Below are 57,671 nucleotides of genomic sequence, written 5' to 3' on the forward strand. Positions count from 1 at the left end.
GACTCGATCTTCAAAGCCGACCTGTTCCAGGGGCAGACCATCATCGTTACCGGCGGCGGCAGTGGCATTGGCCGTTGCACCGCCCACGAGCTGGCAGCCCTCGGCGCCCATGTGATCCTGGTGGGGCGCAAGCCGGAAAAACTGCAAACGGTGGCGGCGGAGGTCAGTGAGGACGGCGGTCGCGCCAGCTGGCAGGCCTGCGATATTCGTGATGAAGAAGCGGTCAAGGCGCTGGTCGGCCAGGTCCTGCAGGAGCACGGCCCGATTCATGGCCTGGTGAACAACGCCGGCGGCCAGTACCCCTCGCCGCTCGCGTCGATCAACCAGAAGGGCTTTGAAACCGTGTTGCGCACCAACCTGGTGGGCGGTTTCCTGATGGCCCGGGAAGTGTTCAACCAGAGCATGAGCAAGCACGGCGGATCCATCGTCAACATGCTCGCCGACATGTGGGGCGGCATGCCCGGCATGGGCCACTCCGGTGCGGCACGTTCGGGCATGGACAACTTCACCAAGACCGCCGCCTTTGAATGGGGTTACGCGGGGGTGCGGGTCAACGCCGTGGCGCCGGGCTGGATTGCCTCCAGCGGCATGGACACCTACGAAGGCGCATTCAAGGCGGTGATCCCGACCTTGCGCGAGCATGTTCCGCTCAAGCGCATCGGCACCGAATCGGAAGTCAGCGCGGCGATTGTGTTCTTGCTCAGCCCCGCCGCCGCGTTCGTCAGCGGCAGCACCTTGCGCATCGACGGCGCCGCCAGCCTGGGCAGCCGCGCCTGGCCGCTGCACAAGGCGCAACCGCCGAGCGTGTCCTTTAATGGTTTCCACCGGGCTTACTTGCCGGACGTGCTCAAGGAGGAGAAATAAGCCATGCCGGTGATCGACTCGCAACTCGACGCCCACAGCCCGCAATTCGCGCAGAACCGCGAAGCGATGCTCACGGGCGTCAATCAATTGCGCCAGCTGGAGCAAAACCTGCTGGGCAAGGCCGCCGAAGCCAAGGCCAGGTTCGACAAGCGCGGGCAACTGCTGCCACGGGAACGCCTGAATTTATTGCTCGACCCCGGCGCGCCGTTCCTCGAACTGGCGAGCCTGGCCGGCTACAAACTGCACGATGACAAAGACGGCAGCGCCGCTGGGGGCGGGTTGATCGCCGGCATCGGCTACGTCAGCGGCGTGCGCATGCTGGTGGTGGCCAACAACAGCGCGATCAAGGGCGGGACCATTTCCCCCTCGGGCCTGAAAAAATCCCTGCGCCTGCAACAGATCGCCATGGAAAACAAACTGCCGGTGGTGACGCTGGCAGAAAGCGGCGGCGCCAACCTCAACTACGCCGCCGAGATTTTCGTCGAAGGCGCCCGCAGCTTCGCCAACCAGGCGCGGATGTCGGCCATGGGCCTGCCGCAGATCACCGTGGTGCATGGCTCGGCCACGGCGGGCGGCGCTTATCAGCCGGGTCTTTCGGATTACGTGGTGGTGGTGCGTGGCAAGGCCAAGCTGTTCCTGGCCGGCCCGCCGCTGCTCAAGGCCGCCACCGGCGAAGTCGCCACCGATGAAGAACTGGGCGGCGCCGAGATGCATGCGCAAACCGCCGGCACCGCTGAATACCTGGCGGAAAACGACGCTGACGGCGTGCGCATCGTGCGTGAGATTGTCAGCCTGTTGCCGTGGGATGACCGCTTGCCGCCTGTGCCAAAGCGCGCTTACAGCGAGCCGCTGTACCCGATTGACGAGCTGTTGGGGCTGATCCCCGACGATCCGAAAAAGCCCTACGACGTGCGCGAAATCCTCGCGCGGTTGGCGGACGCTTCCAACTTCCTCGAATTCAAGGGCGAGTTCGACCCGCACACCGTCTGCGGCCACCTGCATATCCAGGGCCGCGCCTGTGGCTTTATCGGCAACAACGGGCCAATCACCCCGAAGGGTGCGAGCAAGGCCGCACAATTTATCCAGCTGTGCGACCAGAGCCAGACACCGCTGCTGTTTTTCCACAACACCACCGGCTTCATGGTGGGCACCGAGTCGGAACAGCAAGGCGTGATCAAGCACGGCGCGAAGATGATCCAGGCGGTGGCCAATGCGCGGGTGCCGAAACTGACCATCGTCGTCGGCGGCTCCTACGGTGCCGGCAACTATGCAATGTGCGGCCGCGGCCTCGACCCACGTTTCATCTTCGCCTGGCCCAACAGTCGCACCGCCGTGATGGGCGGCGCACAGGCGGGCAAGGTGCTGCGGATCGTCACCGAAGCCAAGCAACTGAAAGACGGCCTGGTGCCCGACCCCAAGGTGCTCGACATGCTCGAACAGGTCACCGCACAGAAACTCGACAGCCAGTCCACCGCCCTCTACGGCAGCGCAAACCTGTGGGACGACGGGCTGATTGATCCACGTGATACACGAACCTTGCTCGGGTTTCTGCTGGACATCTGCCACGAGGCCGAGGTGCGGCAACTACAGCCCAACAGCTTTGGTGCAGCGCGGTTTTGATGATCGTTCCCACGCCCCGCGTGGGAATGCAGCCCGGGACGCCCCGCGTCCCCATAGGGAGAACAATAAAAATGATCTTCACCCAGGAACACGAAGCACTGCGTCGCACCGTCCGTGGCTTTGTCGAGCGCGAGATCAACCCGCATGTGGATGAGTGGGAAAAGGCCGGACGCTTTCCGATCCACGAGATCTTCCGCAAGGCCGGCGACCTCGGTTTGCTGGGTATTTCCAAGCCGGAAAAATTCGGTGGCATGGGCCTCGACTACAGCTACTCGATCGTCGCCGCCGAAGAGTTCGGCAGCATTCGCTGCGGCGGCATCCCGATGTCCATCGGCGTGCAGACCGACATGTGCACCCCGGCCCTCGCCCGCTTCGGCTCCGATGAATTGCGCGAAGAATTCCTGCGCCCGGCCATCAGCGGCGAACAGGTGGGCTGCATCGGCGTCTCGGAAACCGGCGCCGGCTCCGACGTGGCCGGGCTGAAAACCCATGCCCGCAAGGACGGCACTGACTACGTGATCAACGGCAGCAAGATGTGGATCACCAACTCACCGAGCGCCGACTTCATCTGCCTGCTGGCCAACACCTCGGACGACAAGCCGCACATCAACAAGTCGCTGATCATGGTGCCGATGAACACCCCCGGCATCAGCGTCAGCCCGCCCCTGGAAAAGCTCGGCATGCACAGCTCGGAAACCGCCCAGGTGTTTTTCGACGACGTGCGCATCCCCCAGCGCAACCGCATCGGCCATGAAGGTGCGGGGTTCATGATGCAGATGCTGCAGTTCCAGGAAGAGCGGCTGTTCGGCGCGGCCAATATGGTCAAGGGCCTGGAGTACTGCATCGACAGCACCATCGATTACTGCAAGGAACGCAAGACCTTCGGCAAGGCGCTGATCGACAACCAGGTGATCCACTTCCGCCTGGCCGAACTGTCCACCGAAATCGAATGCCTGCGGGCGCTGGTGTACCAGGCCACCGAGCAGTACATCAAGGGCCAGGACGTGACGCGCCTGGCCTCCATGGCCAAGCTCAAGGCCGGCCGCCTGGGCCGGGAAGTCAGCGACAGTTGCCTGCAATATTGGGGCGGCATGGGGTTCATGTGGGACAACCCGGTGGCCCGGGCTTATCGCGATGTGCGGCTGGTGTCGATTGGTGGTGGGGCGGACGAGATCATGCTGGGGATCATCTGCAAATTGATGGGCACCCTGCCGGGGAAGAAGTCGTGAACACGTTGTTGCTGGAACCGCATAACGGGGTGCTGCATGTGACCCTCAATCGGCCGGACAGCCGCAATGCCATGAGCCTGGAAATGGTCAACGAACTGCGTGCGGTACTGGCCGATGTGGCTGGGGACAAGAGCGTGCGGGCGTTGGTTATCAGCGGCGCGGGTGGGCATTTTTCGGCCGGTGGCGATGTGAAGGACATGGCTCGCGCGGGAGCCGCGGGCGGCTTGCAGGCGTTGAACCGGGCGTTCGGTACGCTGTTGCAGGAAGTGGAGGCGCTGCCGCAGGTGGTGATTGTGGTGCTTGAGGGTGCCGTGCTGGGCGGCGGGTTTGGGTTGGTGTGTGTCAGTGATGTAGCGATTGCGGATCATCAGGCGCAGTTTGGGTTGCCGGAGACCGGCCTTGGGTTGTTGCCGGCGCAGATTGCCCCGTTCGTGGTGAAGCGTATCGGGCTGACCCAGGCGCGGCGGCTGGCTTTGACGGCGGCGCGGTTTGATGGGGTTGAGGCGCTGCGGTTGGGGTTGGTGCATTTTGTGGAGCACGATCCGCAGGCGTTGGCGGAGCGGCTGGATGAGGTGTTGGGGCAGGTTTTGCGGTGTGCTCCGGGGGCTAATGCGCGGACCAAGGCGTTGCTGCTGGCCAGTGGTGAGCAGGTTTTGGGGCCGTTGTTGGACCAGGCTGCCGAGTGGTTTGCCGAGGCGGTTTGTGGTGAGGAAGGGGTTGAGGGGACTCAGGCGTTTGTGCAGAAGCGCAGGCCGGGGTGGGCGCGATGAATCGGGGGCATATCCGTTATTTTTGTAATGGCGACTATGGGTTCCGCTCTTACAGCGGGTCACTTTTGAAAAGCGCAAAAGTAACCAAAACGCTCTTGCCCCACCACTCGGCACCTCGCCTAGGCTCGGTGTGCCCTCACTCCGGCTTTGGAGCGTGGGCCGCCGTCATGGGCCATCCTTGGCCCAGGACGGCTAACCCGGCGTCCTGCCGGGTTACCCACGCTCCAAAGCCTGCGTTCGGCCAGCGTGGTTTAACGGGGCGCCCAAGATCAAGATCAAAAGCCAGAGCACAGCGGCCTACCGGCCGGCTTGAGTGTTGAAGAGCAAAATCAAAAGCTGAAGCGGGCACGGTCAAATGTGGGAGCTGGCTTGCCTGCGATGGCATCGCCTCGGTGTATCTGAAAAACCGAGTTGTCTGCATCGCAGGCAAGCCAGCTCCCACAGAAAAGCAGAGCTGCATCAGCTTCAGATTTGGCTTTCGCTCTGGATCTTGCCTTTGCTTTTAACACTCAAGCCGGCCGGGAGGCCGCTGTGCTCTTGATCTGCTTTTGATCTTGATCTGACTGCCCCATTCAGCCCGAGGCCGAACGCAGGTATTGCGGAGCGGGTAAACCGGCAGGACGCCGGTTTAGCCGCGCCGGGCCATGGATGGCCCGTCGCGGCGGCCCGCGGAGCAATGCCGGAGTGAGGGAACGCCGAGCCACAGCGAGGCGCCGACAGGCGGGGCAGAGCGTTTTGGTTACTTTTGCGCTTTTCAAAAGTGACCCGCTGTAAGAGCGGAACCATAAGCAGCCGTTACCGAAGAAACGGATATGTACCCGACAAGCCAAGGACCACCACCATGCCGATGTTCAACAAAATCCTCATAGCCAACCGTGGCGAAATCGCCTGCCGCATCCAGCGCACCGCCCAATCCCTGGGCTACCGCACCGTAGCGATCTACAGCGAAGCCGACACCGACGCCCTGCACGTCCAGATGGCCGACGAAGCCATCAACATCGGCCCCGCCCCGGTCACCCAGTCCTACCTGAACATCGAAGCCATCCTCAACGCAGCCCACCGCACCGGCGCCGACGCCATCCACCCCGGCTACGGCTTCCTCTCCGAAAACCCCGACTTCGCCCGAGCCTGCGCAAACGCCGGCCACACCTTCATCGGCCCCAGCCCCGAAGCCATCGACCTGATGGGCAGCAAACGCCTCTCAAAAATCGCCATGCTCAACGCCGGCGTCCCCTGCATCAAGGGCTACCAAGGCCCCGACCAGGACGACCCAACCCTGCAACAACAAGCCACCCACATCGGCTACCCACTGATGATCAAGGCCAGCGCCGGCGGCGGCGGCCGCGGCATGCGCCTGGTACACAACCCCGACACCCTGCTGGAACACCTGCGCACCGCCCGCTCCGAAGCACAAAACGCCTTCGGCAGCGCGGAACTCATCCTCGAACAAGCCCTGATCGCCCCCCGCCACGTCGAAATCCAACTGTTCGGCGACACCCACGGCAACCTGATCTACCTCGGCGAACGCGACTGCTCGGTCCAGCGCCGCCATCAAAAAGTCATCGAAGAAGCCCCCTGCCCCGTCATGACCCCCGAGCTGCGCCAAGCCATGGGCGAAGCCGCCCTCAAGGCCGCGCGCGCCGTCAATTACGTCGGCGCCGGCACGGTGGAGTTCCTGCTCGACCGCGACGGCAATTTCTACTTCCTGGAAATGAACACCCGCCTGCAGGTCGAACACCCGGTCACCGAACTGATCACCGGCCTCGACCTCGTCGCCTGGCAACTGCACATCGCCGCCGGCCAACCTTTGCCCCTGAGTCAGGAACAAGTGACCCTCACCGGCCACGCCATGGAAGTGCGCCTGTACGCCGAAGACCCGGCCCAGGGCTTCCTCCCGCAAACCGGCGACGTACTGCGCTGGGACCCGGCGCCAGGTGTGCGCATCGATCATGGCGTACTGGAAGGCCAGCGCATCACCCCGTTCTACGACTCGATGCTGGGCAAGATCATCGCCCACGGCGCCACCCGCGAAGAGGCCCGGCGCAAGCTGGTCAGGGCCGTGGAAGACTGCGTGCTGCTCGGCGTGCCCACCAACCAGCGCCTGCTGGCCAGCCTGCTCAAGCATCCACACTTCATCGCCGGCGATTTCAGCACCGGCTTTATTGCCGAACACTTCAGCGACATCCCGCGTACCCACGCGACCAACGAAGAGCTGGCCCTGGCCGCCGCGCTGTTTTACCAACACAGCGCCAGCGCTCACACCCAGCCATTATCCGGCTGGCGCAACAACGCCAGCGTGCCCTGGACCTGGCAATTGGCCGAACACGACGAGCCCCGGGCCATCAGCCTCAGTGTGCTGGCGGACAATTGCCTGCACGTCGAGATTGATCAGCACGCCATCGAAATACGCGACCTCTCCACCGACGGACGCTGGGCCACCGCCGTTCTCAACGGCATTCGCCGTCGCATTGCCTACCACCTGCAAGGCACCCGGCTCTGGTTGCCCGGCGTGTGCATCAATGATCGAACCCAAACCGTCGCCACCCGCCAGGCCGAGGCCGGCAACGGCACGGTCAAGGCGCCGATGGACGGGGCAATTGTCGAAGTACGGGTCAGCGAAGGCGATTCGGTCAGCAAGGGCCAGCTGTTGCTGGTGCTGGAAGCGATGAAAATGGAGCACCCACTCAAGGCCGGCATGAGTGGCGTGGTCAAGCGAATCCAGGCGGTTGCAGGCGATCAGGTCAGGAACCGTCAGATTTTGCTGGAGATCGAGTAAGCCCTGGGCGGAACTAGCAGGCTTGGCTACGCTCTATCCCCATCAGGACGGGAAGAGTACGGGAACCTGCGATGCCTCATTGGCTGATTATTGATCTTGAAGCCACAACGGATGAAGGCGGCTGGCCCGTGACCGAGATGGAAATCATCGAAATCGGTGTGAGCCTGGTCAACCGCCAGGGCCGTGAACTGGACCATTTCCAGCGTTTCGTGCGGCCATTGCGCAGGCCGCTGCTGACGCCGTTCTGCCGCCAGTTGACCCACATCACCCAGGCGAATATCGACGCTGCCGCGCCGTTGATCGAGGTGTGGCCGCTGTTCGAACGCTGGCTTGGCCAGCACCAGGCACGCCTGGAAGGCTGGGCGAGCTGGGGTGACTACGATCGCCAGCAACTGGAACTGGAGTGGCAGCGCCATGGCTTGAGCAGCGTGCTGGGCCAGACACCCCACGTGAACCTCAAGCAACGCTTCGCCAAGGCCCGGCGCCTGGACAAGCCGCTGGGGCTCAACGGCGCGCTGCAACTGGCCGGCATGCAGTTCCACGGCCAACAGCATCGGGCGCTGGAAGATGCACGCAATACCGCACGGCTGCTGCCGTTGATTTTGCCCGTGTAGAAGGCATACTGGCCGACCTTTCTTGACCCTTTTCCGAGGATTCGCCCATGTTTAAAGTCAACGAGTACTTCGACGGCACCGTCAAGTCGATCGCTTTCGGCACTGCAGAAGGTCCGGCGACCATCGGCGTCATGGCCCCGGGTGAATACGAGTTCGGCACTGCCCAGCGTGAAATCATGCACGTGGTATCGGGCGCACTGACCGTCAAGCTGCCAGACAGCACCGACTGGGAAACCTTCGCCGCCGGCAGCCAGTTCAACGTGCCAGCCAACAGCAAGTTCCAGCTGAAGGTGGCGGTCGACACCGCCTACCTGTGCGAATACCGCGGCTAAACGTTCGATAGCCGAAAAAAATGCCCGTCTCGCGAGAGACGGGCATTTTTCATTTCAGGGCTGCTTACTCCAGGATCGTCACCGGCATGCCGACTTCCAGGCGGCCCACCCCATCGTTGACCAGGTTCTGCCCGAACATCACATCGCCCTCTTGCTCGCGGTAGGTCTTGAGCGTGGCCAGCGGTTCGCGGTCGGCACTGCGCTCGCCACTCGCCGGGTCGATGGTGGTGAGGATGCAGCGTGAGCAGGACTTGACCACGCGAAACTCCACGTCACCGATCCGTATCCGCTTCCAGCCGTCTTCGGCAAAGGCTTCGCTGCCCTCGATCACCAGGTTGGGGCGAAAACGCAGCATCTCCATGGGCCGACCGATACGCTGGGACAGGTCATCCAGGGACGCCTGGCCGATCAGCAGCAACGGAAAGCCATCGGCAAACGCGACCTTGTCATCATCCTTGCCGTAGCCGGCCTCGGTCGTGCGCGCACGGGACAGCGGCACTTGCACCAGTCGCGTGGGTTTGCCGATGAATTCGCTGAGCCAGGCGCCCGCCTCGTCACCGGCATCCGGCACGCGCAAGGTGTCGCGCCAGATGGTCACGCCGCGCAACTCGGCATCGCTGCCGGGCAGTGGCACGTCAAGGGCAGGTTGGCCTTCGGCGCTCAAGGTCAGGCCACCGGCGCTGTTCCACAGCGCCGAGAGCTGGCTCATCCTGGCCACGGCGCGCTGGGTCAGGAAACGCCCGCTGGCCTCGTCCACCAACATCCAGCGTCGATCCCCGTCGAGCCCGAGTGTGTCCAGGCCGATCTGCTGCAAGGATTCACCCTTGCCGGACTTCAAGGGGTATCGGTACAACGCGCTGAGACGAAGCATGGGCCTGCATTCCTGAGGGACAAAGCCGTCACCCTAAGCTCAAGCCGGGACTTCGTCCAGCATCAGGCGCTGACGCACCACGTCCACCAACTTGTCGGGCTGGAACTTGGAGAGGAAGTTGTCGCAACCGACCTTCTTCACCATCGAGTCGTTGAAGCTGCCGGACAACGACGTATGCAGCACCACGTACAGGCCGCGCAGGCGCGGGTCGTTGCGAATCTCGGTGGTCAGGCGGTAGCCGTCCATCTCGGGCATTTCGGCGTCGGTGAAGATCATCAACAGCTTGTCGGTCATCACCTGGCCACTGTCGGCCCAGGCCTTGAGCATGTTCAATGCCTTGAGGCCGTCGCTGGCAATGTGCATCTTCACCCCCAACTGTCCGAGGGTGTCACGCAGTTGCGAGAGGGCGACGTTGGAGTCATCCACCAGCAGCACTTCGCGGCCGCGGGCGCGTTCCAGCACCGGGTCTTCAAGTTTCTCGCGGGAAACCTTGGCGTTGTAGGGCACGATTTCGGCGAGGACTTTTTCCACGTCGATGATTTCCACCAACTGGTCATCGACCTTGCTGATGGCCGTCAGGTAATGCTGGCGCCCGGCACTTGCCGGCGGCGGCAGGATCGCCTCCCAGTTCATGTTGACGATGCGGTCGACGCCGCCCACCAGGAACGCCTGCACCGAGCGGTTGTACTCGGTGACGATAATGGTGCTGTTGGGGCCCGGAATCAGCGGACGCATGCCAATCGCCTGGGACAGGTCGATCACCGGCAACGTCTGCCCACGCAGGTTGACCACGCCGCAGACAAATGGGTGGCGCTGGGGCATCAGGGTCAACTTGGGCAGTTGCAGCACTTCCTGCACCTTGAACACGTTGATCGCGAACAGCTGCCGCCCGGCCAGGCGAAACATGAGGATCTCCAGGCGATTCTCACCCACCAATTGTGTGCGTTGATCTACCGTGTCGAGAATGCCGGCCATTAAAGACTCCTGGGGTTTAGCGGATGGATAGTGCTGGTCACTGAAGCAGGTTATCGGCGGCAAACGCCGGACCTTGACCCCCCACTAAAATGCCATGCAAATCCATTGATGTCACACTGACATCATGCTTTACTGAACCCGCTTCAACGCAAGGCCCATCACCACCGCCGCGTGACCGCAAAGTCTGCGCGAGGTTCCGCTATGTAAGGGATTCCCCTATCCACAATCAGGACCAACCTGATATTCGCGATATCTAATAGCCATTAATGTGACGCCATTCTCATTGCATGAATGGAGTCAGGCTTTTGTTTGCTATCGCAAGCCCACGGCCAACGGATCATCCAGTGGCTTATGTACTGGCACCCAAAGAAGTTGTGCGAATGTCCCTGGAAATTGTGGGGTACTCGGACGACGGCCGTCATTCAAATAAATTTCCTACTGAAAAGTCGGAACGGGCCTACAGATATTCGTCATATTTCAGCGGTAGTTTTACGCCATTCAACCGGTGCAACATCTCATCATCCGATCGTATGTTCTGGAGACTTGTGTGATGAACGACGGCAAAGAGTGGCAACTTGCACTTCCCGAGTTCCTCCTCGAAGCGGAAATGTTGCTGGCCAAGTCTGAAGAATGCTTGAGCCACCTGCATTTGATCCGCAACGACAGTGACGCGATCGACTGCATGAAAACCAACCTGATCAAGCTCGCGGAAAAATCCGAAGCCCTGGCCCTGAGGGCGATCAGCGAGTTCTCACGGCATATCCAGTACCTGATCAGCAACGCCGCCAGCCCCCTGCAACTGCATGACGAAGCACTTGATGCACTGCACAACTGCCTCACCCTGCTAGCCTGGCAACTGGAGTTGATCGATACAAAAACCGGCAAGCTCGGCCTGGATGAAACGGAACAAACCGTGTTGATCGCCACCGTTGTCCAACACATCCCCCAAAGCGATTTCGGCTATAAGCAACAACACAGGCCTTACGCTATTTGAGGCTTCTTCGCATTTAAGCGACAAAAATGTCGCATTCAATTGCCTGATTATCTAAAAACGACACCACAACTATTTATGCATCACGACGTCGTTAGCAGAAAAATATCAATAAGCCACTAACGACAATACTGATACAAAACAACTTCAATGATACAACTTCCCCACTCGTTGAACTCCGGGACTACCTTCCGGGACGCTGCCGTGATTAATACGCCTCATCCCGCTCGGCGCCAGGCGACCAACGGTAATAGTGGTGGTACCATGCCCCGCTCGAAGTGACTCAACTTCATGATGCATATAAACGTGAAATGCGCCTCCTATGTACGCCAGCCTGAAGTCACTCATCGCAAGGTCCGTGTCCCGAAGCAATGCACGCTGGATAACCCTCGCGCTATGCCTGTGCGCGTGCCTGCTCAGCCTGTGGGCTTATGCACACTCGGCCGATCTTCCCCTGGCGCTGTTGTCAGTGAACCTGGCCACCCTGCTGGTGGTGGGCTTGCAACAGTGGCGCTCACGCAAGTCCATCAAGTTCCAGCCCCAGGAGTTGGCCGACCGTCTGTTGCAGGTCCAGGAAAACGAACGTCATCGCCTCAGCCGCGAACTGCACGACGATATCGGCCAACTGTTGACCGCCGCCAAGCTGCAAAGTGAATGGCTCAAGCGCCGTCTTCCGGAAAACCTGCAGGGCCACTGTGCGGTGCTGTGCAACACCCTCAACGAAACCCTGGCCAAGGTGCAGGACGTGTCGGCCATCCTCAACCCCCGGCAACTGGCGAGCCTGGGCCTTGAGGCGAGCCTGCGGGCGCATCTGCTCAAGACCCTGGAAAACACCCGGGTAAGCTGGAGCCTGGAATGCCATCAACGGCTGACCGGCATCCCGGAAGAGATGGCTGTTGCCGCCTTTCGCATTACCCAGGAAGCCGTCACCAACATGCTGCGCCATGCCCAGGCACGTAACCTGCTGGTACGCCTGCAACGCCTGCCCGAAGGCCTGTCACTGTTTATCAGCGATGACGGCCAGGGCTTTTCGCCCGCCATCAACCCCGCCCAGGAAGGCCAGCGGGGCATGGCCGGGATGTCCGAGCGGATTGATCAACTGGGAGGCACATTGTCGGTCAATAGCCAGCCAGGCTCCGGGACGAGGATCGAAGCGCTTTTCCCCTGGGCGCCCCGCGCCCTCGAACGGGCCAACCCCCATAAGGTTCTAGAGTGACGTGCAACTTACTCCTGGTGGATGACCACTCCCTGATCAGGGCCGGCGTGCGTGCGCTGGTCATGGATATTCCCGGCTACGCGGTGATCGGTGAAGCGAGCGACGGCGCGCAGTTGCTGGAGCGGTTTGACGCGCTGCAACCCGACATCGTGCTGCTTGACCTGTCGATGAAGCACACCGGCGGGCTCGATGCATTGAAAGACCTCAAGCGCGCCTACCCGAAGAGCAAGGTGCTGATCCTGTCGATGCACACCGACCCGGAGCTGATCATGTGTGCGCTGGAGTCCGGCGCCCATGGCTACCTGCTCAAGGACACCACTGCCAATGAGCTGGAGCACGCGCTGCTGGCGTTGCGCAACAACGAACGCTACCTCAGCCCGGCAATCGCCCATACGGTGATCAACCAGGCGCTGATCCGCAATCAGGCCCAGGTCAACCCGCCGCCCCACAGCCACAACCTGACGGCACGCCAGTTGGAAATCCTGCGCTTGATCGTGCGCGGCAAGTCCACCCGTGAAATCGCCAATGGCCTGGGTCTGAGCATCAAGACCGTGGAAGCCCACCGCTCGCAGATCATGAAGCGCCTGCAGATTTTCGACGTGGCGGGCCTGGTGCTGTTCGCAGTGCGCGAACAGATCATCAGCCTTGACGATTAGTCAGCAACGGTGAGTCCTCCGGCAGATGCACCCGCAGTGCCTGGGGCAAGGCCGAGAAGTGCAAGTCGTCACCCTGGAGTGGTTCGCCGTCGAGGTTGATCGCCAGCCCTTCGGCGACCTTGATTTCGACCCACGGCAAGCGCGCCCGCACAAACATATTGTCCAGCCCCCAGCCGTCCGTCATCAGGTTGCGCAGGGTGCCGACCACTTCCTGCGGCGCCGGCAAGATGCTGATATCCAACAAACCATCATCGGCCAGGGCGCCGGGGCACAGCACGTGGCCACCACCGGCCTGGCGCCCGTTGCCGATGCCCAGGGCCAGCAGCTCGCCGCGCCAGTGAAAGTCAGGGCCCTGCAATTCACCGTAGGCCGCGCGCAACTCGCTGAAGCGTGACAGGCCGGTGAACAGATAGGCCGCGCCACCGAGGACTTTCTTCAAGTCTTCGGAGGTGTTGGCGGTGACCTGGCTGCCAAAACCACCAGTGGCCATATTCAGGAAGATCTGCCCGCCTACTTCGCCCAGGTCGATGGCACGGGCCGGTACATCCAGCAGGTCCAGGGCCTGCTCGGGCTCCAGCGGCACACCGGCGGCGCGGGCAAAATCGTTGGCGGTACCGAGGGGCATCAGCACCAGGCTGGCCTCGGTCTTGGCCCGGGCCATGGCCTCGGCCACATCCCGCAGGGTGCCGTCACCGCCGCCGGCAATCAGCCGCGTGTAGCCATCGGCAAGGGCCTGATCGACAAACCGCTGGGCATCGCCACCCTCCCACGTCACCCGTACGGCCAGGTCCCAGCCCTGCTCGCGCTTGCCCTGCACCGCCGCCCGCACCTGCTCGTTGAGGGCTTGCTTGCCGTGCAGAATCAACAGTGCCTTGGGTGTGCTCATGGATGAATGCTCCTGGGTTTAAGGTTCCTGAGGGATGTTGACCGTGGCCAATCGAAAAAAAGCCATCGGATGTAGAAATTAACCGGGTTTTGTAGCGTTTCTGACACGGATCAACTCGCACTTGGCGAAATCGACCTAGACTTATACCTATTCCCACCCGACAAGGCCGTCGCACCATGATCACCATGTCCGCCTTCCACTCCATGCTTATCCCCATCCTGACCGGCATGATCCTCCTGGCCATCGGCTTCAACTTCCGCGACAAACCCATCGGTGTGTTCGGCATGTGGATCGGCATGCTGCTGATCCTCGGCACCGTGGTTTACAAGATCCTCGCCAAACTCGCCGAATGACAATCTCACTCGCATTGCACATGACGGCCTCGTACACTCGGTCAATTCGTCGTTTTTAAGGTTGACCGCCTCGTGCTTGCCCGTCTGTTTGCCCTGCCCTGTTGCCTGCTTTTCTGCCTGCTGACCCTGCTGCCCATGGCGCCTGCCCACGCCGTGAGCCTGCCAGGGCTGCTGGGCAGCAACACCAAAACCCAGCCGCAAGCCGACGTCCCGTTGGGCCAGTCCCTGGACGAGGTGATCAAGACCCTGGAAAACGACCAGCAGCGCACCAAGCTGCTGAGCGACCTGAAAAAGCTTCGTGAGACCACGCAAAAGGCCCAGCCCGCCGCCGAACTGGGTGTGCTCGGTTTGATCGGCGGTACGCTGTCGAGCCTGGAGCAACAATTCTCCGGTGCCGACAGCCCGCTCAATCGCTGGTCCAACGAGTTTGACCAGGCCAAGGATGAACTCACCGCACTGATGCTGCCGGCCAGCGAATGGCTGCCGATCATCTTTGCCTTTGCCATGATCCTGATGCTCTGGAGCCTGCTGGCCGCGATCCTGATCTGGCTCAGCCACCGGGTGCGCGAGCGCTTCGGCCTGACCGAAGAACTGCCGCAACACCCCAAGACCTGGGACCTGCTGCGCTTTGCCCTGCGCAAGCTCGGCCCGTGGCTGATCGCGTTGGTGATCACCGTCTACATGAGTTACGCACTGCCCTCGTCCCTCGGCAAATCCCTGGCGATGGTGCTGGCCTATGCGCTGGTGGTGGGCACCTGCTTCTCGGCGATCTGCGTGGTCGCCTTTTCCGTACTCGACGGCCCGCACCGTCACCGCGCGTTGTACATCCTGCGCCACCAGGCCTTCCGGCCGTTATGGCTGATCGGCAGCTTTGCCGCCTTTGGCGAAGCCGTCAGCGACCCGCGCCTGGCCGAGAGCCTGGGCCAGCACCTGTCCCATGTCGCCGCGACCATCGCCAATGTCATGGCCGCGCTGTCCACCGGTGTGTTCATCCTGCGATTCCGCCGGCCGATTGCGCACCTGATCCGCAACCAGCCGCTGTCCCGCCGCCTGACCCGCCGCGCCCTGAGTGACACTATCGAAATCGTCGGTACCTTCTGGTACCTGCCGGCGTTGCTGCTGGTGGGCATCTCGCTGTTCGCCACCTTCGTCTCCGCCGGCGACACCAGCACCGCCCTGCGCCAGTCGTTGTTGTGCACGGTATTGCTGGTGCTGTGCATGGTGATCAACGGCCTGGTGCGCCGCCATTCACTCAAGCCGCAGCGTGGGCACAAGCGCCATGCGCTGTACTCCGAGCGCCTGAAAAGCTTCGTCTACACCCTCGCCCACCTGGTGGTGTGGCTGGTGTTTATCGAACTCGGCCTGCGGGTCTGGGGCCTGTCGCTGATCCGCTTTACCGAAGGCGACGGGCATGAAATCAGCGTCAAGCTGTTCGGCCTTGCCGGCACATTGCTGTTTGCCTGGCTGATCTGGATCCTCAGCGACACCGCGATCCACCACGCCCTCACCCGCTCGCGCAAAGGCCTGGCCAACGCGCGTGCGCAAACGATGATGCCGTTGATTCGCAACGTGCTGTTCGTGACCATCTTCATCATTGCCGCCATCGTCGCCCTGGCGAACATGGGCATGAACGTCACGCCGCTGCTGGCGGGTGCCGGTGTGATCGGCCTGGCCATCGGTTTTGGTGCACAGTCGCTGGTGGCGGATTTGATCACCGGCCTGTTCATCATTATCGAAGACTCCCTGGCAATTGATGACTACGTGGATGTCGGCGGCCACCTGGGGACGGTCGAAGGCTTGACCATCCGTACCGTGCGCCTGCGGGACATCGACGGCATCGTGCATACGATCCCGTTCAGTGAAATCAAAAGCATCAAGAACTACTCCCGGGAGTTCGGCTACGCGATCTTCCGGGTGGCGATTCCCTACAACATGGAAATCGACGACGCCATCAAGCTGATGCGCGACGTCGGGCAGAAGATGCGCAACGACCCGTTGCAGCGGCGCAATATCTGGTCGCCGCTGGAGATTCAGGGTGTAGAAAGTTTCGAGTCCGGCAGTGCGATTCTTCGCGCCCGCTTCAAGACCGCGCCGATCAAGCAGTGGGAGGTTTCGCGGGCGTTCAACCTGTCGCTCAAGCGTCACCTCGACGAAGCCGGGCTGGACCTGGCCACCCCACGCTTGAGCGTGCAAGTGGTGACAGCGGCGGGAGGCGTGCAAGAGAAAGAATAAGCGCTGCCCGGACGACGTCAGGATCAACAACAATAATCATGGAGAGTCCTTATGCGTTTGACCGGTCTTACACACCAATGGGTATTCGGCCTGCTGTGCGGTGTCGCCAGCAGCGCGGTCATCGCCGCCAGCAGCGGCCAGGACAGTGCCCGCGAAACCATCGCCGCCCAGGCCAAAGTACTGGAACCGGCCTTGCTGGAAACCCGGCGCGACATCCACGCCCATCCTGAACTGGGCAATACCGAACATCGCACCGCGGAGCTGGTGGCCAAGCAACTGCGGGAGATGGGGCTGGAGGTCAAGACTGGCGTGGCGCGCACGGGCGTTGTCGCCATCCTCAAGGGCGCCCTGCCCGGCCCGACCGTGGCCTTGCGCGCCGACATGGATGCGCTGCCGGTCAAGGAAGTCTCCGGCCTGCCCTTCGCCTCGAAGGCCAAGGGTGTGTACCTCGATAAAGAAGTCGACGTGATGCACGCCTGCGGCCACGACGCCCACACCGCCATCCTGCTGAGCACGGCGAAAATCCTTACAGGTATGCGCGATCGTCTGCCTGGGACCGTGGTGTTTTATTTCCAGCCGGCTGAAGAAGGCCCGAGCGACTTTATCCCCGACGGTAAAAACACTTGGGGCGCGAAGATGATGGTGCAGGAAGGGCTGATGAAATCGCCCAAGCCGGATGCCGTTTTTGGGCTGCATGTGTGGGCCGGGGTGCCTGCGGGGCAGATTGCGTATCGGCCGGGGCCGACGCTGGCGAGCTCGGATGACCTGCGGATCAAGATCCTGGGCAAGCAGACCCATGCGGGGCGGCCGTGGGATGGGATCGATCCGATTACCGTGGGGGCGCAGGCCATTGTGGGGCTGCAGACGGTGGTCAGTCGGCGTACCGACATTTCTTCGTTTCCGGCGGTGGTGAGTATTGGCACCATCAACGGAGGGACGCGGTACAACATCATTCCCGAGTCGGTGGACATGAGTGGGACCATTCGCTCCTACGACTATGGCATTCGCCAGAAGCTGCATGCGGATGTGCGGCAGACCGTAGAGAAGATTGCCGAGAGTGGTGGGGCGAAGGCTGAGGTGACGATCATTGAGAAGTACGACCCGACCATCAACAACCCGGCGCTGACCGAGAAGATGCTGCCGAGTTTGCGTTGGGCGGCGAATGGCGACGTAGTGAATGCCCCGTTGGTGGGTGGGGCTGAGGACTTCTCGTTTTATGCCAAGGAAGCGCCAGGGTTGTTTGTGTTTCTGGGGGTGACGCCGAGGGATCAGGACATGAGCAAGGCGGCACCGAATCATAATCCGGGGTTCTTTGTGGATGAGTCGGCGTTGGTGGTTGGGGTACGGACGCTGGCATCGTTGGCGACGGATTATTTGTATGCCAATGCGGCGGATTGAGGGTATATCCGTTATTCAGGTAACGGCCGCCTAGGGTTCCGCTCTTGCCCCACCACTCTGCACCTCGCTCGGGCTTAAGTGTGGTGAAGCAACAGCAAACCCAAAGGCGGACACGATCCAAATGTGGGAGCGGGCTTGCTCGCGAAGGGCGTTAACGATGACGTGGGTATCCTGACTCAACGCGGCGCCCTCAGGTTTTTCGCGAGCAAGCCCGCTCCCACATAAAGCGGCTCTGCTTTTGCTCTAACACTCGGGTCATCGGGGTAAAGCCCTGTGCTTACTTGGGGCTGGGCCGGCATTCCAGCTGTTCAAAAGTGAGCCGCTGTGAGAGCGGAACCAAAAGCCGCCGTGACCTAAATAACGGATACACACAGGCAAAACGTCAAACCACATCCACCCCCACATGAATCGCATCATGCCGCCAAAACTCCAGATCACAATCAATCAACCGCTCATGCTGATCATAATTAACCCGAGCAATCCGCAACCCCGGGCTCCCCACCGACACCCTCAACGCCGCCGCAGCCTCAACCTGCAATGACGTCGGCACAATCTCAAACCGCACCCGCCCGTAGTGCAAGTCATACACCCGCGCATACAACTCCGTAATCGACTGATTCAAATCACACCCCAGAATCCCCGGAAAATACTGCGGGTTCAGATAGTGCTCCACATACAACACCAACCGCCCATCAATCCTGCGCCCCCGGCAAATCTGAATCACGCTGGACAACGCCGGCAACTGCAACCACGCACACACCGCCGCCGAAGCCGGCTGCAACCGCGCCGAAATCACCTCGGTCGACGGCACCCGCCCCTGGGCACTCACCATCGCGTGAAAATGACTGCGCTGCATCAGGTTATAGGCAAGCCTGGGCGGCGACACAAACCACCCTCGCCGCTCCTCGCGATAAATCTGCCCTTGTGCCTCAAGTTGTAACAAGGCTTCCCGCACCGTAATCCGGGTGGTACCAAACAACTCGCTGAGCTTGCGCTCGGCCGGCAGCTTACTGGCAGGCGCCAACAAGCCATGGTCGATCTGCTCTTGCAGCGCCAGGCCAATGGTTGTCACCGCCTTGGTTGCCTCATCACGCATCAACGTTACCTATCTGGACTAGACCAGCACTATTCAGGTGCACAAAACGCCCGCTAAACGCGCCTCTGCTGTTGCGTGCAAGCCTAGGCATTGCACATGACCGACAGATGACAGCGCCTCGCGACGTCCTGCCACAAGACCTGCAATACATCGGCCAAGTCCAAGGCTTCCGGGCGGTTTGGCATGGTCTACGCTTACCCGGTGATCCCCCGTCCAGGCCAACAAAAAACGACATCGACATGAAACTGTCATCCGCCACGCCTAAATTGGCTCGTGTATTGCTGACCTAGACCAACACCACCGCAAACGTCGATAAAAACGCAGCGTTGAAAACGCCCAAAGGAGCTTCGGATGAAACAGCTTTTCCTGGCATCACTGTTAGGCTCGACCATTGCCATGTGCACCGCCGCCATGGCCGCTGATACCGATCTAAAAACCCTGGAAGCCGCCGCGAAAGCGGAAGGCGCCGTCAACAGCGTCGGCATGCCCGATGACTGGGCCAACTGGAAAGGCACCTGGGACGACCTGGCCAAGACCTACGGCCTCAAGCACATCGACACCGACATGAGCTCCGCCCAGGAAGTCGCCAAGTTTGCGGCAGAGAAAGACAACGCCAGCGCCGACATCGGCGACGTGGGTGCAGCCTTCGGCCCGATCGCGGTGAAACAGGGCGTTACCCAACCGTACAAACCGACCACCTGGGCACAAGTCCCGGATTGGGCGAAAGACAAAGACGGTAACTGGGCCCTGGCCTACACCGGCACCATCGCCTTTATCGTCAACAAAAAACTCCTGCACGGCTCCGAAGCTCCGAAAAGCTGGGCTGACCTGAAGACCGGCAAATACAAGGTTTCCATCGGTGACGTGAGCACCGCCGCCCAGGCGGCCAACGGCGTACTCGCCGCCGCACTGGCCAACGGTGGCGACGAGAAGAACATTCAGCCGGCGCTGCTGATGTTCGCCGACATCGCCAAGCAAGGCCGCCTGTCGCTGGCCAACCCAACCATCGCCACCATGGAAAAAGGCGAAGTGGAAGTGGGCGTGGTCTGGGACTTCAACGGCCTGAGCTACAAGGCCAAGATGGCCAACCCGGATGACTACGTGGTGCTGATCCCATCGGACGGCTCGGTGATTTCCGGCTACACCACCATCATCAACAAATACGCCAAGCACCCGAACGCCGCCAAGCTGACCCGCGAATACATCTTCAGCGACGCCGGCCAGACCAACCTGGCGCGTGGCAATGCGCGGCCGATCCGTGCCGAGCACCTGACCTTGCCAGCCGACGTACAGGCCAAGCTGCTGCCTAACGAGCAGTACAAGAAAGTCACGCCGATCAAGGACGCCGACGCTTGGGAGAAGACCTCCAAAGCACTGCCGCAGAAGTGGCAGGAAGAAGTCATCATCAATATGCAATAAGGCTTAACACGCCTGTTCAAGTGGAACGCGGTCAGTGTGGGAGCTGGCTTGCCTGCGACAGCGGTATGACATTCAGCAGTATTGTCGACTGACACACCGCTATCGCAGGCAAGCCAGCTCCCACATTTGATCGGTGTTCCAACCGAAAAACCGAGTCAAGCCTATTTGTTGCGGAGCCCCAGCCCCTATGAAGCACAACGTCATCCTTGTCGTGCTCGACGGCCTGAATTACGAGGTTGCCCGACACGCCATGGGGCACTTGCAGGCCTATGTCGGCGCAGGACGCGCAGCACTGTACAAACTGGAATGTGAACTGCCGGCCCTGTCCCGGCCACTGTACGAATGCATCCTCACCGGCGTCCCGCCGATCGAGAGCGGCATCGTCCACAACAACGTCTCGCGCCTGTCCAACCAGCGCAGCATTTTCCATTACGCCAGCGACGCCGGTTTATCCACGGCGGCGGCGGCGTATCACTGGGTCAGCGAGTTGTATAACCGCTCGCCCTTTATCGCCGCCCGGGATCGGCATACCAGCGACACGGCCCTGGCGATCCAGCACGGGCATTTCTACTGGAATGACCATTACCCGGACTCGCACCTGTTTGCCGACGCCGAAAGCCTGCGCCTCAAACACGCGCCGAATTTCCTGGTGGTGCACCCGATGAACATCGACGATGCCGGCCACAAGCACGGCCTCGACACCCCGCAATACCGCAACAGCGCGCGCTCGGCCGACATCATCCTCGCCGACTACCTGCAAGGCTGGCTCGACGCCGGTTACCAGGTACTGGTGACGGCCGACCACGGCATGAACAACGACCGCTCCCACAACGGCCTGCTGCCGGAAGAACGGGAAGTGCCGCTGTTTGTGCTGGGTGATGCCTTCAGCCTCGACACCCACGCCACGCCCAAACAAACCGAGCTGTGCGGCACCGTCTGCGAGCTGTTGGGTGTACCCCACGACAAACCTGTATGCCGGGAGCTGTTGAAGTGAATTCAGTGATCCGCGGCAAATGGCTGGCCGCCTTGTGCCTGGTGCCCTTCGCGCTGTTTTTTATCGTGTTCGAGATCGCTCCACTGTTCTGGGTGCTGGTCAGCAGCCTGCAATCGGAAGAGTTTGGCTGGGGCCTGGCCAACTTCAGCAAGATCGCCAATTCGAAATTCTACCTGCAGGCAATCCAGTACAGCCTGGAGATCAGTTTCTACTCCAGTGTGTTCGGGATCGTCATTGCCGTGCTGGGCAGTTACTCGCTGCGTCGGGTGGATGGCCGGCTGCGCAATTTCGTGACCGCCTTCGCCAACATGACCAGCAACTTCTCCGGTGTACCCCTGGCCTTCGCCTTCATCATCCTGCTGGGGTTCAACGGCAGCATCACTATCATGCTCAAGCAGGCCGGGATCATTCAGGACTTCAACCTGTATTCCAAGACCGGGTTGATCATCCTTTATACCTATTTCCAGATTCCCCTCGGCGTGCTGCTGCTCTACCCGGCCTTTGACGCGTTGCGCGAAGACTGGCGCGAGTCCGCTTCGTTGCTCGGCGCGGATGGCTGGCAATACTGGCGGCATATCGGCTTGCCGGTGCTGACCCCGGCGCTGCTGGGCACCTTCGTGATTCTGCTGGCCAACGCCCTGGGCGCCTACGCCACGGTCTATGCGTTGACCACCGGCAACTTCAACGTGCTGCCGATCCGCATCGCGGCGATGGTCTCCGGCGATATTTCCCTGGACCCTAACATGGCCAGTGCCCTGGCTGTGGTGCTGGTAGCGCTGATGACGGTGGTGACCGTGGTCCATCAACTGCTGCTCAAGAGGAGCTACCATGTCTCGCGCTGAACCTGGCTCGGCCGCCCTCTACCATCGCGTAGTGGTGTACCTGTTGCTTGCTGTCCTGGTGCTGCCATTGCTCGGCACCCTGGTCTACTCCATCGCCAGCAGTTGGTCGGCGACCATCCTGCCATCCGGCTTTACCTTCAAATGGTATATCCAGCTGTGGAGTGACCCGCGCTTCCTGAATGCCTTCGGCCAGTCGCTGCTGGTGTGCGTTGGCGCGCTGATCTTGTCGGTGGTGCTGATCCTGCCGCTGCTGTTTGTGGTGCATTACCACTTTCCAAAACTCGATGCGCTGATGAACATTTTGATCCTGCTGCCCTTCGCGGTGCCGCCGGTGGTGTCGTCGGTGGGGCTGTTGCAGCTCTATGGCTCGGGTCCATTTGCGATGGTGGGTACGCCGTGGATCCTGATCGGTTGCTACTTCACCGTGGCGCTGCCGTTCATGTATCGGGCGATCACCAACAACCTGCAAGCGATCAACCTGCGGGACCTGATGGACGCCGCCCAACTGCTCGGTGCCAGCACCTTCCAGGCGGCGTTCCTGGTGGTGCTGCCGAACCTGCGCAAGGGCTTGATGGTGGCACTGCTGCTGTCGTTCTCGTTCCTGTTCGGCGAGTTCGTGTTCGCCAACATCCTGGTGGGCACCCGCTACGAAACCCTGCAGGTGTACCTCAACAATATGCGTAACAGCAGCGGCCACTTCACCAGTGCCCTGGTGATCTCCTATTTCTTCTTCGTGCTGGTGCTGACCTGGGCCGCCAACATCTTGAACAAGGACAAAAGCCAATGAGCTTCGTCAGCGTCCAACACCTGCAAAAAGGCTACGCCGGCACGCCGGTATTCAGTGACATCAACTGCGAAATCGCCAAGGGCGAATTCGTCACCCTGCTTGGCCCGTCGGGCTGCGGCAAGTCGACCCTGCTGCGCTGCATCGCCGGCCTGACCTCGGTGGACAGCGGGAAAATCCTGCTGGATGGCCAGGACATCGTCCCGCTGAGCCCACAGAAACGGCATATCGGCATGGTGTTCCAGAGCTACGCGCTGTTCCCCAACATGACCGTGGAACAGAACGTCGCCTTCGGCCTGCGCATGCAGAAGGTCAATGCCGACGACAGCCACAAACGCGTGCAGGAAGTGTTGCAACTGGTGGAGCTGAAAGAACTCGCCGGCCGCTACCCGCACCAGATGTCCGGCGGCCAGTGCCAGCGCGTGGCCCTCGCCCGCTCGCTGGTGACGCGCCCGCGCCTGCTGTTGCTCGACGAGCCGTTGTCGGCCCTCGATGCACGGATTCGCAAGCACCTGCGTGAACAGATTCGCCAGATCCAGCGTGAGCTGGGCCTGACCACCATCTTCGTGACCCATGACCAGGAAGAAGCCCTGACCATGTCCGACCGGATCTTCCTGATGAACCAGGGCAAGATCGTACAGAGCGGCGATGCCGAGACCCTCTACACCGCGCCGGTGGATGTGTTCGCCGCGGGCTTTATCGGCAACTACAACCTGCTGGACGCCGACAAGGCCAGCAAACTGTTGCAGCGTCCGATCACCGGGCGCATCGCCATTCGCCCGGAGGCCATCGAGCTCAGCCGCAGCGGTGAGCTGGATGCGTTGGTGCGCAGCCACAGCCTGCTGGGCAACGTGATTCGCTACCGCATCGAAGCCCGGGGCGTGGAATTGGTGGTGGATGTGCTTAACCGATCGGCTGACGATCTGCACCCGGATGGTCAGAGATTGGCACTTTCCATCGACCCAAGTGCGTTGTGTGAAGTAGCCTGACGCACGATTTATTTGAGAGAGCGTGACAGATGGCATTGGTAATTTTTGATCTGGACGACACCCTGATCCACGGCGACTGCGCCACCCTGTGGAGCGAGCAGATGGGCCGCCTGGGCTGGGTGGATGGCGAGTCGTTCATGCGCAAGAACGACGAACTGATGGCGGCCTACAGCCGCGGTGAGCTGGCCATGGAGGATTTCATGGACTTCAGCCTGGAGCCGATGATTGGCCGCACGCCGGAAGAGATCGAGCACCTTGTAGAGCCGTGGGTGGAAGACGTTATCGAGCCGCTGATCTACAGCGAAGCCACCCGTACCATTGCACAGCACCGCAAGAATGGTGACCGGATTTTGGTGATCTCGGCGTCGGGGACGCACCTGGTCAAGCCGATTGCGGCGCGTATCGGCATTGATGAAGTGCTGGGGATTGAGCTGGACGTCGCCCATGGGGTGTACAGCGGCAAGACCACAGGTGTACTGACTTACCGCGAAGGCAAGATCACTCGCCTGATGGAATGGCTGGAGCAGGAAGGTGAGCACCTTGATGGGGCGTACTTCTACTCGGATTCGCGCAATGATTTGCCGCTGTTGCTGAAGGTGGAGAACCCGCAGGTGGTGAATCCGGACCCGGTGCTGCGGGCGCATGCTGAGCAGGCTGGGTGGCCGATTCATCATTGGGTGTGACGTTTTGTGCTGGTTTGAGGTGGGTACATATCCGTTATTCAGGTAACGGCCACCTATGGTTTCGCTCTTACAGCGAGTCACTTTGCAAAAAAAAGCGGCAAAGTAACCAAAGCGCTCTGCCCCGCCTGTCGGCGCCTCGCCTAGGCTCGGCGTTCCCTCACTCCGGCAGCACGAAGCGGGCCGCCGCGACGGGCCATCCATGGCCCGGCGCGGCTAAACCGGCGTCCTGCCGGTTTACCCGCTCCGCAATACCTGCGTTCGGCCTCGGGCTTATTGGGGCAGTCAGATCAAGATCAAAAGCAAGAGCACAGCGGCCTACCGGCCGGCTTGAGTGTTAACAGCAAAAGCAAAAACCAGAGCGAAAACAAATCTGCTTTTCTGTGGGAGCGGGCTTGCTCGCGAAAAACCTGAGAGCGCCGCGTTCATCCAGAATGCCCGCGTCATCGTTAACGACCTTCGCGAGCAAGCCCGCTCCCACATTTGGACCGTGCCCGCTTTAGCTTTTGATTTACAACACTCAAGCCGGCCGGGAGGCCGCTGTGCTGTTGATCTGCTTTTGATCTTGATCTTAGGCGCCCCGTTAAACCACGCTGGCCGAACGCAGGCTTTGGAGCGTGGGTAACCTGGCAGGACGCCAGGTTAGCCGTCCTGGGCCAAGGATGGCCCATGACGGCGGCCCACGGTCCAAAGCCGGAGTGAGGGCACTCCGAGCCTAGGCGAGGAGCCGAGTGGTGGGGCAAGAGCGTTTTGCTTACTTTTGCGCTTTTCAAAAGTGAGCCGCTGTAAGAGCGGAACCAATAGTCGCCGTTACGAAAATAACGGATATACACCCAGCCCAACTCCCCCCAACACAAATGTCGCATCTGAAATCAGGTCAGACTCTCGTCAATCACCAACACCAGCTTCCCGGAAATCCGATTAGTCGCCAGCTCCGCAAACGCAGCCTCGGCATCCTTGATCGGAAACGTCCTGGCCAGTTGCGGACTCAAGCGCCCCTCGGCAAACAACGGCCAAACATGCTGGCTCAAGTCACTGAACAAGTCAGCCTTGAACTGATCATCCCGACTGCGCAAAGTCGACCCCAACACCTGCACACGCTTGGCCAACACCTGCGCCAGATCGATCTGCGCCTCACGCCCGCCCATCAACCCAATCAACACCCAGCGCCCATCACGCGCCACCAGCTTGAGATTCAGCGCCGCGTAATTCCCCCCCACCGGGTCAAGAATCACATCGAACGGTCCAAAATCCCTCAAGCCCTCGATGCCGTCAGTACGTACCACACCCCCCTGAGCCCCCAGCGCTTCACAGTACGCAAGGCGATCCGCCGACCCCACGCTGACCCAGCACGGGCTGCCAAACGCCTTGCACAACTGAATCGCCGCCGAGCCCACCCCACTGGCACCGGCATGCAACAACACCTTCTCGCCGGGCTTGAGGCCCGCCAACTGGAACAGGTTCAACCACGCGGTGCTGTATACCTCGGGCAACCCGGCCGCTTCCACCAGGGATACGCCCTCCGGCACCGGCAATACGTGACGCGCATCCACCACCACTTCTTCAGCCATCCCGCCGCCAGCCAGCAAGGCGCAAACCCGATCCCCCACTTGCCACGACGAACCGGCGCCGACTTCGCTGATCACCCCGGAACACTCCAGGCCCAGCACCTGGCTGGCACCGGGAGGTGGCGGATAAAGCCCCGAACGCTGTAATAAATCGGCGCGATTCAGGCCCGCAGCCGCCACGCGAATGCGTACTTGGCCTACATCGCATGTAGGACTTGGCTCTTCTTGCCACTCCACATGACCTTCAACGCCTTGCAATGCTTTCACAGTGCCTCCATAGTGAGTCTGGACTGAGCCCGTTGCTGTAGCGTCGGGCTTTTTGCATTATGCGACCGGCCCATATGGAACCGGCGACTTCAAAGACGGCCTAATATGCGTTATCAATTGCCCCCGCGTCGAATCAGCATGAAGCATTTGTTCCCCAGCACCGCCCTCGCTCTTTTTATCGGTATCGGCCTTTTGCCGCTGTCGAGCAATACGTTCGCAGCCAACAGCTGGGACAACCTTCAGCCTGATCGCGATGAGGTGATTGCCAGCCTTAACGTCGTCGAGTTGCTCAAGCGCCACCATTACAGCAAGCCGCCGTTGGACGACGCTCGTTCGGTGATCATTTACGACAGCTACCTCAAGCTGTTGGATCCCTCGCGCAGCTATTTCCTGGCCAGCGACATCACCGAGTTCGACAAGTGGAAGACGCAGTTCGACGACTTCCTCAAGAGCGGTGACCTACAGCCCGGCTTCACCATCTACAAGCGCTACCTGGACCGCGTCAAAGCGCGTCTGGACTTCGCCATTGGTGAGCTGGACAAAGGTGTCGACAAGTTCGACTTCACCAAGAAAGAGACCTTGCTGGTTGACCGCAAGGACGCTCCTTGGCTGACCACCGAAGCCGAGCTGGACGACCTGTGGCGCAAGCGCGTCAAGGATGAAGTCCTGCGCTTGAAGATCGCCGGCAAAGAGCCGAAGGCTATCCAGGAACTGTTGACCAAGCGCTACAAGAATCAGCTGGCACGTCTGGATCAGACCCGTGCCGAAGATATCTTCCAGGCCTACATCAACACCTTCGCAATGTCCTACGACCCGCACACCAATTATCTGTCGCCAGATAACGCGGAAAATTTCGATATCAACATGAGTCTGTCGCTGGAAGGCATCGGTGCCGTCCTGCAAAGCGATAACGACCAGGTGAAGATCGTGCGTCTGGTGCCGGCAGGTCCGGCCGACAAGACCAAGCAGGTTGCCCCGGCCGACAAGATCATCGGTGTGGCCCAGGCCGACAAAGAGATGGTCGACGTGGTCGGCTGGCGCCTGGATGAAGTGGTCAAGCTGATCCGCGGGCCGAAAGGCAGCGTGGTGCGCCTGGAAGTGATTCCGCACACCAACGCACCGAACGACCAGACCAGCAAGATCGTGTCCATCACCCGTGAAGCGGTGAAACTCGAAGACCAGGCCGTCCAGAAGCAAGTCCTCAACCTCAAGCAGGATGGCAAGGACTACAAGCTCGGCGTGGTGGTGATCCCGGCGTTCTACCTGGACTTCAAAGCGTTCCGCGCCGGTGATCCGGACTACAAGAGCACCACCCGCGACGTTAAGAAAATCCTCACAGAATTGCAGAAGGAAAAAGTCGACGGCGTGGTCATCGACCTGCGCAACAACGGCGGCGGTTCCCTGCAGGAAGCGACCGAGCTGACCAGTCTGTTTATCGACAAGGGTCCGACCGTGCTGGTGCGTAACGCTGACGGCCGTGTCGACGTGCTGGAAGACGAGAACCCGGGTGCCTTCTACAAAGGGCCGATGGCGTTGCTGGTCAACCGCCTCTCGGCATCCGCCTCGGAGATTTTTGCCGGCGCGATGCAGGACTACCACCGTGCGCTGATCATCGGCGGCCAGACCTTCGGCAAAGGCACCGTGCAGACCATCCAGCCGCTGAACCATGGCGAGCTGAAACTGACCCTGGCCAAGTTCTACCGGGTTTCCGGGCAGAGCACCCAGCATCAGGGCGTACTGCCGGACGTCGATTTCCCGTCGATCATCGACACCAAGGAAATCGGCGAGAGCGCCCTGCCCGAGGCGATGCCGTGGGACACCATCCGTCCTGCGATCAAGCCTGCGGTAGACCCGTTCAAACCGTACATCGCAGAGTTGAAAGCTGATCACGAAGCCCGCTCCGCCAAGGATGCCGAGTTCATCTTTATCCGCGACAAGCTGGCCCTGGCCAAGAAGTTGATGGAAGAGAAAACCGTAAGTCTGAACGAAGCCGACCGTCGTGCGCAGCACACCGACATCGAGAATCAGCAACTGGTGCTGGAGAACGCCCGCCGCAAGGCCAAAGGCGAAGCCCCGCTCAAGGAACTGAAGAAAGAAGACGAAGACGCGATCGCCGCCGAGCCTGATAAAACCAAGCCGGAAGATGATGCCTACCTGAGCGAGACCGGGCGCATCCTGCTGGACTACTTGAAAATCAGCAAGACGGTGGCCAAGCAGTAAATGATGGCGATTTAATGTGAACGCTCCTCGGAGTGTCATCAAATAGACATCATTCTGTCGTGAAATGAAGGACCTGCCAAAGCAGGTCCTTTTTTTTCGACCCGAGAAAATCATGACCATGACCGAACAGCTGAATGCATTGGGCTCAATCCTGGCTCAAGGCAGTTTGCACAGCCTGTTCCAACCCATCATTTCCCTGTCTGAACGACGCGTCATCGGTTATGAAGCCCTCAGTCGCGGCCCGTCCAACAGCCCGTTGCACTCCCCTGTCGCACTGTTCTCCGTGGCCCGCCACGCCGGACGTCTCAGTGAGCTGGAGATGGTCTGCCGGGAAAGTGCCTGCCGGCGGTTCAGCGAGCAGAAACTGCCGGGCAAGCTGTTTCTCAACGTCTCACCCGAATCCCTGCTGGAGACCGCCCACCAGCCCGGCCGTACCCTGCAACTGCTCAGCGACTTCGGCATCCCGCCCAGCCAGGTGGTGATCGAACTGACCGAGCAAACCCCGACCGACGATTTTCAACTGCTGCAAACCGCGCTGCACCACTACCGCGCCATGGGCTTTTCGATTGCCCTGGATGACCTGGGTGCCGGTTATTCCAGCCTGCGGCTGTGGTCGGAGCTGCGCCCGGACTACGTGAAGATCGATCGACACTTTATCGACGGCATCCACCAGGACGCCCTCAAGCGCGAGTTTGTCGGCTCCATCCTGCAAATCGCCAAGGCCTCCCGGGCCCAGGTCATCGCCGAAGGCATCGAGTTGCCGGAAGAGTTGGCGGTGCTCACGGAAATGGGCGTTGACCTGGTGCAGGGCTACCTGCTCTGCCGCCCCCAGGAACACCCGCCGCAGGAAGCGCGGTTGATGCTGCCCAAGCCCGACAACGCCAACGTCGCGCTGAACGACGAAGGCAGCGACCTCAGCGCCCTGCTCAACGAACAACCGGCCGTGGGCCAGCACACTGCCACGGCGCAGGTTTTGGAAGCCTTCCGGCGCCAGGCCAACCTCAATTCCCTGGCGGTGCTGGATGAGCGTGGCCACCCGATTGGCATCGTGCACCGACACTCGCTGTCAGATGCGCTGCTCAAGCCGTTCGCCACCGATCTGTTCGCCCGCAAGCCCATCAGCCGCTTGATGAGTGATGACTTTCTCGCGGTGGAACTGAGCCAGTCCTTGCAGCAGGTCAGCCGCCTGCTCACCAGTCGCGCACGCCAGCGGATCGAGGAAGATTTCATCATCACCCTCAACGGCGATTATCTGGGGCTGGGCCGGGTGATCGATGTGCTCAAGCTGATTACCGAGCTGAAAATCCAGCAGGCACGCTATGCCAACCCGCTGACTTTGCTGCCGGGCAACGTCCCCATCCAGCAGTGCCTGACGCGGCTGTTGCAGCAACAACGCGAGTCTGTGATCTGCTACGTCGATATCGACAGTTTCAAGCCATTCAACGATATCTACGGCTATGGCCGGGGCGATGAAGTGCTGCTGTGCCTGGCGCAATGCCTGAACGACCGGGTAGACCCCAGCCGCGACTTCGTCGGGCATATCGGCGGTGATGACTTTTTGCTGGTGCTGGGGCCGCAGGATTGGCGCAAGCGGCTGAACCAACTGCTGGACGACTTCCACACCCAGTGCCGGCGCTTCTATCGCAGCGAGCATCTGGACGCGGGCTGTTTCGTTGCACTGAACCGCCAGGGCGTGCGCCAGGAGTTTGCGCTGCTGTCGCTGTCCATCGGCGTGGTGCATTTGTATCCACAGGCCTGTGGACAACTCGATGCCAGCCAGTTGGCAGAACTGGCCTCGCAAGCCAAGCACCACGCGAAGAACGTGGCGGGCTACAGCATTCATGTGATTGACAGCCTGGAGTTGGGCCAGGCAGAACCGCAGCCGCTCTAGATCAGAGTTGCTCCAGGCGCATCTGCGCCAACGGGTGCCCGGCTCGGGCGGCGATTTTCCACCAGCGTGCCGCTTCCAGCGGATCAGGCGCCTTGCCAAGGCTGCCCGCAAGGCTCAACACCCCAATCTGGTAGGCCGCCTTGCCGTCGCCGGCCAGGGCCGCCAGCCGCAACAGTCGCACGCCTTCTTCACGGGCGCCGAGGCCCTTGCCACGAAACGTCAGGATATGTCCGTAGAAACTCTGTGCTCCTACGTCGCCCAGATTGGCCATGCGCGCGAACTGGCCTTCAAGCCACTGCCAGCCACGCGGCTGTCGCACGAACCAGGACCAATGAAACAACTTGCGCGCCAGCCAGTAACTGGCATACGCCTTGAGCTTCCAGAACACTACGCCTCCGCTGACTCGGGATAATCGTACTCAAATACCCGCACCACTTCGGATGCGTGCCACGACGCCGCGGCCACGCCATCGGACGGCCCGCAGAAGCGCCCGAGACGCTCCACACATTCAAAGAAACCGGTACGTGGCAGGCGACTGGCGCCCTGGCTGATCACCAGGGAACTGCGCAGTGGTTGGTCGGCCTTGGCATCCAGCGCCGCCAGGTGCTCCAGCGCAGCCGTCAGGGTCTGCATGGCCGGCGTGGGAAATTGCAGGCGCTCCAGCAAGGCGCGGTAGGTCAAGAGGTGGCGCTGTCGGCGCGCCTGGTCCAGCTCGTTGAGTAACCCATCCCAATGTTGACGGCTGATGCGTACGCTCACGTTTCGTCCCTCCAACCTGCAACGCCAAGTTCCCAGGCCAGGCTGCGGCGGATGGCAGCGTCCGGCTGGCGTTCACCGCTTTCGATCAGGCCCAGGTAAGACGGGCTGATGCCCACTGTGCGCGCCAGAACCTCGATGGCCAGGCCCTTGGCCTCGCGCAGGCTTCGCAGCTGCTCCAGGGGGCGCAGATCCGGTTCGGCAGTGGCTTGGCTAATGGTCGAAGCGGGAGGCGTTGGCTGTTGCTGACCGGCGGCTTTTAACAGCGCCTGATACTGAGCCCATGGCAGAACCGCATATTCGGGCTCGCCATCCTTTGTAATTATCTGAATATCCATGACTGCCCCGTAGGATCACAACACTTACTTCGTAAGTACTTTCCTTAGGAGTGTAATCCTAACAGCCACAAAGAGCGCAGGGGGATATTCCCAAGGTTCAGTTTTTTTTCAGGTGTTCTTGCGTAAGCAGCTGAGGCGTCGCAGGAAGGCGCTCAACCACCGCAAGTTTCTCGGGGAGCTGACGCTCGCGCCAGGCGCGAAAGGCGCTCAGTTCGCCGTCGAGGGTCTTCATGACCCACGCCAGCACAGCAATGTCGTCGAGCATGCCGAACACCGGGATAAAGTCCGGGATCGCGTCAATCGGGCTCAGGAAGTACATCAACCCTGCCACTACCGAAATCAGCGCCTTGGGGCTGATGGCCCGGTACTCGCCGCGCCAGTAGGCCAGGCATAAGGCCTGGAGCAGCTTGAGGTCGTCCTTGAGCTTGCCCAGCCGGTTGCCCTGGCTCGAGCCTTTGGCGGCGACCGCGAACAGCAACGTCGGCAAGCGCCCACGGCCAAGCAGGCGAGCAGCCATGGGCAGGAAGCGGGTGAAATTAAACGGGGCTTTCATCGTCACTCCAGTTCCAGGCGACAGAAAAGGTTATCCACACAAATTGTGGATAACCTTGTGAACAGAGCCTATTTTCCAGGCTGAAAGCCACGTAATACAAGGCCTACAGTCAGATCGGGCGTTTTTTGCGCACATAAAAAAAACCCAAGAATTCATTGACTTGGAGATAATCTGCGTCTACCCGTACTCGGGTCTTTTATCAGACTGCTCTAGCCCGCATGGGTTCGGTTGAATTTGCCCTGGATTCAGTTGATCGTTCCCACGCTCTGCGTGGGGATGCCGCCTGTGGCGCTCCGCGCTTGCTGTTAGCGCTAGGCTTGAGCTATGCGCAATGGTGACGCAGAGCGTCACCGGATGCATTCCCACGCAGAGCGTGGGGACGATCGCAGAGCGTGGGAACGATCGCACAGGCCAGAAACAACAACGCCCCGTCGAGACGGGGCGTTGTGTGTTCAGGCGCTGATTACTTCTTGGCAGCAGGAGCCGCCGGTGCGTCAGGAGCGTCTGCCTTGGACGGGTCCTTGATGGCCAGCAGTTCCAGGTCGAATACCAGCACGGAGTTGGCTGGAATCGCCGGGCTCGGGCTCTGCGCGCCGTAGGCCAGGTCGGACGGGATGTACAACTCGACCTTCTCGCCAACGTGCATCAGTTGCAGGCCTTCGACCCAACCTGGAATCACGCCGCTGACCGGCAGGTCAATCGGGCTGCCGCGATCCACGGAGCTGTCAAAGGTGGTGCCGTTGGTGAGCTTGCCGGTGTAGTGAACAGTCACTACGTCGGTAGGCTTGGGTTGAGCACCGTCCGCTTTCTTCACGATCTTGTATTGCAGACCGGAAGCGGTGGTGACAACGCCGTCTTTCTTGGCGTTTTCTTCGAGGAATTTCTTGCCGGCGGTTGCCGACTCTTCGCTCATCTTGGCCATACGCTCTTCAGCACGTTTTTGCAGTGCGGCGAACGCCTCGACCAGCTCGTCGTCTTTCAGCTTCTGTTCTTTCTTGCCGACGGCATCTTCGATGCCTTGGGCTACCGCTTTGGAGTCCAGGTCATCCATACCTTCTTGAGCAAGGCTTTTGCCCATGTTCAGGCCGATACCGTAGGAAGCTTTTTGCGCCGGGGTTTTCAGCTCTACGCTGGTTTGCGAATCACAACCCGCAAGTACCAGGCTAACCAGGGCCACCGCCGCCGCCAACCGATGCTGTTTCATGCTATTTCCTTGTTCGTGTGCCAAAAGGGCATTCGAGTAAAGTCGCGAGCTTATCAGGCGGCCACGACCAATGGCTACCGGCATGTGAGCAGGAAACTTCTGATAAGTTCACGTGTTTAAAAGCATTTTCATTCAATCCAGGGCCCTGCAACGGACGGCAGCAGCGCTGGAACGAGACTCATGGCCACTTGCCGCACTGCTGGCCTGATGGCATAAGAACGCTACAACTCGACAAGGATAGTTATCTTGCGCATTTTTTCCCGTGTTTTGCTGATGATTTTCATACTGCTGGGCCTGGTCCTGGCGGTGGTGCTCTATTACGTGGTCAACCCGAAGCTGCCGGTCTACGTGCCGGTGGAACAGGTGCACTATCAGGATCAATGGAGCGCCGCAGATCGCCAGACCTACTATTTCACGCCCCAGGGCACCCAGGTCAAGGGCCTGCGGTATGCCTGGTTTACCGCACTGGAGCTGCCGTTCTCCGAACAGCGTTTCGCCACGCCCGAGTACCTGGCGCGCTTCGGTTTCCTGGTAGATCCCAGGCAAGTGCCGACTGCACAAAACCCCGGCAACCTGCCGGTGGGTTTCGCCCGGCATAAAAATGCCGGCAGCAATGATGAGTTTCTCGACATCACTTGCGCCGCCTGCCACACCGGCCAGTTGAACTTCAAAGGCCAGGGCCTGCGTATCGACGGCGGCCCGGCGCAGCATGTGCTGCCGTCCAGCGTGCCGACCCTGCGCGGCGGCAGCTTCGGCCAGGCGCTGGTCGCCAGCCTTGCCTCGACCTACTACAACCCGTGGAAATTCGAGCGCTTTGCCCGCACCGTGCTGGGCCATGACTACGACGACCAGACCGCAGCGCAACTGCGCCAGGACTTCAAGAAGTCCCTGAACAACTTCCTGAAAGTCGCCTGGAACGACACCCACCGCGGCCTCTACCCCACCGAAGAAGGCCCGGGCCGCACCGACGCCTTTGGCCGTATCGCCAACGCCAGCTTCGGCGACGCCATTTCCCCCGACAACTACCGCATCGCCAACGCCCCGGTGGACTACCCGCAACTGTGGGACATCTGGACCTTCGACTGGGTGCAATGGAACGGCTCGGCCCAACAACCCATGGCCCGCAATATCGGCGAAGCCCTGGGCGTCGGCGCCACCCTGGACTTCTTCGACAGCGCCGGCCAGCCGCTCCAGGGCGATGCACGCTACGCCTCCAGCGTGCGGGTTCGCGACCTGAATACCATCGAAGAAACCCTGCAACGGCTCAAGCCACCCATCTGGCCCGAAGACCTGTTCGGGGCCATCGACAAACCGCTGGCCGCCCAGGGTCGCGCACTGTTCGCGGAAAACTGCGCCGGCTGCCACGTGCCAGCGGTGTCCCAGGTCGATGGCCGCCCGGTGCGACAATTGAAAATGCTCCCGGTGGAGGTGATCGGCACCGACCCCGCTACTGCCAACAATATCGCTGACCACCGCTTCGACCTCAGCGCCCTGCAATGGGACCCGGCGGAGTTGGCGAAAATGAACGTCGAACTGCACCCCACGCCCACCGAGCCGCTGGACCTGCGCAGCCTCTCTTCAGCCAAAGGCCTGGCCTACATCACCGCCTTTGTCGAAGACCACGCCTACCGTGCCGCCGGTGTGACACCTGCCGAACGCCCGCGCCTGGACGGCTTCGGCCTGCCGATCGGCGTACGCGAATTGCGTGCCTACAAGGCACGGCCCCTGGCCGGGGTGTGGGCGACACCGCCGTTCCTGCACAACGGCTCGGTGCCGACGATCTACCAATTGCTCTCGCCTCAGGACGAGCGCAGCCCGACCTTCTATAAAGGCACCTTCGAATACGACCCGCGCCACCTGGGCTATCAAACCGCCGCGTTCCCCAACGCGTTCCTGTTCGATACGCGCATCACCGGCAACCACAACAGCGGCCACGAATTCCGTGCCGGGCAGCGTGGCAACGGGGTGATCGGCCGAGGCTTGCTGCCCCAGGAACGCTGGGCGCTGCTGGAATATTTGAAAGTGCTGGGCGGCCCGCTGGAACAGCAACTGCCCTGACCCAACCGACTTCGCAGAAAAGGATTTTTAAATGCTCGCTCGACTTTGGCTGCGCCTCGGCGCGTTTCTCGGCAAGACCCTGTTGTGGCTGGTGGGCCTGGGCCTGCTGGGCTGGTTGCTGTCCACCCTGTGGTTTGCCTGGCAGCACAGCGGCCCGGTATCGCCGGATGAACAGATCCCGCCGGGTGAAGCGGCCATGACCCAGGGCATCATCCAGACCGCCGTGCGCATCGTCGACCAGCACCGCGAAGGCACGCGTTACCTGCGGGATGCGCATGCCAAGGCCCATGGCTGCGTGAAGGCCGAGGTCAGCGTACTGGCGGACCTCGACCCGGCCCTGCGCCAGGGCGTGTTCGCCGAGCCGGGCAAGACCTGGCAGGCGATGATGCGACTGTCCAACGGCAATGCGTATCCGCAGTTCGACAGCATCCGGGATGCCCGGGGGATGGCGATCAAGTTGCTGGACGTGCCAGGCAAACAGCTGCTGGCGGATCAGCAGGCGCGGGGTGAGCAGGACTTTGTGATGTTCAGCCATCCGAATTTTTTCGTCAGTGATGTGGCGGAGTATGCGCAGAACGTTTCGGCTCAGGCCGATGGCAAGAAAGTCATGGCGTTTTTCCCCGGGGTGGATCCGCGCAGTTGGCAGGTGCGGCATTTGTTTATCGCGCTGGCGACGTTGGCGCCGCCGCCGGTGAGTCCTACGCAGACGACGTATTTCTCGGTGTCGCCGTATAAGTTTGGGGCGGCGAATGCGAAGTTTCGGGTGGCGCCGGATCCCCAGGGGTGTCCTGCGTATGTGCTGCCTGAACAGAATCAGGACCTGCCGAACTTTTTGCGCAGTGCGTTGAATCAGCAATTGTCGACGGACCGGGTGGCGGCGTGTTTTGTGTTGCAGATTCAGCGGCAGAATCCGCAGAAGTTCATGCCGATCGAGGACACCAGCATTGAATGGAAAGAGAGTGATGCGCCGTTTGAGACGGTGGCCAAGGTGGTGATTCCGGCGCAGGATTTTGATACGCCGGCGTTGAACCTGGCTTGTGATAATCAGTCGTTTAATCCGTGGTTTGGGGTGGAGGCGCATCGGCCGATTGGGGGGATTAATCGGTTGCGTAAGGCGGTGTATGAGGCGGTCAGTGATTATCGGCATAGCCGGAATTTGTAGCTCCGCGGTGTTGGGGACATATCCGTTATTTGGGTGATGGCTTATATCGGTTCCGCTCTTACAGCGGCTCACTTTTGAAAAGCGCAAAAGTAAGCAAAACGCTCTTGCCCCACCACTCGGCACCTCGCCTAGGCTCGGTGTGCCCTCACTCCGGCTTTGGACCGTGGGCCGCCGTCATGGGCCATCCTTGGCCCAGGACGGCTAACCCGGCGTCCTGCCGGGTTACCCACGCTCCAAAGCCTGCGTTCGGCCAGCGTGGTTTAACGGGGCGCCTAAGATCAAGATCAAAAGCAGATCAAGAGCACAGCGGCCTACCGGCCGGCTTGAGTGTTGTAAATCAAAAGCTAAAGCGGGCACGGTCCAAATGTGGGAGCGGGCTTGCTCGCGAAGGTCGTTAACGATGACGCGGGCATTCTGGATGAACGCGGCGCTCTCAGGTTTTTCGCGAGCAAGCCCGCTCCCACAGAAAAGCAGCTCTGCTTTCGCTCTGGATCTTGCTTTTGCTTTTAACACTCAAGCCGGCCGGGAGGCCGCTGTGCTTTTGCTTTTGATTTTGATCTGACTGCCCCAATAAGCCCGAGGCCGAACGCAGGTATTGCGGAGCGGGTAAACCGGCAGGACGCCGGTTTAGCCGCGCCGGGCCATGGATGGCCCGTCGCGGCGGCCCGCGGAGTAATGCCGGAGTGAGGGAACACCGAGCACTAGCGAGGTGCCGACAGGCGGGGCAGAGCCCTTTGCTTACTTTGGGGCTTTTCCAAAGTGAGTCGCTGTAAGAGCGAAACCATAAGTAGCCGTTACCTAAAAAACGGATATACACACAACAGCCACGTAAAGATTCCGTATAGATTCAACCCCAGCCGTAACGTTTAAGTCGTCTCTATTGAGCAACTAATCCCCCCTCCACTACTGTGACCTCCACCCCAATAACCCCCGCAGGAAGTCATCGTGGAAAGTTCAACTTTAGGCATGATCGTCCTCTCAATGATCGCCCTGTTCGGCGCCGCCGCGTTTTGCTTCGAACAACTCGCCACCCGCGAATCAAAGAAAAAGAAAGCCAAATAAGCTGATCATCAAAAGCAGCAAAACCCCAGTGCTTCAAGGGATACCCCGCCCCCGGGTTATCCCTTTTTTCCGTTCGCCCACCCCACCGCCCTCTATACACCGTCTTAATGCCCAAACCCGCAATCAGTGCCCGAACTTGATACCCAACCTCTTAACCTCCCCGCGTCCGCAATCGCGGCTTATTAATCAGGGGAGTTCCACCGTGCTCACACTCAAGTTCATCTATATCGCCAGCGGCCTATGCGCCGTCGGGCTGTTCGCTTATCTGGGCTACGCCCTCATTCGCGCCGAAAAGTTCTAGGGAGCCCCACCATGTACGACATGATTTTTGTAGGCCTCTCCCTGGTGTTTTTCGCCGCGACAACCATGGCCATTGTCGCCATGGGCAAGATTTGAACGGAGCCTCGACATGCTAAGCACTTTGCTGGAATTTGCGCTGGTCCTGGGGTTGATGACCGGGCTCGCCGTGCTGATGGGCAAGTGGCTGACCCGGGTGTTTACCGGAACCCGCCACGCCCTGCCGGAACGTTATACCTATCGCCTGCTGGGCATCGACCCGCTGGAAACCATGAGCTGGGCCCGCTACGGCTCGGCCCTGTTGCTGTCGAACGCCGCGATGATGGTGCTCGGCTATCTCATCCTGCGGTTACAGGCCGTCATGCCGATCAACCCACTCGGGCTGGCCGCACAAACCCCGGACCTGGCGTTCAATACCGCCGCTTCCTTTATCACCAACACCAACTGGCAGGCGTACTCGGGCGAAACCAGCCTGTCGAACTTCAGCCAGATGGCAGTAATCACCTTCCTGATGTTCGTCGGCGCCACCTCGGGCGTGGTCGCCGCAGCCGGTTTTATCCGTGGCCTGAGTCGCTCAAGCTCGGCGGATATCGGCAACTTCTGGGTCGACTTCACCCGCACCCTGTACCGCGTGATGCTGCCGCTGTGCGTGGGCATGGCCCTGGTGTATGTGTGGCAAGGCATGCCGCAGACCTTTTCCTCCCAAGCCCTGGCCACCACCCTGGAAGGCGCGCAGCAACAACTGATTGTCGGCGCCGTGGCGAGCTTTGAATCGATCAAGCATATCGGCACCAACGGCGGCGGCTTCTTCAGCATGAACGCCGCGCACCCGTTCGAAAACCCGACCCCGCTGACCAACGCCCTGCACATCCTCAGCATGTTGCTGATCCCGTCGGCGCTGACCTACACCTTCGGCAGCATGCTGCTCCAACGCCGTCAGGGCTGGGTGTTTTTCGGCACCTTCCTGGTGATGTTCTTAGGCTTTCTCGCGCTGGTGTACGGCGCCGAGCAAAACGGCAACCCGCTGCTGACCCAGGCCGGTGCCAACCAGACGCTGTCCATCGAACAAAGCGGCGGCAATATGGAAGGCAAGGAACTGCGCTTCGGCATTGCCGACAGCAGCCTGTTTATCGCCACCACCACCGCGGCCACCACCGGCTCGGTCAACGCGATGCATGACTCATTGACCCCCATGGGCGGCTTCGTGCCCCTGGCGCAGATGATGCTCAACTGCGTGTTCGGCGGCGACGGCGTGGGCTTTATCAACCTGATCCAGTACGCGCTGCTGACGGTGTTCCTGGTGGGCATGATGATCGGCCGCAGCCCGGAATTCCTCGGCAAGAAGATCGAGGCTCGGGAGATAAAACTGGTGATGCTCTCGGTGCTCGCGCACCCCATCAGCATCCTCGGTTTCACCGCCCTCGCCGCCCTGTGGCCCGACACCATGGCCAGCCTGAATAACCTCGGCCCCCACGGTTTCAGCGAGGTGCTCTACGCCTACACCTCGGGCACCGCCAACAACGGTTCGGCGTTCGCCGGGCTGAACGCCAATACGCCGTTCTTCAACACCACCATTGGCCTGGCGATGCTGGTCGGGCGCTTCTTCACCATGCTGCCGATGCTCGCCGTGGCCGGTTCCCTGGCGATGAAAAAGACCGTGCCTGCCGGCGCCGGCACCATCCCCACCGCAACCCCGCTGTTCATGGTGCTGGTGGTGTTTGTGGTGCTGGTGGTGGGCGGCCTGACTTTCCTGCCGGCGCTCGCGCTCGGTCCGCTGGTGGAGCAACTGCAGTTGCTGTCCGGCCAGACGTACAACTAAGGACACGTTGATGACGACTCAATCGATATTCAAAGGGCTGTTGCGCCCGGTGCTGTTTTCGGCAGTGTTTTTCATGGCGCTGACCGGCCTCGCCTACCCGGTCTTCACCACCTTTGCCGCGCAGTTGCTGTTCCCGTTCCAGGCCCAGGGCTCGCTGATTGAACGCGACGGTTTGGTGATCGGCTCGGCGTTGATCGGCCAGGACTTCACCAGGCCCGGCTACTTCCACGGCCGCCCGAGCATGACCCTCGGTACCGACCCGCAAGACCCGAGCAAAAGTGTCTCCCAGCCGTACAACGCCGGTTCCAGCGGCGCCAGCAACCTGGGCCCTACCAGCCAGAAACTGGTGGACCAGGTCGCGGCCCGGGTTAAAGCCTACCGCCAGGACAACGGCCTCGCCGCCGAGGCCCAGGTGCCGGTGGATGCGGTCACCGCTTCCGCCTCCGGCCTGGACCCGCATATCTCCGTGGCCAACGCACGCATCCAGCTGGCCCGGGTCGCCCGCCTGCGACTGATCCCCGAAGCCGAACTGCTGCAACTGGTGAACGAAAACACCGCTGCCCGCACCCTCGGTTTGCTCGGCGAACCACGAGTCAATGTGCTGCAACTCAACCTCGCGCTGGACGCCCGTCTGCCTCTGCGCCAACCCCCCCATTGCGGCCAGTGAGTAAGAGATTCCCCCATGATCAAGAATGCTCGTTTACCTCTGTTTGATCGCGCCATCGTGCTCACCGCCTGCGGGGATGCGTTCAAGAAACTGCTGCCCCAGGCGCAGTGGAAAAACCCGGTGATGTTCGTCGTGTACCTGGGCAGCCTCCTCACCACGCTGCTGTGGTTCCAGTCCCTGGGTGGCCAGGGTGAAGCGCCCAGCGGCTTTATCCTCAGCATCTGTTTGTGGCTGTGGTTTACCGTGCTGTTCGCCAACTTTGCCGAGGCCCTGGCCGAAGGCCGCAGCCGTGCCCAGGCCGCCAGCCTGCGCGGGATGAAGCGCCAGACCCTGGCCAAGTTGCTGCAACAACCCAAACACGGCGCCGCATGGCTGCCGACCGAAGCCACGCTGTTGCGCAAAGACCAGGTGGTGTTGATCGAAGCCGGCGACCTGGTGCCGCTGGACGGCGTGGTGATCGAAGGCGTGGCCTCGGTGGATGAAAGCGCAATCACCGGCGAATCGGCACCGGTGATTCGCGAGGCCGGCGGCGACTTTTCCTCGGTCACCGGCGGCACGCGGGTGCTGTCGGACTGGCTGGTGGTGCGCATCAGCGTCAACCCGGGCGAGTCGTTCCTCGACCGCATGATCTCGATGGTCGAATCCGCCAAGCGTCAGAAAACGCCCAACGAAGTCGCCCTGACAATTTTGCTGGTGGGCCTGACCCTGTTGTTCCTGCTGGTGATCGCGACGCTGAGCCCGTACTCGATCTTTGCCGTGGCCATGAGTGGCAGTGGCAACGTGATCAGCGCCACGGTGCTGGTGGCGTTGCTGGTGTGCCTGATTCCCACCACCATCGGCGGCCTGCTCTCGGCCATCGGCGTGGCGGGCATGAGCCGCATGATGTCGGCGAATGTGATCGCCACTTCCGGCCGCGCCGTTGAGGCGGCGGGTGACATCGACGTGTTGCTGTTGGACAAGACCGGCACCATCACGTTGGGCAATCGCCAGGCCAGCAGTTTCCTTCCGGCACCGGGGGTCAAGGAAGCTGAACTGGCCGACGCGGCGCAACTGGCGTCCCTGGCCGACGAAACCCCGGAAGGCCGCAGCATCTTGGTGCTGGCCAAGCAGAAGTTCGACATCCGCGCGCGGGACATCAACGCCCTCGGCGCAAGCTTTGTGCACTTCACCGCGCAGACTCGCATGAGCGGCGTCGACCTGCCCGAAGGCCGCGGTATTCGCAAGGGTGCAGCGGATGCGATCCGCAGTCATATCGAAGCGCTCGGCGGGAGCTTTCCGGCTGCATTGCAGGCCAAGGTCGACGAAGTATCCCGACGCGGCAGCACTCCGCTGGTGGTCTCGGACGGGGCCAAGGCACTCGGCGTGGTGGAGCTCAAGGACGTGGTCAAGGGCGGCATCAAGGAGCGCTTCGCCGAATTGCGGCGCATGGGCATCAAGACCGTGATGATCACCGGCGACAACCGCCTGACCGCCGCCGCGATTGCGGTGGAAGCCGGCGTGGATGACTTCCTCGCCGAGGCGCGCCCGGAAGACAAGCTGCAGCTGATCCGCGACTACCAGGCCCAGGGCAAGCTTGTGGCCATGACCGGCGACGGCACCAACGACGCCCCGGCGCTGGCCCAGGCCGACGTGGCGGTGGCGATGAACAGCGGCACCCAGGCAGCGAAAGAGGCCGGCAACATGGTCGACCTCGACAGCAACCCGACCAAGCTGATCGAAGTGGTCGAGGTGGGCAAACAAATGCTGATGACCCGTGGCGCACTCACCACCTTCAGCGTGGCGAATGACGTGGCGAAATATTTCGCGATCATCCCGGCCGCGTTTGTCGCGACCTATCCGCAGCTCGGCGCGCTGAACGTGATGCACCTGACCAGCCCCAACTCGGCGATCCTCAGTGCGGTGATTTTCAACGCGTTGATCATCGTGGCGCTGATTCCCTTGGCACTGCGCGGCGTGACGTACCGGGCGATTGGCGCGGCAGCGTTGCTCAATCGCAACCTGCTGATCTATGGCCTGGGCGGGGTGCTGGTGCCGTTTGCCGGAATCAAGTTGATTGACCTGGTGCTGACCGGGCTGGGTCTCGTGTAGCACCGCAAACCCAATGTGGGAGCGGGCTTGCTCGCGAATACGGAGTGTCAGCCAACTCGTCTGTCACTGACACACCGCTTTCGCGAGCAAGCCCGCTCCCACCATTGAACCGCATTGACCAGGAATGACATGCCCGCATTAAACGAAGAACGCCCCGACCCCGACGCCCTTCTCGCCCGGGTCCAGCAGGAAGAACAGGCCGCCTTGCGCGGCAAACTGCGTATCTACTTCGGCTCCAACGCCGGGGTGGGCAAGACCTGCGCCATGCTTGACGCGGCGCAACGGGAAGTCAGCCTGGGCCGCGACGTACTCGCCGGCGTGGTGGAAACCCACGGCCGCCAGGAAACCGCCAACCTGCTCAACGGCCTCGAACAACTGCCCCGCGCCCAACGCCTGCATCACGATTTCACCCTCACCGAATTCGACCTCGACGCCGCCCTGCAACGCCATCCCGCCGTGCTGCTGGTGGATGAACTGGCCCACAGCAACGTGCCCGGCTCGCGCCACCCGAAACGCTGGCAAGACGTGGAAGAACTGCTCAGCGCCGGCATCGATGTGTGGACCACCCTCAACGTCCAGCACCTGGAAAGCCTTAACGATCTGGTGAGTGGGATCATTGGCATTCGCGTGCGGGAAACCGTACCGGACCACGTGTTCGACAATGCCCACGAAGTGGTCGTCGTGGACCTGCCGCCGGATGATCTGCTGCAACGCTTGAAGGACGGCAAGGTGTACCTGGGCCCTCAGGCCGAGCGCGCCTCGCGGCACTTTTTCCGCAAGGGCAACCTGCTCGCCCTGCGGGAACTGGCCCTGCGCCGCACGGCCGACCGGGTCGACACGCAGATGCGCGTGTACCGTCGCGAACAGTCGATCAAGACCCTGTGGCCCGCCCGCGAGCGATTGCTGGTAGGCGTGGCCGGTGACGCCGGTGATGAACGCCTGGTGCGAGAAGCCGCGCGCCTGGCGCAAAAGCTCGAGGCGGACTGGATCGTGGTGCACGTCGCCGCAGCCCAGGGCCGCGGCGCCAAGCGTTATCTCACGGCGATGAAAACCCTGGCGCTGGCCAGCGAATTCGGCGCCGACACCGCGACATTGCCGGGCATGGACGTCGCCGAAGCACTGGCCGCCTGTGCCCGGGAACACAACGCCAATCGCCTGGTGCTCGGCCATCACCCACGCCGGGCATGGCGGTTCTGGCATCAGTCGGTGAGCGACCGGATCAGCCGGCACCATCCGCAGATCGACCAGATCGTGATCGCCCATGGCATGTTGCCAGGCACTGTTCCTGCCATTGAAAAACCTACACCAGCGCCCGGCAGAACCCTGGCCTACCTCTGGTCCACACTCGCCTGTTTCACCGCCAGCGCCATCGCCGCGCTGCTGCTGCAAGTGTTCGACCTGGCCAACGTGGTGATGCTGTTCCTGCTCACGGTGGTGCTGGTGGCCCTGCGGTTTGGACGCGGCCCCGGCGTGTGGGCAGCGATGCTCGCGGTGCTGTGTTTCGACTTCTTTTTCGTCCAGCCGCGCTACTCGTTTACCGTCAACGACACCCAGTATTTCTTCACCTTCGCGTTGATGCTCGGCATCGCGCTGATCACCGGGCAGCTCACCGCACGCCTGCGCCACGAAGCGCGCACCGCCGCCGCTCGAGAACGTCGCGCAACCTCACTGGCGCGCCTGGCCCGGGACCTGTCGGCCGCGTTGACCGTGGAGCAGATCAGCGAAGTGGCGCTGCGCACCTTCAGCGGCGTGTTCGAGGCGCGGGTCGGCCTGGCCTTGCCGGACGCCGCCGACGGCGTGCACAGCGTGGGCGCGGGCGGGCTGCCGATCGACGACAGCATCGCCCAATGGACCTACGACCACGGCCAGTCCGCCGGCCAGGGCACCGACACCTTGTCCGCCGCCAAGGGCTGCTACCTGCCGCTCAAGGCGCCGATGCGCGTGCGCGGTGTGCTGGTGCTGGAACTGGCGCAAAGCGAACGCCTCAACGAGCCCGAAGAGCGCCGCCTGCTGGAAGCCTGCATGAGCCAATTGGCGATTGCCCTGGAGCGCGTGCACTTCGTCGAAGTGGCGCAAAACACGATGGTGCAGATGGAAGGCGAGAAAATGCGCAACACCTTGCTCGCGGCGATTTCCCACGACCTGCGCACCCCCTTGACCACCCTGATCGGCGCCGCCGACACCGCCCTGCCCCATGCGCCGCCGGGGCCGCTGACCGCGTTGCTGCACGGTATTCATGAGCAGGCGACTTCGATGCAACGCTTGATCGAAAACTTGCTGGACATGGCCCGCATGCAGGAGCGCGGTGTGCGACTCAACCGGCAATGGCATTTGCTGGAAGAGATCGTCGGCAGCGCCCTGCGCCAGTTGCGTGAACCACTGGCCCGGCATGTGGTGAACACGACGCTGGACCCGCAATTACCGCTGGTGGAAGTCGACGCGCTGCTGATCGAACGGGTGCTGGTCAACCTGCTGGACAACGCCGCCAAATACACCCCGCCTGGCACGGTCATCACGGTTACCGCCCGTTCCGTTTCCGACAGCATCCTGCTGGAAGTCAGCGACACCGGCCCGGGCAGCGCGCCGGCCAATCTGTTCGAACCGTTTGCCCGTGGCCAGCAGGAATCCTCGGTCGCCGGAATCGGCCTGGGCCTGGCCCTGGCCAAGCGCATCGTCGAAGCCCACGGCGGGCGCATCGAAGCCAGACCCGGCAGCGAGCGCGGCATGCATTTCGTCATCACTTTACCGGCGGGTACTCCGCCCCCAATGGACGCCCTATGAGCACTGCACGCATTCTGATTGTTGAAGACGAGGCCAACATCCGCCGTTTTGTCGGCATCGCCCTGCAGGATGAGGGCTTCCAGGTGTTCGAGGCCGACAGCGTCAAACGCGCGTTGATCCACGCTTCCAGCCGTCAGCCGGACCTGGTGATCGTCGACCTGGGCCTGCCGGACGGCGACGGCAAACAGCTGATCAGCGAGCTGCGGGGATGGCTGGCGGTGCCGATCCTGGTGTTGTCGGCACGGGATCGCGAAGAGGAAAAAGTCGCCGCCCTGGACGCCGGCGCCGATGACTACCTGACCAAACCCTTCGGCGTACCCGAGTTGCTCGCGCGCATCCGTGCGCAACTACGCCGTCATGGGCAGACCGGCACCGTGGCGGCCACCAGCAAGGTGGCGTTTGGCGATATCGAGGTGGACCTGGCGACCCATGAAGTGTGGCGCCAAGACCTGCCGGTGCACCTGACGCCCATCGAATACCGCCTGCTGTGCGCGATGATTCGCGGGCAGAGCCGGGTGCTCACCCACCGGCAATTATTGCTCGAGGTGTGGGGCCTGGACTACGTGGACCGCGCCCACTACCTGCGGGTGCACATGGCGCACCTGCGGCAGAAGCTGGAGGCGGACCCGGCCCAGCCGCAGTACTTCATCACCGAGTTGCAGGTGGGCTACCGACTGGTGGGTTTGTGAACAGGTGCGCGGCGGCGAAATCGACAAACACGCGGATCTTCGGCGAGAGATGCCGGCTGGATGGCCACAGCGCCCAGAACTGGCCCTGGTCATCGGAATGGCCGTCGAGCACGGTTTCCAGCTGGCCCTGGGCGAGTGCTTCGCGGGCCAGGAAGTCTGGCACGTAGGCAATCCCATGGCCGTCCATCGCGGCCCGGAGCATGGCCTCCATGTTGTTCAGGGTCAGCGCGGTGGGCAGGCGCAATTGGGTGATGGCCGGGTTGGCGGACAAGGTCCAGTCCATGATTTTGCCGGTGGTGGCGAAGCGGTAACGCAAGCACGGGTGATGCTCCAGTTCGCTCAGGGATTCTGGCCGGCCGTTGGCTCGTAGGTATTGGGGCGATGCACACAGCACAAACCTGAACGGCCCCAGCTTGCGGGCCATCAGGGTCGAGTCAGCCAGGCCACCGCTGCGGATGACCACGTCGAAGCCCTCCTCGATCACGTCCACCAGATGGTCGTTGAAATCCAGCTCCAGTTCGATCTCGGGGTAGGCGTTGCGGAACGCCATCATGTGCGGAAAGAGAAAGCGATAACCGATGGTGGGCAGGCTGACCCGCAGTTTGCCCCGGGGTGCCTGCATCGCATGGGAAAGCATGGCGCGGGCGTCTTGCAGGTCGTCGAGAATTTTCCGACTGCGCTCGTAGAACAATTGGCCTTCGGCGGTGAGGCTGACCTTGCGCGTACTGCGGTGCAACAGCCGCACATTCAGTGACGCCTCAAGCTTGGCGACATTCTTGCCCACCGCCGAAGCGGAAATCCCCATCGCCCGGGCCGCGCCGGTGAAGCTCAGGGCTTCCGCGGTTTTCACGAAGGCGATCACGCCGCTCAAGTTATCGGTCACGTCATTGCATCCATTCAGTCCGTTATGAACGGAATGTAAGCCCGTTTATCCGTGATTGCATCCTGATTAGAGTCTTTTAATCTTCAAACTCGCGGGAATGCCCCTATGAACACGACAACCGAATCTGCGCCCGCCCATGGCCGATATTCCATCCTGGCGGCCATTTGCCTGGCCGCCCTGGTATTGCCCATGAGCTTTACCGGCGGCGCCGTCGCCACGCCCTTTATCGGCCAGGCATTTGCCGCCCAGCCCAGCCAGCTGGCGTGGATCACCAACGCATTCATGCTGAGTTTCGGCAGCCTGTTAATGGCCGCCGGCACCCTCGCCGACCTCTATGGGAGAAAGCGTCTTTTCTTGTGGGGCATGGCGCTGTTTACCGTGGTCTCCTTGCTGCTGGCAGTGGCACCGGGGATTTTCTGGCTGGATGTGTTGCGTGGCGTGCAGGGCGTCGCGGCGGCTACGGCATTGGCCAGTGGCTGTGCGGCGCTGGCCCAGGAGTTTGACGGCCATGCCCGCACCCGCGCCTTCAGCTTGCTGGGCACCACATTCGGTGCAGGCCTGGCGTTTGGGCCATTGCTGTCGGGGGTGCTGATCGAGCACTGGGGCTGGCGCTCGATTTTTCTCGGCACTGCATTATTGGCCGGTATTTCGCTGCTGTTTGCCGCGCCCAAAATGCGTGAAAGCCGCGACCCGCAAGCGATGCGGCTGGACACCGCTGGTGTACTGACGTTTTCCGCAATGCTGGTAGCCCTGACCACGGCGGTGATCCTCGCGCCGGAGCACGGCTGGACGTCGCCGCTGGTTGATGCCCTGCTGATCGCGGCGGCGGTGTTTTTGCTGGTGTTTATCCTCGTCGAAAACCGCTCCAGCCAACCGATGCTGGAGCTGCGGCTGTTTCGCTTCCCGCGTTTTATTGGTGTGCAGCTCCTGCCGATCGGTACCTGTTACTGCTACATCGTGCTGATCGTGTTGCTGCCCCTGCGGTTTATCGGTGTGGAAGGCGCCAGCGCGCTGGACGCGGGTTTGATGATGCTCGCGTTGTCGGCACCGATGCTGGTGGTGCCGATGATCGCCGCATCGCTGACCCGCTGGCTCTCAGCAGGACTGTTGTGTGCCATTGGCTTGCTGATCGCGGCGGTGGGCCTGTGGGGATTAAGCCTGGCCAACCAGCCTGCGCAGACCATCGCCGCAATGCTGGTCATCGGGATCGGCACCGGGCTGCCGTGGGGTTTGATGGATGGCTTGGCGATCAGCGTGGTGCCCAAGGAGCGAGCGGGAATGGCGGCGGGGATTTTCAACACCACCCGCGTGGCCAGTGAAGGCGTGGCGCTGGCGATTACGATGGCGGTATTGGGCGCATTGGTGGCACATCACCTGAAGGGTCGCGCAGGGGCCGACGTGTCAGTGATTGCCCAAGGCCTGGTCATGGGCAACGTGCAACTGGCCTCGGCCGCCCTTCCGCTGGAAGCACTGCGCAGCGCCTACATCGCGGGGTTCAACACCTTGCTGCAACTGCTCGCGGGATTCACCGTGCTGACGGCGTTGGTGGTCCTGGCCTTCATGGGGCGAAACAGCATTGCACCCGTGCAAACCGAACCGGGCATTCAGTCGTTGAGCTGAATCCCAGGCACAAAAAAGCCCGCTCAATGAGCGGGCTTCCTGTGGTACCTGGCGTTCAGCGTTCCAGGTGACCGAATATGGCGCAGCGGACGGGACTCGAACCCGCGACCCCCGGCGTGACAGGCCGGTATTCTAACCGACTGAACTACCGCTGCGCGTAACACATAAAGCGAATGGTGGGTGATGACGGGATCGAACCGCCGACATTCTGCTTGTAAGGCAGACGCTCTCCCAGCTGAGCTAATCACCCTTCACTTTCGGTGTGGGGCGCATTCTATAGCATTTTTCCGTAATGTCATGATTTAAATGCAATTTATTTAAAATATTTTGTCTTCGACCCCGCGCACCCCGCAAAACCGGCGCTTTGGGTGCAAACGCGAGTCTATTGCGTTTGCCCAAGCCTTGGCCCCACAATTAACAATTATTCTCAATAACACCTGGGCCGGGCCTTATGTCTGTAGGTGAACCGCCGTTCCAACGGGAGATTACCGAACTGTACAGCGAGCATCACGGCTGGCTGTTCACTTGGTTGCGCCGAAAACTGGGCTGTACCCATAACGCCGCCGACGTGGCGCAGGACACCTTCGCGCGGATTCTGCACGCCCGCGAGTCGGTGACCGCCATCCGCGAACCCCGCGCCTATTTAAGTACCACCGCCAGGCGGCTGATCATCGACCAGGCACGGCGCAAGCAGATTGAGCACGCCTACCTTCAGGAATTGATGCTGACGGTGGAAACCCTGGAAGGTTTCCAGTCGCCCGAACAGATCCACACCACCCTGGAAGCCCTCGAGCACATTGCCTTCATGCTGGAAGGCATGCACGACAACATGCGCCAGGCGTTTGTGCTGTATTACCTCGAAGACCTGACCCAGCAGCAAATCGCCCGACAACTGAAGCTGTCGGAACGTACGGTACGCAAATACCTGATCCAGGCCCTGCTGCATTGCAGCCACAGCGTGGACATCTGAGCCGCGCATGCCCGACTCTCGCCAACAGATCGATGAACAAGCCGCCGAATGGATGATTCGCCTCCACGAAGGTGAATTGACCGAGGCCCAGCGCCAGGCGTTCGAGCGCTGGAAGCAGCAAGGCCCGCAACACGCCGCATCAGCAGCGCGCATGGAAGATGTGATTGCGCGGATGCAGGCCCTGCGCGGGCAAAAGGCACCGGCCCGGGCGGCCTTGAGTGCGGCCTTTCCCCAGCATGGGAAGGCGCGCAAAAACTACGTCCGCGCGCTGGTACTGGCCTGCAGCCTGGGCCTTCCCGCCATGGCGCTGCTCTACAGTCCTTATCCACAACAATGGATGGCCGATGTGCACAACGGTCCCGGCGAATGGAAAACCCTGCGGCTGGCGGACGGCTCGACGCTGACCCTGAACGGCATCAGTGCGGCGAATCTGCATTTCGACAGCCGGCAGCGCCGCATCGAATTGCTGCAAGGCGAGATCCTGGTGGAAGTGGCCCACGATGGCGAACGGCCATTTGTGGTGCAGACCGCCCAAGGCACCCTGCGCGCCCTGGGTACGCGATTTGTGGTCAGGCGCGAGGATGACGTTACGGTGCTGAGCATGCTCGAATCCCGCGTTGCCGCCCAAAGCGCGAATGGCCAGCAGACGCTGGAAGTGGACGCCGGCTCACAGGCGCGACTCAGCAAAGATGCCGTGCGCCTCTCCGGCAGCATCGATACGGCGAGCATCAATGGGGCCTGGCGCCGCCATCAACTGGTGGTGGATAACCGACCGTTGCCGGAAGTGCTGGATGAGATCGCCCGTCACCGTTCGGGCCGCTTGCAGTTTGATCGCGCCGCACTGGCCAGTCTCAAGGTCTCGGCCGTACTTCCCCTGGATGACACCGACCGCACCTTGCAGATGCTGGCTCAAACCCTACCGATCACGCTGAAAACCTTTACCCCATGGCTGATAATTGTCAGCCCGGATACCGAGAGCAAAAAATAATTATTCGCATTGCTTCCGCTTTTTTTCGGGTTGCCCGTCAAGGAAGGTATACCGATGACTAAAGGACTGCCCTCACCATGCCCTTCCCTTCCAAGCCTCGCAGACGCCTGCTGAGCAGCGCGCCGCTGACCCTCACACTGCTCGCGACGACGCTGCTCAATACCCACTTGGCCCAGGCCGAAACGGTAGCCGTTGCGGCCCAAGCCTACGACATACCTGCCGGGCCGCTGGGCGCCACACTCAACCAGTTCGCCCAGCAAGCGGGCGTGGCTATCGTGTTCCAGTCCCAGAACCTGCAGGGGCTGAATGGGCCGGGGCTGAAAGGCACTTATAGCGTGGACGCAGGGTTCGACAGGCTGTTACAGGGCAGCGGCTACCGCGTGATCAAAGGTGATCAGGTGTACGCGCTCGAAGCTGACCCTGCCGCCACCGACGCCATGGAACTAGGCCCGACCCAGGTCAGCTCCAACCAGTTGGGCAACGTTACTGAAGGGACTGATTCCTACACTCCAGGCAGCATCGCGACTGCGACGCGGCTGGTGCTGACCCCCAAGGAAACCCCGCAATCGGTGACCGTCGTCACCCGCAAACACATGGATGACTTCGGCCTGAACAACGTCGACGACGTGATGCGCCACACCCCGGGCATCACCGTGTCGGCCTTCGACACCGACCGCACCAACTACTACGCCCGCGGTTTCTCCATCAATAACTTCCAGTACGACGGCATTCCTTCCACCGCGCGCAACGTCGCCTATTCGGCGGGCAATACCCTGAGCGACATGGCGATCTATGATCGGGTCGAAGTGCTTAAAGGCGCCACCGGCCTGCTCACGGGTGCCGGCTCATTGGGTGCCACGATCAACCTGGTGCGCAAGAAACCCACGGCTGACTTCCAGGGCCATGCCAGCCTCGGCGCGGGCTCTTGGGACAACTACCGCAGCGAACTGGACGTCAGCGGCCCGATGACCGAAAGCGGCACCGTCCGTGGCCGGGCCGTCGCGGCGTATCAGGACAAGCGCTCGTTCATGGACCGTTACTCGCGCAAAAGCCCGGTGTACTACGGCATCATGGAATTCGACCTGTCCCCCGACACGATGCTGACCGTGGGCGGCGACTATCAGGACAGCCTGCCCACCGCCTCGAGCTGGTCCGGCAGTTTTCCGCTGATCAACGCCAATGGCGATCGCAATAGCGTAAAGCGCTCGTTCAACAACGCGGCCAACTGGAGCAGTTGGGAGCAATACACCCGTACCGCCTTCGCCATGCTTGAACATGACCTCGGCAACGGCTGGGTGACCAAACTGCAACTGGACCACAAGATCAACGGCTACCATGCACTGATGGCTTCGATTCAGGGTGACGAGCCCCGTGCAGACGGCACCGCACATGTCACTTCGCAAAAATACACCGGGGAAACCGTCAGCGACTCCGCCGACCTGTACGCAAGCGGCCCCTTCAGCCTGGGCGGCCGTGAGCATGAACTGGTGGTGGGCGGCTCCATCGGCATTTCGGACTGGAACGGCAAGGGCTACTGGAACCTCGCCCCCAACCTCGTCGACTTCAATAACTGGCACGGCCACGCCCCCCAACCTTACTGGGGCGCGCCGCAGCAATACATCGACGACACCATTCGCCAGACCGGCGCCTACATGACCACACGCCTGAACCTGGCCGATGACCTGAAGCTGCTGCTCGGTGGCCGCGTGGTCAATTACCACCTGACCGGCAATAACCCGTCCTACCGCGAGACCGGACGCTTCGTACCGTATGTCGGCGTGGTGTATGACCTGGATGAAACCTACTCGGTCTACGCCAGCTACACCGATATCTTCATGCCCCAGGAGAACTACAACCGCGACCGGCAAAACCAGTTGCTTGAGCCGGACGAAGGCCAAAACTACGAGCTGGGCATGAAGGCTGATTTCTTCGACGGACGCCTGAACGCCAGCGCAGCGTACTTCGAGGTCCATGAAAACAACCGCGCCGTTTCCGACGACGACTACAACAACCTGAAACCTACACCGCAGAACTATGCCTACAAAGGCACTAAGGCCGTCACCAAGGGCTACGAGCTTGAAGTGTCCGGCGAGTTGAGCCCGGGCTGGCAGATTCAGGCCGGCTACACCCACAAGGTGGTGCGTGACGACCAGGACCAGAAGATTTCCACGTTCGAGCCCGAAGACCAGGTCAAGCTGTACACCACTTATAAGCTCAAAGGCGACCTGGACAAGCTGACCGTCGGCGGTGGCGTGCGCTGGCAAAGCGTGGGCTGGCAGGACATCTACAACACCCCCCATGGCGGTTATGAAGAGTTCTCCCAGGAGGCGTACTGGCTGGTGGACTTGATGACCCGTTACCAGATCACCAAGAACGTGTCGGCGACGCTGAACGTCAACAACATCTTCGACAAGTCCTACTACACCAACATCGGCTTCTATAACTCCGCCGCTTATGGTGAGCCGCGCAACTTTATGGTCACCACCCGCTGGGATTTCTAAACCCAATCAAAAACGCCCCCGATCACTGCACATGATCGGGGGCGTTTTTTAGACCGGCGGTTTTAGCAAACCCCAGACAGCAAAAAGCCCGCTCAATGAGCGGGCTTCCTGTGGTACCTGGCGTTCAGCGTTCCAGGTGACCGAATATGGCGCAGCGGACGGGACTCGAACCCGCGACCCCCGGCGTGACAGGCCGGTATTCTAACCGACTGAACTACCGCTGCGCGTAACACATAAAGCGAATGGTGGGTGATGACGGGATCGAACCGCCGACATTCTGCTTGTAAGGCAGACGCTCTCCCAGCTGAGCTAATCACCCTTCACTTTCGGTGTGGCGCGCATTCTACGGAGCGACCCATAGTCTGGCAAGCACTTTCTTAAATAATTTTTTTCAGGCCTTCCAATGGCTTAGCGAGGGTTGGCCTATGACGCCATGAGGAGAATAATGCCCCCCTTTGTATATAAGGAGAGACTCACCCCATGTGGTTCAAAAACCTGCTTATCTATCGCCTGACCCAAGATCTGCCTGTTGATGCCGAGGCGTTGGAAACTGCACTGGCCACCAAACTGGCGCGCCCTTGTGCAAGCCAGGAGTTGACCACTTACGGTTTCGTCGCCCCTTTCGGTAAAGGCGAAGACGCGCCCCTGGTACACGTCAGCGGTGATTTCCTGCTGATCGCTGCGCGCAAGGAAGAACGTATCCTGCCGGGTAGCGTGGTGCGTGATGCGGTGAAGGAAAAGGTCGAAGAGATCGAAGCCGAGCAAATGCGCAAGGTCTACAAAAAGGAACGCGACCAGATCAAGGATGAAATCATCCAGGCCTTCCTGCCGCGCGCGTTTATCCGTCGCTCGTCGACCTTTGCCGCCATCGCGCCGAAACAGGGCCTGATCCTGGTGAACTCCGCCAGCCCGAAACGTGCCGAAGACCTGCTGTCCACCCTGCGTGAAGTGATCGGCACCCTGCCGGTACGTCCGCTGACCGTGAAAACCGCGCCAACCGCCATCATGACCGACTGGGTCACCACCCAGAAACCGGCCGATGACTTCTTCGTCCTCGACGAATGCGAACTGCGCGACACCCACGAAGACGGCGGCATCGTGCGCTGCAAACGCCAGGACCTGACCGGCGAAGAGATCCAGCTGCACCTGACCACCGGCAAAGTCGTGACCCAGTTGTCCCTGGCCTGGCAGGACAAGCTGTCCTTCATGCTGGACGACAAAATGACCGTCAAGCGCCTGAAGTTCGAAGACCTGCTGCAGGATCAGGCTGAACAGGACGGCGGCGACGAAGCACTGGGCCAGCAGGACGCCAGCTTTACCCTGATGATGCTGACGTTTGGCGACTTCCTGCCGGCGTTGGTTGAGGCACTGGGTGGCGAAGAAACCCCACAAGGTATCTAAAGCCTTGTGAAGATCAAAATGTGGGAGCGGGCTTGCTCGCGAATGCGTCCTTTCAGTTGATATCTTCCTGGCTGACACACCGCATTCGCGAGCAAGCCCGCTCCCACATTTGATCGCATGCGCACTTCCAAAATCGAATAACAAGGACCAACCCCATGCGTGCACTCGCCGCCTTGAGCCGTTTCGTCGGCAATACCTTCGCCTACTGGGTGCTGATTTTTGCCGTGGTTGCGTTCCTGCAACCCGCCTGGTTTCTCGGCCTCAAAGGCGCCATCGTGCCGCTGTTGGGCCTGGTAATGTTCGGCATGGGGCTGACCCTCAAACTTGAAGATTTCGCTGAAGTCGCGCGCCATCCGTGGCGCGTGGCATTGGGTGTGGTCGCGCATTTCGTGATCATGCCCGGCGTGGCCTGGCTGCTGTGCCAGGTCTTTCACCTGCCACCGGAAATTGCCGTCGGTGTGATCCTCGTCGGCTGCTGCCCGAGCGGCACGTCGTCCAACGTCATGACCTGGCTGGCCCGAGGCGACCTGGCCCTGTCGGTGGCCATTGCCGCCGTCACCACCCTCCTCGCTCCGCTGCTGACGCCCGCGCTGATCTGGCTGCTGGCCTCGGCCTGGTTGCCGGTGTCGTTCATGGAGTTGTTCTGGTCGATCCTGCAAGTGGTACTGCTGCCGATCGTGTTGGGCGTGGTGGCGCAGCGCTTGCTGGGCGCCCGGGTACGGCATGCGGTTGAGGTGTTGCCGCTGGTGTCGGTGGTCAGCATCGTGGCGATCGTCGCCGCCGTGGTGGCGGCCAGCCAGGCGAAGATTGCCGAGTCGGGCCTGTTGATCATGGCGGTGGTGATCCTGCATAACACCTTTGGCTTCCTGCTGGGCTATTTCACCGGCCGTGTGTTCAGGCTGCCGCTGGCACAACGCAAATCCCTGTCGCTGGAAGTGGGCATGCAGAACTCCGGCTTGGGCGCCGCACTGGCAAGTGCGCATTTCTCGCCGCTGGCGGCGGTGCCGAGTGCGCTGTTCAGCGTCTGGCACAATATTTCCGGGGCACTCCTGGCTACGTACTTCCGGCGAATGAGCGAAAAGGAAGACCGAGAGCTGCTGGCAAGCAAGTCAGAAACTTGATCACCTGATCAATATTCGGCACTCTAACGGGCTTCGCGGGGACGACCCTGCGACGCAATCAAGCGCTTAATCCGGGGACGACCCCACTTCTATAAAGGAAGGTCACCATGTCCTGGATCATTCTGTTTTTTGCCGGACTGTTTGAAGTCGGCTGGGCCGTCGGACTGAAGTACACCGACGGTTTCAGCAAGCCACTGCCCACGGCCCTGACGATTGCCGCCATGGCCGTCAGCCTCGGGTTGCTGGGGTTGGCCATGAAGGAACTGCCGCTGGGTACCGCCTATGCCATCTGGACCGGTGTCGGTGCAGTGGGCACGGTGATTGCCGGGATTATCCTGTTCGGGGAGTCCATGGCGCTGTTTCGACTGGCCAGTGTGGCGTTGATTATCTGTGGGCTGATCGGGCTCAAGATCAGCGCCTGAGCCACTCACCGGCAATAAAAACAAGGTGGACTTAATAGTCCACCGAGTACGGCACGCTATTTACTACTCTGTGATGCATCAGACGTCATAGTAGCGTTCACGCGGTTCTTTCCCCCATTCCTTGTAAAGTGCATTTTCGTTATACGGCTCCGGGTTTGTACTGGTAGGGGGCGTTGAGGGGTCATTATCAAAATCATAAGGTTCACCGTCCGTTGGTAACCCAACGGCTTGCCGCTCCAAATTTGGCTCACGAGTTGGCCTGCGGGGATCGCTAGTTTCTGGCGGTACTTCAGTTTCTCCGGGCAAGAACTTACCGTCGACACCGTCGTACGCATGGGCGAACTCATGGAACAGGGTTGAGACGCCTGGACGCTCGTACTTGTCCATAATGAACGAAGGGTTGTAGGAGACTGTTGCATCATCAGCCGGCATACCTGCCGTGTTATTAGTGATGAATCCGTGTTGCGAATCTTGAGGTGGGTGCTCATTGAGTGGTTGTAAGTCCTTACGTCCGTACTTATAAAAGATACCCTCCGACTCTGGCACCTTCTCTATTTTTATCGGCGCGGGAGTCTTGTCTAACGCCCCAAGCATTTTTTGCCCTACTGGAGAACCCCGAAAAAACTCTAAATCATCTTCAACGCGCTGCTTGAACTCACCATCCCCTTTAACCTCAAACGCTTTTTTACCAACGTCAGACGGCGTCACCTCAACGAACTTAGAGTTCCCCGTGCGTTTTATAGTGTCGTCTTTCTTGCCGTAAACAATATCCTTATCAGATACTGAATTAACCGTATCCTGCCCCTTGCCGGTATAAATTGTATTCTGACCAGCACCACCATCTACAACATCATTTCCCTTTCCGCCATTCATGACGTTCTTCCCACCGCCTCCACGCAGCGAATCATTGCCGCTGCCACCGTCCATGTAAGTGCCACCACCTGCTCCCCGCAACTTGTCGTTGCCGTTACCCCCATACATGACGCTATATGCCGAGCCTCCGGTGATCGTGTCATCCCCATCGTTGCCCTCGGCATACCCGACACCGCTGCCCAATTGAATGGTGTCATTACCAACACCGCCGTAGACATTGGTCCTGCCGCCTCCAGCGTTGAATCGATCGTTGCCGGCTCCCAGCTTGACGCTGACGGGCACTTTTACGTCGTCGTCAATAGTGACATTGTCGTCTCCGCCGTTGCTTTGGATCTCAAGATGCTGCTGACCATTACTCTTGGTATCGAAAGGAATGTCGTAGGTCTTGCCATTAATCTCGGCGGTCAATCCTCCATCAGCCGAATTTTTAATATGAATTTTGTCCGCGCTGTCACTCGTCTTAATCGTTAACGCCTGGTCTTTTGGCGGGGAGAAAAAACCACGCCCGCCGCCCCTAACACTTAAATCTATCTGGACCCCACCTTCATTGAATGGCATATTCGGGATGATCTTTATCGGCGCAGAAGGCTCGCCCTGTTTATCCTGTAACTTATCGGAGGGTGCTGTAGAAAGAGTATGTAAAGGCGGTTGTAAAGCGGGAGGGTTAGTACTCACTTGCATGTTCATCGAAAATCATCCTTAGCGTTAGACAACTACGATGACTGCGTGGCAATTAGAAAGAAATGGTTCCGCAGGATGAGTGATTTATTACCCAAAACTACAAACTGCAAGCGTTGTCCCACATCAAAGTCAGTCCCTGCCCAGGCCCTTCAGCGCAGAAGGTCCTGAGCACCAGAACTTGACTACTTGAGATCACCCCTCAAC

General features: G+C 60.9%; 47 protein-coding genes, 4 tRNA genes and 2 pseudogenes (2 of these 53 only partly in view). 36 read left to right on the plus strand and 17 right to left on the minus strand.

Going from position 1 to position 57,671, the window contains the following annotated elements:
• From C0058_RS22540 to C0058_RS22580, 7 genes are all read left to right on the plus strand, one after another.
• Nucleotides 1-864: the 3' portion of an SDR family oxidoreductase gene (locus C0058_RS22540; protein WP_102369612.1), read on the plus strand. 9 nt of this gene lie to the left of the window's left edge; only the last 864 of its 873 coding nucleotides appear in the window; the start codon falls outside the window, past its left edge; the stop codon is at nt 862-864.
• A gap of 3 nt (nt 865-867) precedes the next feature.
• Nucleotides 868-2,484, plus strand: coding sequence for a geranyl-CoA carboxylase subunit beta (gene atuC / locus C0058_RS22545; RefSeq protein ID WP_008431693.1), 1,617 nt, complete (start codon nt 868-870; stop codon nt 2,482-2,484).
• Between the two features lie 71 nt (nt 2,485-2,555).
• Nucleotides 2,556-3,713, plus strand: a complete 1,158-nt coding sequence (gene atuD / locus C0058_RS22550; RefSeq protein ID WP_003209038.1) for a citronellyl-CoA dehydrogenase — start codon at nt 2,556-2,558, stop codon at nt 3,711-3,713.
• Entirely contained in the window at nt 3,710-4,483 is a 774-nt protein-coding gene (locus tag C0058_RS22555; RefSeq protein ID WP_008431696.1) for an enoyl-CoA hydratase/isomerase family protein, read from the plus strand. The genes atuD and C0058_RS22555 overlap by 4 nt, the downstream gene beginning before the upstream one ends.
• A gap of 841 nt (nt 4,484-5,324) precedes the next feature.
• Nucleotides 5,325-7,259: an acetyl/propionyl/methylcrotonyl-CoA carboxylase subunit alpha gene (locus tag C0058_RS22570; protein ID WP_102369613.1), complete on the plus strand. Its 1,935-nt coding sequence runs from the start codon at nt 5,325-5,327 to the stop codon at nt 7,257-7,259.
• Between the two features lie 71 nt (nt 7,260-7,330).
• Complete coding sequence (locus C0058_RS22575) at nt 7,331-7,873, plus strand: exonuclease domain-containing protein (protein WP_003219774.1); 543 nt, start codon at nt 7,331-7,333, stop codon at nt 7,871-7,873.
• A 47-nt stretch (nt 7,874-7,920) separates the two neighbouring features.
• A complete protein-coding gene (locus tag C0058_RS22580; RefSeq protein WP_003183665.1) occupies nt 7,921-8,205 on the plus strand; it encodes a pyrimidine/purine nucleoside phosphorylase in 285 nt (94 codons plus the stop codon).
• Nucleotides 8,206-8,269: 64 nt separating this feature from the next.
• On the opposite strand, the gene C0058_RS22585 is transcribed toward C0058_RS22580, so the two are convergent.
• Entirely contained in the window at nt 8,270-9,076 is an 807-nt protein-coding gene (locus C0058_RS22585) for an MOSC domain-containing protein (RefSeq protein WP_003219772.1), read from the minus strand.
• A gap of 39 nt (nt 9,077-9,115) precedes the next feature.
• Nucleotides 9,116-10,051, minus strand: a complete 936-nt coding sequence (locus C0058_RS22590; protein WP_003219769.1) for a chemotaxis protein CheV — start codon at nt 10,049-10,051, stop codon at nt 9,116-9,118.
• A 550-nt stretch (nt 10,052-10,601) separates the two neighbouring features.
• On the opposite strand from C0058_RS22590, the gene C0058_RS22595 reads away from it, so the two are divergent.
• The 3 genes from C0058_RS22595 to C0058_RS22605 all read left to right on the plus strand — a co-directional run bounded on the left by C0058_RS22595 (nt 10,602) and on the right by C0058_RS22605 (nt 12,914).
• A complete protein-coding gene (locus tag C0058_RS22595; protein ID WP_003219767.1) occupies nt 10,602-11,045 on the plus strand; it encodes a hypothetical protein in 444 nt (147 codons plus the stop codon).
• Between the two features lie 319 nt (nt 11,046-11,364).
• Nucleotides 11,365-12,258 carry a sensor histidine kinase gene (locus C0058_RS22600; RefSeq protein ID WP_003219766.1) on the plus strand — a complete coding sequence of 298 codons (894 nt, stop codon included), beginning with the start codon at nt 11,365-11,367 and terminating at the stop codon, nt 12,256-12,258.
• A complete protein-coding gene (locus C0058_RS22605; protein ID WP_003219763.1) occupies nt 12,255-12,914 on the plus strand; it encodes a response regulator transcription factor in 660 nt (219 codons plus the stop codon). The genes C0058_RS22600 and C0058_RS22605 overlap by 4 nt, the downstream gene beginning before the upstream one ends.
• On the opposite strand, the pseudogene yegS reads toward C0058_RS22605, so the two are convergent.
• Nucleotides 12,876-13,800: pseudogene (gene yegS, locus C0058_RS22610) on the minus strand (lipid kinase YegS); the annotation flags it as partial. The gene C0058_RS22605 and the pseudogene yegS sit on opposite strands and share 39 nt — an antisense overlap.
• A 176-nt stretch (nt 13,801-13,976) precedes the next feature.
• On the opposite strand from yegS, the gene C0058_RS32835 reads away from it, so the two are divergent.
• From C0058_RS32835 to C0058_RS22620, 3 genes are all read left to right on the plus strand, one after another.
• A complete protein-coding gene (locus C0058_RS32835) occupies nt 13,977-14,153 on the plus strand; it encodes a hypothetical protein (protein ID WP_003219760.1) in 177 nt (58 codons plus the stop codon).
• A gap of 72 nt (nt 14,154-14,225) precedes the next feature.
• Complete coding sequence (locus C0058_RS22615; protein WP_003219758.1) at nt 14,226-16,385, plus strand: mechanosensitive ion channel family protein; 2,160 nt, start codon at nt 14,226-14,228, stop codon at nt 16,383-16,385.
• A gap of 51 nt (nt 16,386-16,436) precedes the next feature.
• Nucleotides 16,437-17,783 carry an amidohydrolase gene (locus tag C0058_RS22620; RefSeq protein WP_102369614.1) on the plus strand — a complete coding sequence of 449 codons (1,347 nt, stop codon included), beginning with the start codon at nt 16,437-16,439 and terminating at the stop codon, nt 17,781-17,783.
• 382 nt (nt 17,784-18,165) lie between these two features.
• On the opposite strand, the gene C0058_RS22625 is transcribed toward C0058_RS22620, so the two are convergent.
• Entirely contained in the window at nt 18,166-18,879 is a 714-nt protein-coding gene (locus C0058_RS22625) for a UTRA domain-containing protein (RefSeq protein WP_003219754.1), read from the minus strand.
• Between the two features lie 351 nt (nt 18,880-19,230).
• On the opposite strand from C0058_RS22625, the gene C0058_RS22630 reads away from it, so the two are divergent.
• From C0058_RS22630 to C0058_RS22660, 6 genes are all read left to right on the plus strand, one after another.
• Nucleotides 19,231-20,298, plus strand: coding sequence for an ABC transporter substrate-binding protein (locus C0058_RS22630; RefSeq protein ID WP_003219752.1), 1,068 nt, complete (start codon nt 19,231-19,233; stop codon nt 20,296-20,298).
• A gap of 187 nt (nt 20,299-20,485) precedes the next feature.
• Nucleotides 20,486-21,292 carry an alkaline phosphatase family protein gene (locus C0058_RS22640; RefSeq protein WP_102369615.1) on the plus strand — a complete coding sequence of 269 codons (807 nt, stop codon included), beginning with the start codon at nt 20,486-20,488 and terminating at the stop codon, nt 21,290-21,292.
• On the plus strand, nt 21,289-22,134 hold the full coding sequence (locus C0058_RS22645) for an ABC transporter permease subunit (protein ID WP_010166442.1): 846 nt from the start codon (nt 21,289-21,291) through the stop codon (nt 22,132-22,134). Before C0058_RS22640 ends, C0058_RS22645 begins: the two co-directional genes overlap by 4 nt.
• On the plus strand, nt 22,121-22,921 hold the full coding sequence (locus tag C0058_RS22650) for an ABC transporter permease (RefSeq protein WP_102369616.1): 801 nt from the start codon (nt 22,121-22,123) through the stop codon (nt 22,919-22,921). Before C0058_RS22645 ends, C0058_RS22650 begins: the two co-directional genes overlap by 14 nt.
• Complete coding sequence (locus tag C0058_RS22655; protein WP_003219745.1) at nt 22,918-23,907, plus strand: ABC transporter ATP-binding protein; 990 nt, start codon at nt 22,918-22,920, stop codon at nt 23,905-23,907. Before C0058_RS22650 ends, C0058_RS22655 begins: the two co-directional genes overlap by 4 nt.
• A 29-nt stretch (nt 23,908-23,936) precedes the next feature.
• On the plus strand, nt 23,937-24,590 hold the full coding sequence (locus tag C0058_RS22660) for an HAD family phosphatase (protein ID WP_102369617.1): 654 nt from the start codon (nt 23,937-23,939) through the stop codon (nt 24,588-24,590).
• Nucleotides 24,591-25,459: 869 nt separating this feature from the next.
• Here the strand turns inward: C0058_RS22660 and C0058_RS22675 are convergent.
• The gene (locus C0058_RS22675; protein WP_087694978.1) at nt 25,460-26,422 is read right to left on the minus strand and encodes a zinc-binding dehydrogenase; all 963 of its coding nucleotides are present in this window, start codon (nt 26,420-26,422) and stop codon (nt 25,460-25,462) included.
• 138 nt (nt 26,423-26,560) lie between these two features.
• Here C0058_RS22675 and C0058_RS22680 point away from each other — a divergent pair, with 138 nt between their 5' ends.
• Nucleotides 26,561-28,642: a carboxy terminal-processing peptidase gene (locus C0058_RS22680; RefSeq protein ID WP_023659269.1), complete on the plus strand. Its 2,082-nt coding sequence runs from the start codon at nt 26,561-26,563 to the stop codon at nt 28,640-28,642.
• 112 nt (nt 28,643-28,754) lie between these two features.
• A complete protein-coding gene (locus tag C0058_RS22685; RefSeq protein ID WP_023659268.1) occupies nt 28,755-30,533 on the plus strand; it encodes a bifunctional diguanylate cyclase/phosphodiesterase in 1,779 nt (592 codons plus the stop codon).
• 1 nt (nt 30,534) lies between these two features.
• Here the strand turns inward: C0058_RS22685 and C0058_RS22690 are convergent, their stop codons facing one another.
• The 5 genes from C0058_RS22690 to C0058_RS22710 form a co-directional block, all read right to left on the minus strand.
• On the minus strand, nt 30,535-30,921 hold the full coding sequence (locus tag C0058_RS22690; protein WP_003211114.1) for a sel1 repeat family protein: 387 nt from the start codon (nt 30,919-30,921) through the stop codon (nt 30,535-30,537).
• The gene (locus C0058_RS22695) at nt 30,921-31,292 is read right to left on the minus strand and encodes a hypothetical protein (RefSeq protein WP_003211116.1); all 372 of its coding nucleotides are present in this window, start codon (nt 31,290-31,292) and stop codon (nt 30,921-30,923) included. The genes C0058_RS22690 and C0058_RS22695 overlap by 1 nt, the downstream gene beginning before the upstream one ends.
• A complete protein-coding gene (locus C0058_RS22700) occupies nt 31,289-31,627 on the minus strand; it encodes a helix-turn-helix transcriptional regulator (protein WP_003211117.1) in 339 nt (112 codons plus the stop codon). The genes C0058_RS22695 and C0058_RS22700 overlap by 4 nt, the downstream gene beginning before the upstream one ends.
• A gap of 97 nt (nt 31,628-31,724) precedes the next feature.
• Nucleotides 31,725-32,180, minus strand: a complete 456-nt coding sequence (locus C0058_RS22705) for a YkvA family protein (RefSeq protein ID WP_003211120.1) — start codon at nt 32,178-32,180, stop codon at nt 31,725-31,727.
• A 463-nt stretch (nt 32,181-32,643) separates the two neighbouring features.
• A complete protein-coding gene (locus tag C0058_RS22710; RefSeq protein WP_003211122.1) occupies nt 32,644-33,384 on the minus strand; it encodes an FKBP-type peptidyl-prolyl cis-trans isomerase in 741 nt (246 codons plus the stop codon).
• A 246-nt stretch (nt 33,385-33,630) separates the two neighbouring features.
• On the opposite strand from C0058_RS22710, the gene C0058_RS22715 reads away from it, so the two are divergent.
• From C0058_RS22715 to C0058_RS22760, 8 genes and pseudogenes are all read left to right on the plus strand, one after another.
• Nucleotides 33,631-35,442, plus strand: a complete 1,812-nt coding sequence (locus tag C0058_RS22715; RefSeq protein WP_102369618.1) for a di-heme-cytochrome C peroxidase — start codon at nt 33,631-33,633, stop codon at nt 35,440-35,442.
• Nucleotides 35,443-35,473: 31 nt separating this feature from the next.
• Nucleotides 35,474-36,604, plus strand: a complete 1,131-nt coding sequence (locus tag C0058_RS22720; RefSeq protein ID WP_102369619.1) for a catalase family protein — start codon at nt 35,474-35,476, stop codon at nt 36,602-36,604.
• Nucleotides 36,605-37,868: 1,264 nt separating this feature from the next.
• Entirely contained in the window at nt 37,869-37,967 is a 99-nt protein-coding gene (gene kdpF / locus C0058_RS22735; RefSeq protein WP_003219423.1) for a K(+)-transporting ATPase subunit F, read from the plus strand.
• 108 nt (nt 37,968-38,075) lie between these two features.
• The gene (gene kdpA / locus C0058_RS22740) at nt 38,076-39,782 is read left to right on the plus strand and encodes a potassium-transporting ATPase subunit KdpA (protein WP_008430372.1); all 1,707 of its coding nucleotides are present in this window, start codon (nt 38,076-38,078) and stop codon (nt 39,780-39,782) included.
• A gap of 10 nt (nt 39,783-39,792) precedes the next feature.
• Nucleotides 39,793-40,453 (plus strand): annotated as a pseudogene (kdpC, locus tag C0058_RS22745) (K(+)-transporting ATPase subunit C).
• A gap of 11 nt (nt 40,454-40,464) precedes the next feature.
• Nucleotides 40,465-42,537, plus strand: coding sequence for a potassium-transporting ATPase subunit KdpB (kdpB, locus tag C0058_RS22750; RefSeq protein WP_102369621.1), 2,073 nt, complete (start codon nt 40,465-40,467; stop codon nt 42,535-42,537).
• A gap of 129 nt (nt 42,538-42,666) precedes the next feature.
• The gene (locus C0058_RS22755) at nt 42,667-45,318 is read left to right on the plus strand and encodes a sensor histidine kinase KdpD (protein WP_102369622.1); all 2,652 of its coding nucleotides are present in this window, start codon (nt 42,667-42,669) and stop codon (nt 45,316-45,318) included.
• A complete protein-coding gene (locus C0058_RS22760; RefSeq protein WP_102369623.1) occupies nt 45,315-46,007 on the plus strand; it encodes a response regulator in 693 nt (230 codons plus the stop codon). The genes C0058_RS22755 and C0058_RS22760 overlap by 4 nt, the downstream gene beginning before the upstream one ends.
• On the opposite strand, the gene C0058_RS22765 is transcribed toward C0058_RS22760, so the two are convergent.
• On the minus strand, nt 45,967-46,890 hold the full coding sequence (locus C0058_RS22765) for a LysR family transcriptional regulator (protein ID WP_102369624.1): 924 nt from the start codon (nt 46,888-46,890) through the stop codon (nt 45,967-45,969). The two genes, C0058_RS22760 and C0058_RS22765, sit on opposite strands and share 41 nt — an antisense overlap.
• A 105-nt stretch (nt 46,891-46,995) precedes the next feature.
• Between C0058_RS22765 and C0058_RS22770 the strand changes: the two genes are divergently transcribed.
• Complete coding sequence (locus tag C0058_RS22770; RefSeq protein WP_102369625.1) at nt 46,996-48,510, plus strand: MFS transporter; 1,515 nt, start codon at nt 46,996-46,998, stop codon at nt 48,508-48,510.
• A 78-nt stretch (nt 48,511-48,588) separates the two neighbouring features.
• Here C0058_RS22770 and C0058_RS22775 read toward each other — a convergent pair.
• Nucleotides 48,589-48,665, minus strand: a tRNA-Asp gene (locus C0058_RS22775).
• A 19-nt stretch (nt 48,666-48,684) separates the two neighbouring features.
• Nucleotides 48,685-48,760 (minus strand) — tRNA-Val (locus tag C0058_RS22780).
• A 201-nt stretch (nt 48,761-48,961) separates the two neighbouring features.
• On the opposite strand from C0058_RS22780, the gene C0058_RS22785 reads away from it, so the two are divergent.
• The 3 genes from C0058_RS22785 to C0058_RS22795 all read left to right on the plus strand — a co-directional run bounded on the left by C0058_RS22785 (nt 48,962) and on the right by C0058_RS22795 (nt 52,969).
• The gene (locus C0058_RS22785; protein ID WP_008430460.1) at nt 48,962-49,480 is read left to right on the plus strand and encodes a sigma-70 family RNA polymerase sigma factor; all 519 of its coding nucleotides are present in this window, start codon (nt 48,962-48,964) and stop codon (nt 49,478-49,480) included.
• A gap of 7 nt (nt 49,481-49,487) precedes the next feature.
• Nucleotides 49,488-50,468 carry a FecR family protein gene (locus tag C0058_RS22790; protein ID WP_102369626.1) on the plus strand — a complete coding sequence of 327 codons (981 nt, stop codon included), beginning with the start codon at nt 49,488-49,490 and terminating at the stop codon, nt 50,466-50,468.
• A gap of 77 nt (nt 50,469-50,545) precedes the next feature.
• Nucleotides 50,546-52,969, plus strand: coding sequence for a TonB-dependent siderophore receptor (locus C0058_RS22795; protein WP_102369627.1), 2,424 nt, complete (start codon nt 50,546-50,548; stop codon nt 52,967-52,969).
• A 147-nt stretch (nt 52,970-53,116) separates the two neighbouring features.
• Here the strand turns inward: C0058_RS22795 and C0058_RS22800 are convergent.
• Both C0058_RS22800 and C0058_RS22805 read right to left on the minus strand, forming a co-directional pair.
• Nucleotides 53,117-53,193 (minus strand) — tRNA-Asp (locus C0058_RS22800).
• Between the two features lie 19 nt (nt 53,194-53,212).
• Nucleotides 53,213-53,288: transfer RNA gene (locus tag C0058_RS22805), tRNA-Val, on the minus strand.
• Between the two features lie 161 nt (nt 53,289-53,449).
• Here C0058_RS22805 and rdgC point away from each other — a divergent pair.
• From rdgC to sugE, 3 genes are all read left to right on the plus strand, one after another.
• On the plus strand, nt 53,450-54,370 hold the full coding sequence (gene rdgC, locus C0058_RS22810; protein WP_008430455.1) for a recombination-associated protein RdgC: 921 nt from the start codon (nt 53,450-53,452) through the stop codon (nt 54,368-54,370).
• A gap of 155 nt (nt 54,371-54,525) precedes the next feature.
• Nucleotides 54,526-55,491, plus strand: a complete 966-nt coding sequence (locus C0058_RS22815) for a bile acid:sodium symporter family protein (protein WP_102369628.1) — start codon at nt 54,526-54,528, stop codon at nt 55,489-55,491.
• Between the two features lie 107 nt (nt 55,492-55,598).
• On the plus strand, nt 55,599-55,913 hold the full coding sequence (gene sugE / locus C0058_RS22820; RefSeq protein ID WP_003190128.1) for a quaternary ammonium compound efflux SMR transporter SugE: 315 nt from the start codon (nt 55,599-55,601) through the stop codon (nt 55,911-55,913).
• Nucleotides 55,914-55,991: 78 nt separating this feature from the next.
• Here the strand turns inward: sugE and C0058_RS22825 are convergent, their stop codons facing one another.
• Nucleotides 55,992-57,473, minus strand: a complete 1,482-nt coding sequence (locus tag C0058_RS22825) for a M91 family zinc metallopeptidase (protein WP_102369629.1) — start codon at nt 57,471-57,473, stop codon at nt 55,992-55,994.
• A 176-nt stretch (nt 57,474-57,649) separates the two neighbouring features.
• On the minus strand, nt 57,650-57,671 hold the end of the coding sequence (locus C0058_RS22830; RefSeq protein WP_102369630.1) for an MFS transporter. It continues 1,853 nt past the right edge of the window; the window shows 22 of its 1,875 coding nt (coding positions 1,854-1,875); its start codon lies beyond the right edge, outside the window; its stop codon occupies nt 57,650-57,652.

It is taken from the genome of Pseudomonas sp. NC02 (genome assembly GCF_002874965.1).
Lineage (GTDB): Bacteria > Pseudomonadota > Gammaproteobacteria > Pseudomonadales > Pseudomonadaceae > Aquipseudomonas.

Excerpts from the sequence above, each read along its gene's own strand:
- atuC (WP_008431693.1), top strand. The coding sequence starts at position 868 with ATGCCGGTGATCGACTCGCAACTCGACGCCCACAGCCCGCAATTCGCG.
- atuD (WP_003209038.1), top strand. The coding sequence starts at position 2,556 with ATGATCTTCACCCAGGAACACGAAGCACTGCGTCGCACCGTCCGTGGC.
- C0058_RS22570 (WP_102369613.1), top strand. The coding sequence starts at position 5,325 with ATGCCGATGTTCAACAAAATCCTCATAGCCAACCGTGGCGAAATCGCC.
- C0058_RS22575 (WP_003219774.1), top strand. The coding sequence starts at position 7,331 with ATGCCTCATTGGCTGATTATTGATCTTGAAGCCACAACGGATGAAGGC.
- C0058_RS22580 (WP_003183665.1), top strand. The coding sequence starts at position 7,921 with ATGTTTAAAGTCAACGAGTACTTCGACGGCACCGTCAAGTCGATCGCT.
- C0058_RS22585 (WP_003219772.1), bottom strand. The coding sequence starts at position 9,076 with ATGCTTCGTCTCAGCGCGTTGTACCGATACCCCTTGAAGTCCGGCAAG.
- C0058_RS22590 (WP_003219769.1), bottom strand. The coding sequence starts at position 10,051 with ATGGCCGGCATTCTCGACACGGTAGATCAACGCACACAATTGGTGGGT.
- C0058_RS22595 (WP_003219767.1), top strand. The coding sequence starts at position 10,602 with ATGAACGACGGCAAAGAGTGGCAACTTGCACTTCCCGAGTTCCTCCTC.
- C0058_RS22600 (WP_003219766.1), top strand. The coding sequence starts at position 11,365 with ATGTACGCCAGCCTGAAGTCACTCATCGCAAGGTCCGTGTCCCGAAGC.
- C0058_RS32835 (WP_003219760.1), top strand. The coding sequence starts at position 13,977 with ATGATCACCATGTCCGCCTTCCACTCCATGCTTATCCCCATCCTGACC.
- C0058_RS22620 (WP_102369614.1), top strand. The coding sequence starts at position 16,437 with ATGCGTTTGACCGGTCTTACACACCAATGGGTATTCGGCCTGCTGTGC.
- C0058_RS22625 (WP_003219754.1), bottom strand. The coding sequence starts at position 18,879 with ATGCGTGATGAGGCAACCAAGGCGGTGACAACCATTGGCCTGGCGCTG.
- C0058_RS22630 (WP_003219752.1), top strand. The coding sequence starts at position 19,231 with ATGAAACAGCTTTTCCTGGCATCACTGTTAGGCTCGACCATTGCCATG.
- C0058_RS22640 (WP_102369615.1), top strand. The coding sequence starts at position 20,486 with ATGAAGCACAACGTCATCCTTGTCGTGCTCGACGGCCTGAATTACGAG.
- C0058_RS22650 (WP_102369616.1), top strand. The coding sequence starts at position 22,121 with ATGTCTCGCGCTGAACCTGGCTCGGCCGCCCTCTACCATCGCGTAGTG.
- C0058_RS22655 (WP_003219745.1), top strand. The coding sequence starts at position 22,918 with ATGAGCTTCGTCAGCGTCCAACACCTGCAAAAAGGCTACGCCGGCACG.
- C0058_RS22660 (WP_102369617.1), top strand. The coding sequence starts at position 23,937 with ATGGCATTGGTAATTTTTGATCTGGACGACACCCTGATCCACGGCGAC.
- C0058_RS22680 (WP_023659269.1), top strand. The coding sequence starts at position 26,561 with ATGAAGCATTTGTTCCCCAGCACCGCCCTCGCTCTTTTTATCGGTATC.
- C0058_RS22685 (WP_023659268.1), top strand. The coding sequence starts at position 28,755 with ATGACCATGACCGAACAGCTGAATGCATTGGGCTCAATCCTGGCTCAA.
- C0058_RS22700 (WP_003211117.1), bottom strand. The coding sequence starts at position 31,627 with ATGGATATTCAGATAATTACAAAGGATGGCGAGCCCGAATATGCGGTT.
- C0058_RS22705 (WP_003211120.1), bottom strand. The coding sequence starts at position 32,180 with ATGAAAGCCCCGTTTAATTTCACCCGCTTCCTGCCCATGGCTGCTCGC.
- C0058_RS22710 (WP_003211122.1), bottom strand. The coding sequence starts at position 33,384 with ATGAAACAGCATCGGTTGGCGGCGGCGGTGGCCCTGGTTAGCCTGGTA.
- C0058_RS22720 (WP_102369619.1), top strand. The coding sequence starts at position 35,474 with ATGCTCGCTCGACTTTGGCTGCGCCTCGGCGCGTTTCTCGGCAAGACC.
- kdpA (WP_008430372.1), top strand. The coding sequence starts at position 38,076 with ATGCTAAGCACTTTGCTGGAATTTGCGCTGGTCCTGGGGTTGATGACC.
- kdpB (WP_102369621.1), top strand. The coding sequence starts at position 40,465 with ATGATCAAGAATGCTCGTTTACCTCTGTTTGATCGCGCCATCGTGCTC.
- C0058_RS22755 (WP_102369622.1), top strand. The coding sequence starts at position 42,667 with ATGCCCGCATTAAACGAAGAACGCCCCGACCCCGACGCCCTTCTCGCC.
- C0058_RS22760 (WP_102369623.1), top strand. The coding sequence starts at position 45,315 with ATGAGCACTGCACGCATTCTGATTGTTGAAGACGAGGCCAACATCCGC.
- C0058_RS22770 (WP_102369625.1), top strand. The coding sequence starts at position 46,996 with ATGAACACGACAACCGAATCTGCGCCCGCCCATGGCCGATATTCCATC.
- C0058_RS22785 (WP_008430460.1), top strand. The coding sequence starts at position 48,962 with ATGTCTGTAGGTGAACCGCCGTTCCAACGGGAGATTACCGAACTGTAC.
- C0058_RS22790 (WP_102369626.1), top strand. The coding sequence starts at position 49,488 with ATGCCCGACTCTCGCCAACAGATCGATGAACAAGCCGCCGAATGGATG.
- C0058_RS22795 (WP_102369627.1), top strand. The coding sequence starts at position 50,546 with ATGCCCTTCCCTTCCAAGCCTCGCAGACGCCTGCTGAGCAGCGCGCCG.
- rdgC (WP_008430455.1), top strand. The coding sequence starts at position 53,450 with ATGTGGTTCAAAAACCTGCTTATCTATCGCCTGACCCAAGATCTGCCT.
- C0058_RS22815 (WP_102369628.1), top strand. The coding sequence starts at position 54,526 with ATGCGTGCACTCGCCGCCTTGAGCCGTTTCGTCGGCAATACCTTCGCC.
- sugE (WP_003190128.1), top strand. The coding sequence starts at position 55,599 with ATGTCCTGGATCATTCTGTTTTTTGCCGGACTGTTTGAAGTCGGCTGG.
- C0058_RS22825 (WP_102369629.1), bottom strand. The coding sequence starts at position 57,473 with ATGAACATGCAAGTGAGTACTAACCCTCCCGCTTTACAACCGCCTTTA.